The sequence below is a fragment of the Sphingomonas arabinosi genome (assembly GCF_036663715.1).
Lineage (GTDB): Bacteria > Pseudomonadota > Alphaproteobacteria > Sphingomonadales > Sphingomonadaceae > Sphingomonas.
The window spans coordinates 1-56,172 of the sequence record NZ_JAXOJN010000016.1 but is presented as its reverse complement, the minus strand read 5'-3'; the positions used below and the strand labels follow the sequence as shown (position 1 = coordinate 56,172).

The 56,172-nt window shown below is 64.2% G+C and carries 57 protein-coding genes and 2 pseudogenes; 22 read left to right on the top strand and 37 right to left on the bottom strand.

The genetic code is table 11. The features are described from left to right. Positions 1-118: 118 nt before the first annotated feature. Positions 119-244 (bottom strand): annotated as a pseudogene (locus U1708_RS18260) (MerR family DNA-binding transcriptional regulator); the annotation flags it as partial. A gap of 36 nt (positions 245-280) precedes the next feature. Between U1708_RS18260 and U1708_RS18255 the strand changes: the two are divergent. Beyond that, positions 281-943 (top strand): cation efflux transmembrane domain-containing protein, encoded by a 663-nt coding sequence (locus U1708_RS18255; RefSeq protein ID WP_151989839.1) that lies wholly within the window; start codon positions 281-283, stop codon positions 941-943. Between the two features lie 308 nt (positions 944-1,251). On the opposite strand, the gene U1708_RS18250 is transcribed toward U1708_RS18255, so the two are convergent. The 19 genes and pseudogenes from U1708_RS18250 to U1708_RS18165 all read right to left on the bottom strand — a co-directional run bounded on the left by U1708_RS18250 (position 1,252) and on the right by U1708_RS18165 (position 17,676). Beyond that, a complete protein-coding gene (locus tag U1708_RS18250; RefSeq protein WP_151989840.1) occupies positions 1,252-1,530 on the bottom strand; it encodes a hypothetical protein in 279 nt (92 codons plus the stop codon). Between the two features lie 131 nt (positions 1,531-1,661). Continuing rightward, positions 1,662-1,808 carry a YHS domain-containing protein gene (locus U1708_RS20750; protein ID WP_225883583.1) on the bottom strand — a complete coding sequence of 49 codons (147 nt, stop codon included), beginning with the start codon at positions 1,806-1,808 and terminating at the stop codon, positions 1,662-1,664. A gap of 347 nt (positions 1,809-2,155) precedes the next feature. Further along, a pseudogene (locus U1708_RS18245) lies at positions 2,156-3,154 on the bottom strand (HAD-IC family P-type ATPase); the annotation flags it as partial. A 208-nt stretch (positions 3,155-3,362) separates the two neighbouring features. Further along, positions 3,363-3,569, bottom strand: a complete 207-nt coding sequence (locus U1708_RS18240) for a hypothetical protein (RefSeq protein ID WP_159513023.1) — start codon at positions 3,567-3,569, stop codon at positions 3,363-3,365. 58 nt (positions 3,570-3,627) lie between these two features. Next, the gene (locus tag U1708_RS18235; RefSeq protein ID WP_202096529.1) at positions 3,628-3,870 is read right to left on the bottom strand and encodes a hypothetical protein; all 243 of its coding nucleotides are present in this window, start codon (positions 3,868-3,870) and stop codon (positions 3,628-3,630) included. 55 nt (positions 3,871-3,925) lie between these two features. After that, on the bottom strand, positions 3,926-4,843 hold the full coding sequence (locus tag U1708_RS18230; RefSeq protein ID WP_159513022.1) for an NAD(P)/FAD-dependent oxidoreductase: 918 nt from the start codon (positions 4,841-4,843) through the stop codon (positions 3,926-3,928). Between the two features lie 79 nt (positions 4,844-4,922). Continuing rightward, entirely contained in the window at positions 4,923-5,393 is a 471-nt protein-coding gene (gene copM / locus U1708_RS18225; RefSeq protein WP_236559362.1) for a CopM family metallochaperone, read from the bottom strand. Further along, a complete protein-coding gene (locus U1708_RS18220; RefSeq protein WP_159513021.1) occupies positions 5,390-6,076 on the bottom strand; it encodes a ZIP family metal transporter in 687 nt (228 codons plus the stop codon). Before U1708_RS18220 ends, copM begins: the two co-directional genes overlap by 4 nt. Beyond that, entirely contained in the window at positions 6,064-6,411 is a 348-nt protein-coding gene (locus U1708_RS18215; protein WP_159513020.1) for a hypothetical protein, read from the bottom strand. The genes U1708_RS18220 and U1708_RS18215 overlap by 13 nt, the downstream gene beginning before the upstream one ends. Before the next feature lie 62 nt (positions 6,412-6,473). Next, positions 6,474-6,830 (bottom strand): flagellar hook-basal body complex protein FliE, encoded by a 357-nt coding sequence (fliE, locus tag U1708_RS18210; protein ID WP_151989786.1) that lies wholly within the window; start codon positions 6,828-6,830, stop codon positions 6,474-6,476. Positions 6,831-6,889: 59 nt separating this feature from the next. Next, complete coding sequence (locus tag U1708_RS18205) at positions 6,890-9,373, bottom strand: heavy metal translocating P-type ATPase (protein ID WP_151989787.1); 2,484 nt, start codon at positions 9,371-9,373, stop codon at positions 6,890-6,892. Then, positions 9,366-9,983: a cation efflux transmembrane domain-containing protein gene (locus U1708_RS18200; RefSeq protein ID WP_151989788.1), complete on the bottom strand. Its 618-nt coding sequence runs from the start codon at positions 9,981-9,983 to the stop codon at positions 9,366-9,368. The genes U1708_RS18205 and U1708_RS18200 overlap by 8 nt, the downstream gene beginning before the upstream one ends. Beyond that, on the bottom strand, positions 9,980-10,357 hold the full coding sequence (locus tag U1708_RS18195) for a hypothetical protein (RefSeq protein WP_254687257.1): 378 nt from the start codon (positions 10,355-10,357) through the stop codon (positions 9,980-9,982). Before U1708_RS18195 ends, U1708_RS18200 begins: the two co-directional genes overlap by 4 nt. Continuing rightward, a complete protein-coding gene (locus U1708_RS18190; protein WP_151989790.1) occupies positions 10,354-10,842 on the bottom strand; it encodes an SRPBCC domain-containing protein in 489 nt (162 codons plus the stop codon). Before U1708_RS18190 ends, U1708_RS18195 begins: the two co-directional genes overlap by 4 nt. Before the next feature lie 55 nt (positions 10,843-10,897). Continuing rightward, complete coding sequence (locus U1708_RS18185) at positions 10,898-14,116, bottom strand: efflux RND transporter permease subunit (RefSeq protein ID WP_151989791.1); 3,219 nt, start codon at positions 14,114-14,116, stop codon at positions 10,898-10,900. Positions 14,117-14,120: 4 nt separating this feature from the next. After that, positions 14,121-15,293: an efflux RND transporter periplasmic adaptor subunit gene (locus U1708_RS18180; protein WP_151989792.1), complete on the bottom strand. Its 1,173-nt coding sequence runs from the start codon at positions 15,291-15,293 to the stop codon at positions 14,121-14,123. Beyond that, the gene (locus U1708_RS18175; RefSeq protein ID WP_151989793.1) at positions 15,290-16,603 is read right to left on the bottom strand and encodes a TolC family protein; all 1,314 of its coding nucleotides are present in this window, start codon (positions 16,601-16,603) and stop codon (positions 15,290-15,292) included. The genes U1708_RS18180 and U1708_RS18175 overlap by 4 nt, the downstream gene beginning before the upstream one ends. Before the next feature lie 57 nt (positions 16,604-16,660). Continuing rightward, positions 16,661-16,993, bottom strand: coding sequence for a hypothetical protein (locus U1708_RS18170; protein WP_151989794.1), 333 nt, complete (start codon positions 16,991-16,993; stop codon positions 16,661-16,663). 32 nt (positions 16,994-17,025) lie between these two features. Next, a complete protein-coding gene (locus tag U1708_RS18165) occupies positions 17,026-17,676 on the bottom strand; it encodes a cation efflux transmembrane domain-containing protein (RefSeq protein ID WP_151989795.1) in 651 nt (216 codons plus the stop codon). A 70-nt stretch (positions 17,677-17,746) separates the two neighbouring features. Between U1708_RS18165 and U1708_RS18160 the strand changes: the two genes are divergently transcribed. Continuing rightward, complete coding sequence (locus tag U1708_RS18160) at positions 17,747-18,139, top strand: MerR family transcriptional regulator (protein ID WP_151989796.1); 393 nt, start codon at positions 17,747-17,749, stop codon at positions 18,137-18,139. A gap of 320 nt (positions 18,140-18,459) precedes the next feature. On the opposite strand, the gene U1708_RS18155 is transcribed toward U1708_RS18160, so the two are convergent. Further along, the gene (locus tag U1708_RS18155) at positions 18,460-18,843 is read right to left on the bottom strand and encodes a MerR family DNA-binding protein (protein ID WP_151989797.1); all 384 of its coding nucleotides are present in this window, start codon (positions 18,841-18,843) and stop codon (positions 18,460-18,462) included. Further along, positions 18,840-21,101: a heavy metal translocating P-type ATPase gene (locus U1708_RS18150; RefSeq protein WP_234422476.1), complete on the bottom strand. Its 2,262-nt coding sequence runs from the start codon at positions 21,099-21,101 to the stop codon at positions 18,840-18,842. The genes U1708_RS18155 and U1708_RS18150 overlap by 4 nt, the downstream gene beginning before the upstream one ends. A gap of 414 nt (positions 21,102-21,515) precedes the next feature. Between U1708_RS18150 and U1708_RS18145 the strand changes: the two genes are divergently transcribed. Then, the gene (locus tag U1708_RS18145) at positions 21,516-21,848 is read left to right on the top strand and encodes a four-helix bundle copper-binding protein (protein ID WP_145147227.1); all 333 of its coding nucleotides are present in this window, start codon (positions 21,516-21,518) and stop codon (positions 21,846-21,848) included. Between the two features lie 34 nt (positions 21,849-21,882). Here the strand turns inward: U1708_RS18145 and copD are convergent, their stop codons facing one another. Both copD and copC read right to left on the bottom strand, forming a co-directional pair. Next, positions 21,883-22,812 carry a copper homeostasis membrane protein CopD gene (copD, locus tag U1708_RS18140; RefSeq protein WP_151989798.1) on the bottom strand — a complete coding sequence of 310 codons (930 nt, stop codon included), beginning with the start codon at positions 22,810-22,812 and terminating at the stop codon, positions 21,883-21,885. A 2-nt stretch (positions 22,813-22,814) separates the two neighbouring features. Then, positions 22,815-23,186 (bottom strand): copper homeostasis periplasmic binding protein CopC, encoded by a 372-nt coding sequence (copC, locus tag U1708_RS18135; protein ID WP_151989799.1) that lies wholly within the window; start codon positions 23,184-23,186, stop codon positions 22,815-22,817. 119 nt (positions 23,187-23,305) lie between these two features. Between copC and U1708_RS18130 the strand changes: the two genes are divergently transcribed. The 14 genes from U1708_RS18130 to U1708_RS18065 all read left to right on the top strand — a co-directional run bounded on the left by U1708_RS18130 (position 23,306) and on the right by U1708_RS18065 (position 36,781). Beyond that, on the top strand, positions 23,306-23,578 hold the full coding sequence (locus U1708_RS18130) for a hypothetical protein (RefSeq protein WP_151989800.1): 273 nt from the start codon (positions 23,306-23,308) through the stop codon (positions 23,576-23,578). Continuing rightward, a complete protein-coding gene (locus U1708_RS18125) occupies positions 23,575-24,015 on the top strand; it encodes a periplasmic heavy metal sensor (RefSeq protein WP_151989801.1) in 441 nt (146 codons plus the stop codon). The genes U1708_RS18130 and U1708_RS18125 overlap by 4 nt, the downstream gene beginning before the upstream one ends. Continuing rightward, positions 24,012-24,605, top strand: a complete 594-nt coding sequence (locus U1708_RS18120; RefSeq protein WP_151989802.1) for an RNA polymerase sigma factor — start codon at positions 24,012-24,014, stop codon at positions 24,603-24,605. Before U1708_RS18125 ends, U1708_RS18120 begins: the two co-directional genes overlap by 4 nt. Before the next feature lie 46 nt (positions 24,606-24,651). Next, complete coding sequence (locus U1708_RS18115) at positions 24,652-26,628, top strand: copper resistance system multicopper oxidase (protein ID WP_151989803.1); 1,977 nt, start codon at positions 24,652-24,654, stop codon at positions 26,626-26,628. Between the two features lie 65 nt (positions 26,629-26,693). After that, complete coding sequence (locus tag U1708_RS18110) at positions 26,694-27,842, top strand: copper resistance protein B (RefSeq protein WP_151989818.1); 1,149 nt, start codon at positions 26,694-26,696, stop codon at positions 27,840-27,842. Between the two features lie 101 nt (positions 27,843-27,943). Continuing rightward, a complete protein-coding gene (locus tag U1708_RS18105; RefSeq protein WP_234422477.1) occupies positions 27,944-28,588 on the top strand; it encodes a PepSY-associated transmembrane domain-containing protein in 645 nt (214 codons plus the stop codon). Next, the gene (locus U1708_RS18100) at positions 28,585-29,178 is read left to right on the top strand and encodes a DUF305 domain-containing protein (protein WP_409349185.1); all 594 of its coding nucleotides are present in this window, start codon (positions 28,585-28,587) and stop codon (positions 29,176-29,178) included. The genes U1708_RS18105 and U1708_RS18100 overlap by 4 nt, the downstream gene beginning before the upstream one ends. 81 nt (positions 29,179-29,259) lie before the next feature. Further along, positions 29,260-29,634: a DUF305 domain-containing protein gene (locus U1708_RS18095; protein ID WP_151989804.1), complete on the top strand. Its 375-nt coding sequence runs from the start codon at positions 29,260-29,262 to the stop codon at positions 29,632-29,634. A 58-nt stretch (positions 29,635-29,692) separates the two neighbouring features. Beyond that, complete coding sequence (locus U1708_RS18090; protein ID WP_151989805.1) at positions 29,693-30,139, top strand: DUF411 domain-containing protein; 447 nt, start codon at positions 29,693-29,695, stop codon at positions 30,137-30,139. Between the two features lie 38 nt (positions 30,140-30,177). Further along, the gene (locus tag U1708_RS18085) at positions 30,178-30,537 is read left to right on the top strand and encodes a hypothetical protein (protein ID WP_221211910.1); all 360 of its coding nucleotides are present in this window, start codon (positions 30,178-30,180) and stop codon (positions 30,535-30,537) included. Positions 30,538-30,625: 88 nt separating this feature from the next. Beyond that, positions 30,626-31,855 carry a TolC family protein gene (locus U1708_RS18080; protein ID WP_151989806.1) on the top strand — a complete coding sequence of 410 codons (1,230 nt, stop codon included), beginning with the start codon at positions 30,626-30,628 and terminating at the stop codon, positions 31,853-31,855. An 11-nt stretch (positions 31,856-31,866) separates the two neighbouring features. After that, a complete protein-coding gene (locus U1708_RS18075; protein WP_234422475.1) occupies positions 31,867-33,321 on the top strand; it encodes an efflux RND transporter periplasmic adaptor subunit in 1,455 nt (484 codons plus the stop codon). Then, the gene (locus tag U1708_RS18070) at positions 33,318-36,458 is read left to right on the top strand and encodes an efflux RND transporter permease subunit (RefSeq protein ID WP_159513019.1); all 3,141 of its coding nucleotides are present in this window, start codon (positions 33,318-33,320) and stop codon (positions 36,456-36,458) included. Before U1708_RS18075 ends, U1708_RS18070 begins: the two co-directional genes overlap by 4 nt. After that, positions 36,455-36,781, top strand: coding sequence for a copper-binding protein (locus U1708_RS18065; protein WP_159513018.1), 327 nt, complete (start codon positions 36,455-36,457; stop codon positions 36,779-36,781). Before U1708_RS18070 ends, U1708_RS18065 begins: the two co-directional genes overlap by 4 nt. Positions 36,782-37,019: 238 nt before the next feature. Here U1708_RS18065 and U1708_RS18060 read toward each other — a convergent pair whose 3' ends face one another. The 4 genes from U1708_RS18060 to U1708_RS18045 all read right to left on the bottom strand — a co-directional run bounded on the left by U1708_RS18060 (position 37,020) and on the right by U1708_RS18045 (position 41,697). After that, positions 37,020-38,969 (bottom strand): cytochrome c/FTR1 family iron permease, encoded by a 1,950-nt coding sequence (locus U1708_RS18060; protein WP_159513029.1) that lies wholly within the window; start codon positions 38,967-38,969, stop codon positions 37,020-37,022. Between the two features lie 150 nt (positions 38,970-39,119). Continuing rightward, positions 39,120-40,184 (bottom strand): retropepsin-like aspartic protease, encoded by a 1,065-nt coding sequence (locus U1708_RS18055; RefSeq protein ID WP_236559360.1) that lies wholly within the window; start codon positions 40,182-40,184, stop codon positions 39,120-39,122. A 273-nt stretch (positions 40,185-40,457) separates the two neighbouring features. After that, positions 40,458-41,231, bottom strand: a complete 774-nt coding sequence (locus tag U1708_RS18050) for a transporter (RefSeq protein WP_159513016.1) — start codon at positions 41,229-41,231, stop codon at positions 40,458-40,460. A gap of 67 nt (positions 41,232-41,298) precedes the next feature. Then, on the bottom strand, positions 41,299-41,697 hold the full coding sequence (locus U1708_RS18045) for a MerR family transcriptional regulator (RefSeq protein WP_332747474.1): 399 nt from the start codon (positions 41,695-41,697) through the stop codon (positions 41,299-41,301). A gap of 366 nt (positions 41,698-42,063) precedes the next feature. On the opposite strand from U1708_RS18045, the gene lpdA reads away from it, so the two are divergent. Together lpdA and U1708_RS18035 are read left to right on the top strand one after the other, a co-directional pair. Beyond that, positions 42,064-43,473 (top strand): dihydrolipoyl dehydrogenase, encoded by a 1,410-nt coding sequence (gene lpdA, locus U1708_RS18040; RefSeq protein ID WP_159513015.1) that lies wholly within the window; start codon positions 42,064-42,066, stop codon positions 43,471-43,473. Continuing rightward, positions 43,470-45,602, top strand: coding sequence for an NAD(+) synthase (locus tag U1708_RS18035; RefSeq protein ID WP_159513014.1), 2,133 nt, complete (start codon positions 43,470-43,472; stop codon positions 45,600-45,602). Before lpdA ends, U1708_RS18035 begins: the two co-directional genes overlap by 4 nt. A 63-nt stretch (positions 45,603-45,665) precedes the next feature. On the opposite strand, the gene arsH is transcribed toward U1708_RS18035, so the two are convergent. The 9 genes from arsH to merC all read right to left on the bottom strand — a co-directional run bounded on the left by arsH (position 45,666) and on the right by merC (position 51,477). Then, complete coding sequence (gene arsH, locus U1708_RS18030; RefSeq protein WP_159513013.1) at positions 45,666-46,409, bottom strand: arsenical resistance protein ArsH; 744 nt, start codon at positions 46,407-46,409, stop codon at positions 45,666-45,668. Between the two features lie 30 nt (positions 46,410-46,439). Next, positions 46,440-46,763, bottom strand: coding sequence for a YnfA family protein (locus U1708_RS18025; RefSeq protein WP_151989808.1), 324 nt, complete (start codon positions 46,761-46,763; stop codon positions 46,440-46,442). Continuing rightward, entirely contained in the window at positions 46,760-48,046 is a 1,287-nt protein-coding gene (locus U1708_RS18020; RefSeq protein WP_151989809.1) for an arsenic transporter, read from the bottom strand. The genes U1708_RS18025 and U1708_RS18020 overlap by 4 nt, the downstream gene beginning before the upstream one ends. Next, positions 48,046-48,474 (bottom strand): arsenate reductase (glutaredoxin), encoded by a 429-nt coding sequence (gene arsC / locus U1708_RS18015; protein WP_151989810.1) that lies wholly within the window; start codon positions 48,472-48,474, stop codon positions 48,046-48,048. Before arsC ends, U1708_RS18020 begins: the two co-directional genes overlap by 1 nt. A gap of 11 nt (positions 48,475-48,485) precedes the next feature. After that, positions 48,486-48,818 (bottom strand): ArsR/SmtB family transcription factor, encoded by a 333-nt coding sequence (locus U1708_RS18010; protein WP_151989811.1) that lies wholly within the window; start codon positions 48,816-48,818, stop codon positions 48,486-48,488. Positions 48,819-48,902: 84 nt separating this feature from the next. Further along, the gene (locus U1708_RS18005; RefSeq protein ID WP_151989812.1) at positions 48,903-50,252 is read right to left on the bottom strand and encodes a dihydrolipoyl dehydrogenase family protein; all 1,350 of its coding nucleotides are present in this window, start codon (positions 50,250-50,252) and stop codon (positions 48,903-48,905) included. A gap of 57 nt (positions 50,253-50,309) precedes the next feature. Then, on the bottom strand, positions 50,310-50,474 hold the full coding sequence (locus U1708_RS18000; protein ID WP_302675749.1) for a GDCCVxC domain-containing (seleno)protein: 165 nt from the start codon (positions 50,472-50,474) through the stop codon (positions 50,310-50,312). Between the two features lie 56 nt (positions 50,475-50,530). Next, the gene (locus U1708_RS17995; RefSeq protein WP_151989814.1) at positions 50,531-50,938 is read right to left on the bottom strand and encodes a mercury transporter MerT; all 408 of its coding nucleotides are present in this window, start codon (positions 50,936-50,938) and stop codon (positions 50,531-50,533) included. After that, on the bottom strand, positions 50,938-51,477 hold the full coding sequence (gene merC / locus U1708_RS17990; RefSeq protein ID WP_151989815.1) for an organomercurial transporter MerC: 540 nt from the start codon (positions 51,475-51,477) through the stop codon (positions 50,938-50,940). The genes U1708_RS17995 and merC overlap by 1 nt, the downstream gene beginning before the upstream one ends. On the opposite strand from merC, the gene U1708_RS17985 reads away from it, so the two are divergent. From U1708_RS17985 to U1708_RS17975, 3 genes are all read left to right on the top strand, one after another. Further along, complete coding sequence (locus U1708_RS17985) at positions 51,476-51,871, top strand: MerR family transcriptional regulator (protein ID WP_151989816.1); 396 nt, start codon at positions 51,476-51,478, stop codon at positions 51,869-51,871. The two genes, merC and U1708_RS17985, sit on opposite strands and share 2 nt — an antisense overlap. Before the next feature lie 110 nt (positions 51,872-51,981). Continuing rightward, positions 51,982-53,325, top strand: a complete 1,344-nt coding sequence (locus U1708_RS17980; RefSeq protein ID WP_332747462.1) for an IS1182 family transposase — start codon at positions 51,982-51,984, stop codon at positions 53,323-53,325. A 277-nt stretch (positions 53,326-53,602) separates the two neighbouring features. Continuing rightward, positions 53,603-55,969: a membrane-bound PQQ-dependent dehydrogenase, glucose/quinate/shikimate family gene (locus tag U1708_RS17975; RefSeq protein ID WP_332747460.1), complete on the top strand. Its 2,367-nt coding sequence runs from the start codon at positions 53,603-53,605 to the stop codon at positions 55,967-55,969. Positions 55,970-56,172: the final 203 nt, after the last annotated feature.

The following is a 56,172-nucleotide window of genomic DNA, read 5'->3' as shown; positions in this document are numbered from 1 at the left end:
TGTTGGCGGGCTGACGCCCGCCGATGCTGCCAGGCGGGTTGTGCAACACCGCCCCGAGGGGCACCATACCAACCCCGGACTCCAGCTATGACCGGTAGAGCTTTGGGGAGCACGTCACCGGCAGCAAGCCGATCTGTTCGTAATAGCGGATCGTCTCGACCTTGGTGCCTGTCGCCGAAGCCAGCTTACCGATCGTCAGTTTCTCAGACACAGCCCTTGACCCTCTACCGACTAGAGGGTGCATATAGGCTGCTAGATCGATTCTACCGAGGTGGCAAAGATGGCCTGCACGAGCTGCGCGTCCGACAAGGCGGGCACCCTGAACGACCCAAAGTGGCGGCGCGCCTTGTGGATCGCGCTCGCCATCAACGGCGGCATGTTTGGGGTCGAAATCGTCGCTGGGATTACGGGCGGATCGAAAGCGCTTCAAGCCGACGCGCTCGACTTTTTCGGTGACGCCGCCAATTACGCGATCAGCTTGGGCGTCGCCGGGATGGCGATAGCTTGGCGCGCGCGGGCAGCGATGCTGAAGGGAGCGACGCTTGCCCTGCTCGGTCTTTATGTCTTGCTCGCGGCGGGCTGGGGCGCCTTCCACGGCACTGTACCCCATGCCGAGGTCATGGGCATCATTGGGGTCGCGGCGCTTATTGCAAACCTGCTGGTCGCAGTCATGCTGTACCGCTTTCGCAGCGGTGACGCGAACATGCGCTCGGTTTGGATCTGCTCGCGCAACGACGCGATCGGCAATATCGCCGTGGTGCTGGCTGCAGGCGGCGTCTTTGGTCTGAACAGCGCCTGGCCTGATCTTGTGGTGGCGACATTGATGGCGGTGCTCGGTCTGTCGGGCGGCTTCCAGATCATGCGACAGGCGCGTGCCGAACTGCGATCTGGTCTCACGCCTGCCCCCTCCGCTTACAGGCAGCCGTTGGAACGGGTTGGGTAAGCTTCTCCGGTAAAAAGCCGAATAAAGGGCTACCGACTTTGCCGTGTATTTTCGCCTTACACTCGTTCAGTCTGTTGAACTTGGGCCCGTCTCAGGCGGAACCAGGGCGTGAGATGCGTCGGTTCCACCATCGCTTGCCCGCTCGCGAATAGCTCTAGAACAGTTAGTAGGGACCTGTCGCTACCGAGGCGATCCTCGCAAAAACGTTCGATAGATGAACGCTCAGGTGCGGCGCGCGGCTGTCGCTCCTGCCGAAGAAATGCCGTCGCAATCTACCTCGGCGGGGAGGGCCTCGCCGAGGTAGCATTTCAGTTCGAGCCAGAATCGCTCTTGTCACGATGGCCGTCTGGATCGACATCGCCCGGAGTATGGCCAGGGTGATCGTGGTGCTCGCCTGGCACGTCCCGCTGGCCACTAGTATCCCGGTCGCCGTGTTCGTCGAGATCGCCGGGCACGTGGCCCGGGTGATCGTGGTGCTCTCCTGGCACCTCTTGCTGCCCGCTCGTGTCGCGGTGACCGTGGGGGTCGAGATCACCAGGCGTATGTCCGGGATGGTCGTGATGCGAGCCAAGCTTCTCTTCGGGCATTTGCGCTCTCCTTTATTATGGATTGTTCTAACGCGCTCGGAGGGGGTTAGTGTCCCGCTCGCGCCGTCGGCGACATATGATCGGGAGCCATGTTTAATGAAGGGCTGCCTTGATCGTGCGGCATCTCTCCCTCATCGATACCGGTCTGGCTCTGCTTCAAACCTTTGTTGGCATGCCGATGAGCAGAAAAAGAGCCGCTGATCCTCGCTATCGACGTAGTGTCTCGTCATGTGAGGGTCGATGGTTGCGCCGCAGACCGGATCTACCACGTCGTTCATACCAACCGTCGCGCCACCTCCATGATGGTGGTGGCCGTGATAGCCGTAATGTCCCCCCGAGCCGGCAGCGGAGCTGCTCATCTTCTGATCGTCCCCATCGTCCATTGTTGCTTCCCATTTAAAGTATGCATTCGACCGCTGAACCCAATTCACGCTTCTATCGTTCCCATGTATCGGCCGCCGTTCTTCTCAGGGAAGCCGGGGGTGATTGCGGGAAAAGGGTTCTATTCAGCGCGGCTAAGATCTTTGTCGACACCAATGATTTAGCGGTCGCAGCGGTGAAGATAGAGGGCGCACGTCACGCCGGCGGCTCTGCCGCCGACGAGCGATGCATTGTGCGATCGGCGTCATGCTGCTTGTACAGCGGGATCGCGATAGGCGAGCAGGCGCAGCGCATTAAACACGACCAGCAGCGTCGAGCCTTCATGCATCGCGACGGCCGGGCCGATCCCAAGGCCGAGGATCGTCGCGGGCACGAGTAACGCGACGACGCCGAGGCTGACGAACACGTTCTGCTGGATGATGCCGCGGGTATGGCGGCTCAAGCCGACGGCGAACGGAAGATGGGCGAGATCGTCGGCCATCAGTGCAACGTCGGCGGTTTCCAGCGTGACATCTGATCCGGCAGCGCCCATCGCGATGCCGACTGTCGCACTCGCCATCGCCGGCGGATCGTTTACGCCGTCGCCGACCATCGCCACCTTGTTTTCGCCAGCGAGTGTCTTGATCGCCGCGACCTTGTCCTCCAGCATCAGATCGCCCCAGGCCTCGTCGAGCTCAACCTCCTGGCGACGACATCGGCAACCTTTTGATGATCGCCCGAAATCATAATTATCCGAGTGATACCCATGTCGCGCAGACTCTTAAGCGCAACCTTGGCTGCCTCGCGAGGCATATCAATCAGGCCGATCGCGCCGATGTCCCGGTCACCCTTGCGCACCCATTGTGGTACGTCCGCTCTCGCGAAGGGCGGCGATCGCTTCGGTCGTAGCGGTGTGTAGTGCGGGGACACCCTCAACGGCGAACATCTCGGCCTTGCCGATCCAAACCGTTTCACGGTCGACAGTTGCGGTGACGCCGCGCCCTGTCAGGATCTTAAGATCCGTAGCGCTCGTAAGGTCGCGCCCACGTAGGCGCTCGCCTCCATCCTTGACGATCGTCTGCGTCAGCGGATGATCGCTCAAGGCTTCAACCGCTACGGCGAGTGCCAACAGATCCTCCGCACTCGCGCCGTCGACGGCCATCGTGTCGGTGATGCACGATCGCCCTTCCGTCAGCGTCCCCGTCTTGTCGAACGCAAACGCCTTCAGCGAGCCGAGGTTTTCCCTCGGCGCGCCGCCTTTCAGCCTGTAGCACACCCGGCACTCGGCACTCGGCACAGCGCTTCGCCGACAGTGCGGGCGCGCCGTTCATGGCTTATACCCTCAACCTGCCAAGTCGTATGGTCATATCGCCAGCTAATCGCAGCGCCCACAGTGAGGTGGTCCCATATTTCGGGCAGCAAGCTACCCTTCTTGGCCGAGCCAGCGCGCCCGCGACACCCCCTCCGCAAATTTAGTGAAACCAATCAATTTCACCTGCTACTTTCCGGAGAATACCAATGACCAAGTTCAAGCTCATCAGCGCCACTTTCGCCCTCACGCTCTCGACCGGCGCTTTCGCGGCGTGGCGAACTGCTGCGCCGACATGGCGGGCTGCAAGGACGGCGCTGACTGCTGCGATCATGGGGACAAGGCCAAGGGCGGCGATCACGTCGGCCACGCCATGCCGAACATGAAGTAACAAGGTTGCCGGGGGGCGGGGGGCCGCTCCCCGGCATTTAATTCTCGCCAGTCGAGCTAGGGTCCGGCCGCTGCATTCGCGGTCCCCGTTTTACCCCCTCGCGCCACGGGCGCATAGTCGAGGGCAGAGAAAGGCGCAGCGTTGCCGCTCGCCCACGGATCGCATCCTGCGTCCGCCCCATGTCGCGCGCGATCTGGCCAACACTCTGGCGTGCGTCGATCCGCTTGCGCAGTTCGACGTCGGTCTCGTCCGACCAACGCTGGCCATAGTTATGGGTCAAATCCCGGGATTCCATTGCGGGTAAGGCTGATAATCTTCCTTCAGCTGATCTTCGTTCAGCGGGTATGGCCATCGCGCTTGCGAAGGTCATTATGCAAAGTTGTCGCGGCGATAGCTGCATGGCCCATGGCGACGCTTATCTGATCCAGCGATATGACGATGTCGCCGGCAGCGTAAACGCCCGAAACGCTGGTGCGCTGTTTGGTGTCGACCACAATACAGCGCTCGTCGCTGAGCTTGGCCCCGAGCTGCCGCGCAAGGGCGTTATTGCTATCCGAACCGAGCGCTGGGTAGATCGTGTCAAACTGCAATTGTGTCTCATCGGCCAGACGCAGCGTTACGTGTTCTTCAGCAAAATCGATTTGGTCGAGCGCACTTGGCGCTACCGCAATACCTGCCGCCTCCAGCGCCCCGCGGTCGCAAGCGTCGAGTTCGAGCGTCTTGTGCGCCACTAGCGTTATTCGATCGGAAAACGTGCGGAGAAACAGCGCCTCAGCGACGCCATGAGTGTCCGCGCCGATGACGCCGATAGCTTGGCCAGTCGCTTCATAACCGTCGCAGATCGGGCAGTAGCGTAGCAGGCCGCGCTCCAGTGCGTCGCGATGGGTCGCAGCGTCGATCGAGGGGCGACGGTTCTCGACTCCCGTTGCGATCAGGATCGATCGCGCGGACAGGGTTATTCCAACTCCGCAAGCGTCGAAGTCATCAGCGTTTTGCGCCACCGTGTCGATGCGGCCGTTCACAATCGTAGCACCGTAGCGCTCGGCCTGTTCGCGCATCCGGTGTAAAAGGTCTTCACCTGCAATCCCGTCCGGAAAACCGGCGTGGTTGTGCGAACGCGGTATCCATTTCACCCGGCTGTTTCCCTCATCGACCACGATAATGCGCCGATGATAGCGTGCGAGGTAGATCGCGGCGGTCAATCCTGCTGGCCCCCCGCCGATGATGAGCGCATCGCATCGATATTCCGTCACGCCACCCGCCCCATCTGAGCCCGAGCGGGCATGGGGCACAGGGGTAGTGCAGCATCATCGGAATGACTGCGAGACATCATCAGGAGCCCTTTCTGGCAGCTCGACGCTCGGCAAGCCAAGCCCGCATCGTCGTGATCTCGGCCTGTTGCGTTCGGATCACCTCCTCCGCCATTTCCCGAATTTTCGGATCGGTGCCGTTGGCGATCTCGGCACGCGCCATCTCCACTGCACCTTCGTGATGCGGGATCATGCCGCGCAGGAAGTCGGTGTCCGGATCGCCGGTCGATGGCATGACCATGCTTGTCTTATCGTGCGCAGGGTTCGCCCCGTGGATCGCGTCCTTGGCATGCTGCACGTTCGATCCATGGATCGCATCGGTCGGACCGGATTCATTCGACGTGAATTGGTACGAAGGCTTCTCGGCCGAACACGCGGACAGGGCCGCAGCCACGCCCAAAATAAGCCATTGTGCCTTGATTATCGACATTTCATTCCCCTTGCTGGATCGATCGCGGCGCACGTCGGCGCCGTTTGAGGTCAGGCTCGTCACATCGCGATTTCCTCAATGAGGAGGAGCGAGAGGAAGCCGACGAAGAACATTGCGCTGATGAGCGGCGTGTCTGGCTTCTCGTGTGCTTCGGCCAACAGCTCTTCGGTGACGAGAAACAGGAGCGCCATGAGGCCGAAGCACAGGAAGCCCGCCACTACCGGAGGTGACAGGCCAGCGACAGGGATCGCCAGCAATGCGCCGATCGGCAGCAGCAGCGCGAGCGCCGTCACGGTGAGGATGATCTTGAGTTTTGAGGTAATGGATTCGGCGAGTTCCGTCGTCAGCGTTACACCTAGGAACAGCACCTCCAGCGTGAGCGCGACGGTGAGCAGGGCGCCCGCCTTGGCACCGGCGACGAACGCAAGGCCCAGCACCAGCCCGTCGACGACGATGTCGATCCCGACCGCCGATATCAGCGTGACCGGTCCCGCGGCGCGGGCTTCGTACGCCTTGAGCCCCAGCATGACCGCGACCCCCGCTGAGCCGCCGATAAAGGTTGCCAGCGGCGAGCCAGCATGCAGCACTTGGGGCAGGATTTCGGTTGCCGCAGCGGCGAACACGACACCGGCGGCGAGGTGCTGCATCGCGGATACAAAGGCGTCGCCGGGCCGACGCCATATCGCAAAGATGCCGCCTAGGATCACGGCAAGCACCGGAATGATCGTATAGGTCAGCGCCAGCATGATTTTCCCCTGAACGACAGATGCTCGTTGATGCCTTGCTTGCCGATCCGCTCGAGATGGAGCCGATCTTGGCCGATCATGACCGTAAGCCGTCCATCGGCAGTCCGGACCTGCGCGCGTGGCACAGTCAGTTGCTCACGATCTTCCCGCGTCGCACCGATGAGGTCGACGACGAAGGTATTGGCACTCAGACCGGTCACGATCGACGTTCTATCTTCACAGGTGAAGACATGCATCTGCATCTCGGAACCGGCCGACAACGTGTTGTGCGTATCGGCGTCGTCATCCTGCCGAACGGGCGAGCAGGCGCCCGCCAGCACGACGATCAAAGCCATGACCGCCCGCCAACCCCACACGCTCTTCGGCTTGGCCGTATGCGCAGGCGCAGGGAACTGAGTCATCCAAGGGGCATGCTCATAATGTCCTTGTAGGCTGACAGGAGCTTGTTCCTGACCTGAAGCGTCGCCTCGAAGGACACCGAAGCGCGGTTCTGCATCAGCGCCACGGTGGCGATATCGGTGGTCTCGCCACGCTCGTAGCGGTCGGTAGCGACGTCCTCGGCCTCCTGTGCCGCGTTCACCTTGCCGACGATGCCCTTCAGGGTGTCCCCAAACGTCGCCGGCGCGTCGGTCCGCGGCACGGTCGAAACCGCCCCAGGTGTCGTGGCTGGTGGCGTCAGGCGGTTGAGCGTCTGACTGCGCGCAAGGATCTGCGCACGGACGGCAAGGACACCGGACACGGTGGGATCGGACATCACGAACACTCCTTTCTAACCTGCGGAGACCGCATGCGATGGATGCGGTCTCCTGGGCATCAGGCGGTCTGCGTCGTGGCGAACCGATCGCGATAGGCGAGCAGACGCAACGCGTTTACGACCACGAGCAACGTCGACCCTTCGTGCATGGCGACGGCCGCTCCGATCCCGAGACCGAAGATCGTCGCAGGGACCAGGATCGCCACCACGCCCAAGCTGACAAAGACGTTCTGCCGGATGATCGATCGGGTCTGTCGCGACAGGCCGACCGCGAACGGCAGATGGGCCAGATCGTCCGCCATCAGCGCTACATCGGCGGTCTCCAGCGCTACGTCTGACCCCGCCGCGCCCATCGCGATCCCAACGGTCGCATTGGCCATCGCGGGTGCGTCGTTTACGCCGTCGCCGACCATCGCGACCTTGCCGTCACCGCGCAGCTTCTTGATCGCCTCGACCTTGTCTTCCGGCATCAGGTCGCCCCACGCTTCGTCGATGCCGACCTCGCGCGCAATCGCATCCGCGACCGCTTGATTATCGCCCGAGATCATAATCATACGGGTGATGCCGAGGGTGCGCAGCGTCGCCAGTGTCGCCTTGGCGGCAGTCCGCGGCGTGTCCATCAGCCCGATGACCCCCAGATCCACCTCGCCGCGTCGCACGACCATCGTCGTCCGCCCGCCCGCACGGAGCCGTTCGACTGCGGCCATCGTTTCATCGGTCAATGCGGCGATGCCGTCCTTGCCGAACATCTCGGCCTTGCCGATCGTTACCGGATCGCCCTCCAGCGTCGCGCGGACGCCGCGGCCGGTCAGGCTTTCCAGATCGCTCGCCTGTGGCAACGCGGCGTCGTTCAGGCGTGTCCTGCCGTCCTTGACGATCGCCGCGGCGAGAGGGTGATCGCTCAGGGCCTCCACGGCGACGGCCGTCGTGAGCAGCCGGTCCTCGGCGATGCCCGTCATCGCGACGACATCGGTGATTTTGGGCTGGCCTTCTGTTAGCGTGCCGGTCTTGTCGAAGGCGATGGCGGTCAACGAACCGAGGTTCTCCAGCGGCCCACCGCCCTTCACCAGCACACCCCCGCGCGCGGCGCGGGCGACACCCGACAGGACTGCGCTTGGTGTCGCGATCGCCAGCGCGCACGGGCTAGCGGCGACGAGGACCGCCATCGAGCGGTAGAAGCTGTCGCGGAAGGGTTCGTCGACGACGACCCAGGCGAACAGCAGCAGGACGGCGAGGCCCAGCACGACGGGCACGAACACCCGTTCGAACCGATCGGTCATACGCTGCGTCGGCGACTTCTGCGTCTCGGCCTCGCTGACCATCTTCACGACTTTGGCGAGCGCGCTGTCAGTCGATAGGCGCGTGACCTCGATCTCGATCGCGCCGCTGCCGTTGATTGTGCCGGCGAACACGCGACTGGCGGCGTCGACGCGGTCGGGATTGGCCCGCGCCTGGTCCGTATCGGTGACTGCGGTCTTGTCGACCGGGATACTTTCGCCCGTCACTGGCGCCTGGTTGATGCTGCTCGAACCCAGCGTCAGGAATCCGTCGGCAGGCAACCGTGCATTTGGTTTGACCACGACAATGTCGCCGACCACCAGCGTGTCGACGGATATCTCGCTGATCTTGCCTTCGCGGCGGACGAGGGCGGTTTTCGGTGCCAGCTCGGCCAGAGCCTCCATCGCCCGCTTGGCGCGACCCATCGCATAATGTTCGAGCGCGTGGCCGAAGCTGAACAGGAACAGCAGCAGCGCGCCTTCCGCCCAGGCGCCCAGCGCGGCTGCGCCCGCCGCGGCGACCAGCATCAGTGTGTCGATCTCGAACCGGCGCATCCGCAGATTATCGATCGCTTCGCGGACGGTAAAGAAACCGCCCAGCACATAGGCGGTCAGGTAGCAGGCGAGCGGCAGCCACGATGGCGCCCCGGCGACCAGCTTCTCGATCGCGAAGCCGATGCCGAGAACGGCACCGCAGCCCAATGCGAAGAACAGCTCGGTATTCGGCCCCAGGATGCCGCCATGATTGTGGTTATGCCCCTCCTTGCCGTGATCGTGCTCGCCGGGGCCATGGTCATGGCCGGCGTGATCGTCGCTAGCGGCCTGCGGGACGGCTGCTTCGCGCTCGACGACGGTGCCGCGGATCGTAGATTCGTCGGTCTGTTCCCGGTCGAACTCGACCCGCACCCGGCCACTTGCAGCAACCTCGGCCTCCAGAACGCCGGACACAGCCTTCAATCGATCGCTAAGGGTGCGGGCGCGCCGCTGATGCATCGTGCCGATGTCGAATACGGCATGGCCGTAGCGCTCACCTATCTGCGCGCCCGCGCCGGTCGCGACCTCGCGAATACGGGATAGCGGGAGCTGGTCCGGATCGTAATGGATGCACAGTTGCGCCGGCGCCTCGCCACTGGCGGGGACGACGTGCGCTTCGCTGACGCCCTCGCGGTCCGCCAGCCGTTGAACAAGCCGCGCGACGCAGGCGTCAGCCGCATCCGGGACGTCGGGCAGGACGACGGCGAGGTCGAGCCTGGTCTTCTCAGCCATTCTGATTGTCCTTGTTTTTGCGCGCGTCCTGTTTCGCGTCACGCAGGATCTTGATGCCGCCCCACAACTGGATTGCGGCTGTCGCCAGCCCGACCACGAGGTCCGGCCAGTTCACGCCCAACCACATGACAAGGACGCCAGCGACGACGATCCCGCCGTTCGAGATGAAGTCGTTGAGGCTGAAGGTCGTCGCCGCGCGCAGGTTGACGTCCTTGTTCTCCAGCTTTTGCAGGAGGCGCAGACACAGATAATTGATGATGCCAGCGACAATCGACATGCCGATCATAGTCGGGCCGATCGGATCGCTGCCCTGGGTAAAACGCCGCGCGACATCGATGAGGACCGCGACCGCGAACAGGAGCAGCATGATGCCGGACACCCTGGCCGCAGCTTGCTTCCAGCGTGCGCCGCGGCTCAACGCAACAAGGCTGAGCCCATATACCGCGGCATCGGAGCCGTTATCGAGGCCATTGGCGATCAGCGCACTGGAATCACCGAACAGTCCTGTGGCGACGAACGCCAGTGCAAGCCCGGCATTGAGGATCAGGACGATCCAGAGCGTACGTCGCTGGCGATCCGTCCCGCTGGTTTTAGATACAAGATTGCTCATAGGCTTGTCGCTTTCTCACAAAGCACGGGGCGTTTGCCGGGTGCCTCGATCTTGATCTGGTTGCCCGAGAATGTCGCGCTTTCCGCATCGCCGACATACTGGAGACCTTGCAACGGCGCGGTTAGAACGACCGAAGGTGCATTCGCATCGCGCCGTAACTCGACTGTGAGCCCTTGATCCTTGAAGTCGACCAGAAGCGTCTGGTTATCGTCGCATCGATAGGGGTGACGGCCGGGTGTCCTGCTGGTCACCGCAGTGTCCGCAGCGTGGATCTCCTGCTCGGTCGGTGGACCCTTCCGGGGCTCCTCGGAACAGCCTGCCAACACCAGCACGATGCCCATGCCAAAACCCAAGCCAAGATGATGCATCGTCATCGCTGCCTCCGTGCCCCAGTGCGCGCAGGTCCAGTCCGGCTATTGGAAACCGGCACCGCCGACAGGCGCCGAAGCTGGCGATCGAGGCACCTGTCCGACTGCACGAGGCTTGCTTGAAGCCTGCGGCGCATCAGTGCCCAGAGCGGACGACCCAAGATGCCTGAGAAGCGCAGGCTATGGCGCAGGCGGGTTCCAGCGGGATCGCTTTCCAGCGCGTAAGATTCCTCGAACAGCAAGAACCTGGCGACGCCCGCCGTCCATGCGAACGCCAGCGGCTTATCGACGCGGATGATATCCGCCTTGGCCGTCACCGGCTTGTCGAGTCCGCCGATGCGGAACGTGTAGTTGGCATCACCGCCGCAGACCGCGGCACCGGAAAGCTGGATGAACGGCTTCCACTGCGGGTGGCCGGCGAAGTCCGTGAGGACCGTCCAGACACGCAGCGGGGATACGGAGAGTGTCGTTACATTGTCGATCGTCGTCATGAGCGAGCCCCCTTTCTTGAGGCGTGGGGGAGGGCACGACCGCCCTCCCCCACGATCATGCGGGTTGCGGGAGCGGTGAGGTATCGTCCGTGTCGTCGACCTTGACCGCCTGCTGCCCGAAGCGGGCGTAGAGCGTCGGCAGCACGAACAGCGTCAGCAGGGTCGCCGAGATCAGCCCGCCGATGACGACGGTTGCGAGCGGCTTTTGCACTTCCGCGCCGGCCCCGCTCGCGAACGCCATCGGCACGAAGCCGAGACTTGCGACGAGCGCGGTCATGACGACGGGGCGTAATCGCTGAAGGGCACCCGTATGCGCCGCTTCGGCGCGGTCCATGCCGGAACGGATCAGGTCCTGCACCGAACTGACCATGACAAGTCCGTTGAGGACCGCGATGCCCGACAGCGCGATGAACCCCACCGCGGCCGAGATCGAGAAGTCCATGCCGCGCAGGAAGAGCAACAGGACGCCGCCCACCAGCGCGAACGGCACCCCTGTAAACACGATCGCCGCATCGCGCACCGATCCCAATGCCCCGTAGAGCAGGAACAAGATCAGCACGAAGCAAGCCGGCACCACGAGCTGGAGCCGCTGGCTGGCTGACTCCAGATTCTCGAACTGCCCGCCCCATTCGAGGTAACTGCCCGCCGGCAGGCGTACCCCACTCGACACGGCGGCCTGTGCATCCGCCACCACGCTGCCGACATCGCGCCCGCGCACGTTTGCCTGGACGACGACACGGCGCTTGCCGTTCTCGCGGCTGATCTGGTTGGGCCCGTCGACGACGCCGATATCGGCGACGCTGGACAGCGGCACGTAACCACCGCCGGCTACAGGCACCTGCACCTGTTCGAGAAGCCCCAGATTGGCGCGCTCTGCATCGGACAGACGGATGACGACCGGGAAACGCCGGTCGCCCTCGAAGATCATGCCGGACTCGCGTCCTCCGAGCGTGGCGGTGATGGTGTCCTGCACGTCCTGGGCAGTGACGCCGACCCGCGCCATCGCGTCACGATTCACCCGAATGTCGAGCATCGGGAGCCCCGTCGTCTGTTCGACCTTCACGTCCGCCGCGCCTTGCGTCTTGCGCAGGACGCCGGCGATCTGTTCGGCAGTGCGGTTCATACTGGCGAAGTCGTCGCCGAACACCTTGACCGCGATATCGCCGCGCACGCCGGCGATCAGCTCGTTGAACCGCATCTGGATCGGCTGCGTGATCTCGTAGGCGTTGCCGGGAAACTGCGCGAGCTTGGTCTCCAGCCGCTCGACCAGCGCGGCTTTCTCCAGCTTGGGATCGGGCCATTCGTCATGCGGCTTCAGGATGACGAACATATCGGTCGCGTTGGGCGGCATCGGGTCCGAGGCCAGCTCGGCGGTGCCCGTCTTCGAGAAGACGAACCGCACCTCGGGCTGTTTCGACACCATTCGTTCGATCGGCACCTGCATCGCCTGGCTTTGCTGCACCGACGTCGCCGGAATGCGCAGCGCCTGGATCAATAAGTCGCCCTCGTCGAGCTGGGGGAGGAACACCTGCCCGAGCGTCGTGAAGGCGAGCGCCGCCAGTACGAGGCTGACCACGCCGGCACCGATGGTGATCGACGGCCGCTTCATCGCCTTTTCCAGACCCGGTTCGTAGCGCTTCTTCAGCCACGAGATGATCCGCCCGTCCTCCTCGTTGACCTTCCGCGACAGCCAGATGGCAATCGCCGCAGGTACGAAGGTCAGCGACAGAACAAAGGCAAAGAGCAGCGCGATGATGACGGTCAGCGCCATCGGCACGAACGTCTTGCCTTCCACGCCGGTCAGCGTGAGCAAAGGCACGTACACGAGGATGATGATCGCCTGCCCATATACGGACGGCCGGATCATCTCTCGCGCTGCGGTCGCGACCGCATCCAGCCGCTCCTTGACGCTTAGCAGCCGGCCTTCGTGATGCTGTTTTTCGGCAAGACGCCGCAGGGCATTCTCGACGATGATGACCGCGCCGTCGACGATCAGCCCGAAGTCGAGCGCACCCAGACTCATGAGGTTTGCTGACACCCCGAGCCGAAGCATACCGAACCCGGTGAGCATCATCGTGACCGGGATGACCGCGGCAGCTATTAGCGCCGCACGGAAGTTGCCGAGCAGCAGGAACAGCACGACGATGACGAGCAGCGCGCCTTCGGAGAGGTTCTTGGCGACCGTTTTGATCGTCGAATTGACCAGCGCGGTACGATCCAGCACCGGCTGCACCACCACATCAGGTGGCAGCGAGGCGTTGATAGTTTTCAACCGGTCGGCGACCGCGGTCGCCACGTTGCGGCTGTTCTGGCCGATCCGCATGATCGCGGTGCCGACGACGACTTCGGTGCCGTTCTCCGACGCCGAGCCCATCCGGATCGCCTGCCCCGTGCGGACGTTGGCGACTTGGTCAAGAGTAATGGGGATACCGTCACGGGTGGCAACGACGGTGCGCGCCAATTGGTTCGCATTGCGCACCAGCGCGTCCGACCGGACCGCCAATCCTTCACCGTTGCGATTGACGAACCCCCCTCCGACGCTGGTGTTGTTCTTTTCAAGCGCGGTGCCAAGATCTGTCAGTGTAATCTTGAGCGACGCCAGTTTCTGCACGTCGGGGACGACAAGATATTGCTTGGCGTAGCCACCGATCGAATCGATGCCCGCCACGCCGGGTACGTTCTTGAGCAGAGGCGTGACGATCCAGTCCTGCGCGGTCCGCAGATAGGTCGCCTTATCTTCAGGCGTAGTCAGCCGCTCGCCTTCCGGTGTGATATAGCTGCCGTCAGGTTGCTGCCCCGGCTCGCCAGCGCGGTGCTTGTCGTCCTTTCGGTGTTCCAGCCGGACAGTCCACATATAGACCTCGCCCAACCCGGTCGCGATCGGCCCCATCTCTGGGTTCACGCCATCGGGCAGGCTTTCCGCGACGCCCTGCAACCGTTCGCCGACCTGTTGGCGGGCGAAATAGATGTCGGTGGATTCGTCGAAGACCGCGGTGATCTGCGCGAAGCCGTTGCGGCTGAGTGAGCGGGTATTGTCGAGGCCGGGGATGCCGGCGAGCGCGGTTTCGATCGGGAACGACACCTGCTTCTCGACCAGCTCGGGCGAGAGCGCGGGCGCGCGAACGTTGATTTGCACCTGATTGTTGGTGATGTCCGGCACCGCGTCGATCGGTAGCCGGGAGAGCGAAAAGGCGCCGATGACGGCGACGATGGCGGTGAGGAGCAGGACGAGCCAGCGCTTCTCAACCGCCCAATTGACGATGCGAGCGATCATGACATCAATCCTCGTGCGCCGCTTCGCCCTTGCCGAGTTCGGCCTTGAGCGTGAAGCTGCCGGTGGTGGCGATCTGCTCCTGGCCGGTCAGGCCCGAGCGGATGATGACGGTATCGCCGGCCGCGTCGCCGAGCGTGACCGGGGTCGACTGGAACCCCTTGGCCGTACGGACGAAAACGACTGATTTGCCTTCGACCGTCTGCACTGCCGTCGTCGGCACGCGGACCGCATTGCTGCCTCCGCTACCGCTGAGTTGGACCGCAGCGGTGACGGGCTCGCCGACGCGCCACTGACCGCCACCATTGTCGAGCGTCGCGATGACCGGCACCTGCCGTGTCTGCGGATCGAGGGCTGGCGACACGAAACTGATTCGAGCGCTCGCCTGCCGCCCCGGCGCCGTCACGGTAACAATATTACCTGGCTTCACCCGGCCGGCATCTTCTGGCCTGAGGTTGAGCGCCAGCGACACCCGGCTGAGATTGGCGATGCGATAGAGTTCGCTGTCTGCTGCGACCGTCTGCCCTAGCACGACCGGTCGGGCGATGACCTGACCGCCGATCGGCGCGACGATGCCGAGCCGGTTGAGCCCGCCCCCGCCCCCGCCCGCTGCCGACACCTGGCTCTGCGCCTGCCGGTAGGCGATACGTGCTTCGATTGCCGCGGTGCGCGCGGCGATCAAATCCTGCTCGGGCGACACGCGCTGCGCGAACAGCCGCTGCTCGCGGCTGAGATTGGAGTTGGCAAGCGCGAGCCGGGCACGCGATGCCTCGACCTCACCCTTGAGCTGTGCGGCCTCGCGGCTTTCGATGACGGCGATCGTCTGCCCGCGCCCGACCGATTGGCCGAGGTTGCGCGTGAGTGCCACGACACGCCCGCCGATTGCGGCCGAAACGACCTGCGTCCCCTGCGGGTCGCCCTCAATCGTCGCCGGCAGTTCGATCGTCCCCGCACCGCCCGTGAGCGGGCGACCGATCTGGACGCCCGCCGCGGTGATCTGGTCCGCCGAGAGCGTTACCGCACCCTCATCGGCATGGGCGGCTTCGTTACCGCCGGCTTCGGCACCTGCGCTGGTTTCGTTTCCGGCAGTCTCGTTGCCGCCTTCGGAGCTGCTGCCACAGGCCGCGAGCAACAGGGCAAGGCCGAACGGCAGAACGCCGCCCGTCAGGATGGTCTTCATCGGTCGGTTCCCCCGGTGTTGGTGGTCGGCGCAGGCGCGGTCAGCCGCTCCAATCGCGCACGGGCATTCTGATAGTTGGCGAGCGCGTCGATCGCGGCGACGCGCGTCTCGGCGAGCGTGCGTTCGGCATCGAGGAGATCCAGCTGGCCGAACTTGCCCTCGCGGTAGCCGATCCGCGCGATCCGCGCGGCCTCTGCTGCTGCTGCCAGCGCCGGCCCGACCGCAGCGCGCGCGGTCGTTGCCGCATTGGCGGCTTCGGCTTGCGCGTCGGTGATCGCCTGCTCGACGTCGAGCGCGGTTACGCGCCGCACCGCTTCGGCGCGCGTCCGCTCCGCCGTCGCCTGCGCGATGGCGGCGCGGCCGTTGTTGAAGAGCGGGATCGGGATCGAGATCGCGAACACCGCGGCGGTATCGTTCGTCGCTTCCAGCCGTCGGAGCGCCGGTCCGACGTTGATGTCGGGTACGCGGTTGGCGCGCGCGAGCCTGATGCCGGCATCGGCGATGGCAAGATCGGCATCCGCCGCCGCCAGCGCCAGCGTGCCGGCAGTCTGTAGCGGTGCTGCAGGGCCGAAGGTCGCCGGCGGCAACCGGTCGAGCAAGCCTGCGTCGAGCGTGCCGTCGATCGGACGGCCGAGCCGCCGCGCGAGATTGGTCCGTGCCGCCTCGGCGAGCCGGGTCAGCCGCTCGACATTGGCATCGGCATTGATACGCGCGACATCGGCGCGCTGTTGCTCCAGCGGCGACGCTCGCCCCGCCTGGACGCGCACCGCAGCCCCCCGCAGCACTTCGGCCGCGATCCGTGCCTGGTCGCGCGCCGTCACCAGCCGGCGTTCGGCCGCGATTGCCTCGACATAGAGCTGTGTGACCTGGACGCGGATATCGGCCGCGACGATCGCGCTCTGGAGTTGCGCACGTGATATTTGCGCGTCGGCAACAGCAACGCGGGCACCGCGCTTGCCGCCAAGCTCGATCGGGATCGCGACCCCCACCGTCGTCTCCGCGCTCCGCACGCCCCGATAAGGACCGGAGCCGACGACGTTCTCGACCTGCCCTTGGAAGACGGGGTTCGGCCGGAGCCCGGCCACCGTGCGGGCCGCCTGCGCCGCCTCGACCGATGCAGTAGCAGCGGCACCCGATGGCGCTGCTCCGCCCGCGGCAGACACCGCCTGATCGAGCGAGAAGCCGGGGAGCGGTTGCGCCGCGGTCGGCGTTTCAGACGGGGTGGCCGCCTGCGGCGCCGCCTCCTGTTGCGCCTGCGCTATCGATGCGCAGGACGCCGCGGCCAGCATGGCCGCGAGCATTGTTTTCATGAAATATCGATCCTGACAGAACACGTCGGGCCGGCAGATGCCGGCGAGCGGGTGTCGTCAGGCGGCCGGGGGCCTCAGCGCGGGATCGACGAGATGCGACGCGATGGCACTGGCGGGTGCGGGGAACGGATGCAGACCGTCAGCGCATGCCATCAACGGCAGCGCGTTGCTCGCTGGCAGGTTCAGTAACTGTCCGTGGCAGGTGGCATGGTGGTGCGGCACCGCCTTGTCGGCATCGCCTTGCGATTGATCGGCGTCGCCGTCGCTATGCACTGTGCCGCTGCACTCGATAGTCACCGGCCCTGCAACCTCGCGCGCGTGCACGGTCGCCGTCATCACCAGGGACGACGCAATCATGACGAGCAAAAGGGACCAGAGCCTGCGCAGCATTTCAGGCCGTCTAGTCGAAATACGTCCGAGTGTCATCGCAAGACTTCCGGTGCTACCGGCCGGGTCTCTCGCCATGCCGGGATCGCTTCGGCGAGAACACGCCACGCTGACCGCAGGAAGATGAGCGCGATGACGCCGCCCACCGCGATATCGGGCCATGCCGCGCCGGTCATGGCGATAAACCCGGCCGCAATAAGTACGCCGACGTTTGACGCCACGTCGTTGCGCGAGCACTCGAACGTGCTGGACATATTCACGTTCTCCGACCGGAATCGCCACAGCATCGCGAGGCAGGTCAGGTTGGCGACGAGCGCGGCACCGCCGAACGCCAGCATTAGTGAAGACGAGGGCGAAACGCCGTTGACCACCTTGTCGACGATCTCGAATACGACCGCGATGCCAAACATGAGGATGATGCCGCCCTTGGCCAGTGCCGCCCCGGCTTCCCAGCGGGGGCCGCGGCTCAACGCATAGAGGCTGAGTGCATAGACCACGGCATCGCCGAGCATGTCGACTGAGTCCGCCATCAGTGCGGACGACCGCGCGAACACCCCCCCGCCGAACTCGGCAACGAACATAACGAAGTTGATAACCATGACGGCGATCAGCACGCGTCGTTGATCGGTCTTACGGCCGAACTGCGCGATCGTGTCGCCTTTCCTGGAACAGCAGTCGTCCGCCATGATGCACTCGATTCGTGTGTCGGACCCCCCATATGCACCCTCATGTCACTAGAGGGTCAAGGGCTCATCCATGAAGATCGGCGATATTGCGAAGCGCACCGGGCTGAAGGTCGAGACCGTCCGCTTTTACGAGGGTGAGGGTTTGATCGCTGCACCGCGTCGGAGCGGGGGCAATTACCGCCTTTACGATGAGTCGCACCTTGATCGCCTGACGTTCATCAAGCGCTCGCGCGACTTGGGCTTTACGCTCGATCAGGTGCGTGACCTGCTCCGCCTGGCGGACGATCCGCGCGGATCGTGCGATGCAGTTGACGAGATGGCGGTGCTGCACATCGCAGAGATCGACCACAAACTCGCCGGCCTACAGACGCTGCGTGAAGAGATCGTCAAATGGGGGCGCTGCGACGCCACAACGATCGCCGAATGCCGGTTGATCGACGCGTTATCTTCACGGCTACCTTGAGCATTGGCTCGACAATGTCATCCAAAGTAAATTCGTTCGCCCCGCTCGAGTCGGTTCAACGAGAAGCCGGAAATGATCGGAAGAACCATAAGGATAAATTGAGGTGACCACCCGGCGCGGCGCGCCTTGGACGAGGAGGACGACGCCGAACTTCGGCGGCGTGTGGCTGGGAAGCAGACCATTAGCCAGATTGTCCGCGAGTTGGGTCGCACGATGGACACAATCCGCGGTCGTGTGGCGACTTTGCGGATCACGCTTCGCTTTTCGCAACGCCCGTGGCGGGACGGCGTTGCTCGTCGCGCCAGCGAGTAGGCGCGACCCTATGCTTCCATACGGCGAAGGATCGGGCAGTCCGGTCGATCATCTCCGTGGCAGCGGTTCACCAGGTCCAGCAGCGTCGATCGCATAGCTTCGAGCGTAGCCGCCTTACGCCCAAGTTCATCGGCGCGCGCCTGGGCGAGCATCTTTACTTCGCTGCTCGAACGGCTGCGATCCGACCAGAGGCCGAGGAGTGTGCGGATCTCCTCGATCGGGAACCCCAGATCGCGCGCATTGGCAATGAAGCGCAGCCGGTGAACATCGGCCTCTGAATAATCCCGGTAGCTCCCGCGCCGAGGCGGCGCAGGCACGAGGCCGATTTTCTCATAGTGGCGGATCATGCGCTGAGAGACGCCGCTGGCGTCCGACGCCGTTCCGATGTTCACAACTTCACCGCGTTGAGCCGCAGCGCGTTCAGAACGACAGTGAAAGACGAGAGCGCCATCGCCGCACCGGCTAGCATCGGCGAGAGCAGAATGCCGGCGACGGGATAAAGCACCCCCGCCGCGACCGGCACGCCGATGCCGTTGAACAGGAACGAGAAGAACAGGTTCTGGCGGATATTGCGCATCGTTGCGTGGGCGAGCTTGCGCGCCCGCACGATCGCCGACAGATCGCCGCGCGTGAGCGTCATGCCGGCGCTTTCGATCGCGACGTCTGTTCCCGTGCCCATCGCCAGACCCACGTCCGCAGCGGCAAGCGCCGGGGCGTCATTGATACCGTCGCCGGCCATCGCGACCTTGGCGCCGCTTGCCTTCAACTCGCCTATGATGCGCGCTTTGTCTTCCGGCCGCAGATCGGCGCGTACGTCATCGAGACCGCCTACCGCGCGCGCGACCGCATCCGCGGTCCCACGATTGTCGCCGGTGAGCATGACGACGCGCAATCCCTCTTTGCGCAGCGCGGCAATGGCGTCGCGCGCCGATGCCCGCACCGGATCGGCGACCGCCAGCAAGCCAGCGAGCGCCCCATCGATCGAGACCAGGATGACACCCGCGCCTTCGCTACGATGGCGATCAGCCGCGGCATCGACCGGCTTGGGATCAGCGCCGATCCGGCTCATTTGCGCGGCATTGCCGATGACGACCGAGCGGCCGTCGACCGTGGCGCTGACACCCAGGCCGGTTTGCGAGGCGAAGTCCGCTACCTTGCCGAGCTGCAATGCCCGCTCTTTGGCGGCAACGACGATCGCGTGAGCGAGCGGGTGTTCGGATTGCCCTTCGACGGCCGCGGCAAGCGCGAGCATGTCGTTTTCCGCGACTGCGCCGACCGTCTCGAACGCGACCAGCTTAGGCTTGCCTTCCGTGAGCGTGCCCGTCTTGTCGATGACGAGCGTATCGACCTTCTCTAGCCCCTGTAAGGCTTCCGCATTCTTGACAAGCACCCCGGCTGTCGCGCCGCGCCCGGTGCCGACCATGATCGACATGGGTGTGGCGAGCCCGAGCGCGCACGGACAGGCGATGACCAGCACGGCGATAGCGTTGAGCAGGGCATGGCCCATGCGCGGCTCAGGGCCGACTAGCGACCATACCACGAACGTCACCACCGAGATCAGCACGACCAGCGGCACGAACCATCCCGACACCCGATCGGCGACCGCCTGAATCGGGGCGCGGCTGCGCTGCGCTTCGGCGACCATGCGGACGATCCGCGCCAGCATCGTATCCGCGCCGACGGCGCGGGCTTCCATAATCAGGCTACCCGTGCCGTTGACGGTGCCCCCCGTGACGGCCGCCTCAACTTCCTTGAGGACCGGTGCAGGCTCGCCGGTGAGCATGGATTCATCGACCGACGAACGGCCTTCGACCACCACGCCATCGACCGGAATCGCTTCGCCGGGACGGACCCGCAGCCGATCGCCAGCGGCGACGTCGGCAAGACCGACCTCTTCCTCGGAGCCGTCAGTCCGCAGCCGCCGAGCTGTCTTGGGAGCGAGATCCAGGAGGGCTCGGATCGCGCGCCCGGTTGCCGCCCTGGCGCGCAGCTCGAGCACTTGCCCGAGCAGCACCAGCGTCACCACGACGCCGGCCGCCTCGTAATAGACCGGAACCATCCCACCGTGCATCCGGAACGTCGCAGGGAACAGGCCTGGCGCGAGCGTCGCGACCACGCTGTAGAGGAAGGCCGCGCCGACCCCGATTGCGATCAGCGTGAACATATTGAGATGGCGGGTCCGGATCGAGGTCCACCCTCGCTCGAAAAACGGCAAGCCCGCCCACAGCACGATCGGTGCGGTTAGCGCGAGCTGGACCCACGGCGAGACCGTGGGGCTGACGACATTGATGCCGAGCATCTCGGCAAACATCGAAACGACGAGGAGCGGGATCGTCAGTGCGCCGGCCACCCACAGCCGGCGTGTAAAATCGACCAGCTCGGGGTTGGGTGTGTCGTCGAGCGATGGTTCTTCGGGCTCGAGCGCCATGCCACAGATAGGGCACGTGCCCGGCCCCTCTTGGCGGACTTGCGGGTGCATCGGGCACGTCCACATCGCGCCCGGCGTCGCTGTTGGCTCAGCTTTTGGCTTATCGCCGAGATAGGCGTTCGGATCAGCCACGAACTTGGTCCGGCACCCGGCGCTGCAAAAATGATATTCATGGCCGGCGTGCTCGGCATGGTGCGCCGTTTTCGCCGGATCGACCGTCATGCCGCACACCGGGTCCGTTGCCTTGGTCGCGTCGCCGGGCACCTTGGGTCCCGAACAGCAGCCACCCATTTTGCCGGCCTGCTCGACTGGCACTGACGCGGTAGAGGCCCCAGAGCAGCATGAAGCGGGCGCGGCAGCCGGCTCGGCTGACTTTGCTGAGCAGCCGCAACCCCCGGTATGGGCATGAGAATGAGGATCGTTCATGGCGTAACTCCTTCGACCCGAAGGCATGTAGGGTCTGACACCGTGTCAGGGTCAAGGCCGATCGAGCTTAACCCGCGACAGTGCGCCCAAGCCGCCTAATATGAGCTACGCGGCCGAAGGCGTTGCCCCTCGAAAAGGGCCAAGCAGGCGAGGGAAAATGCGATCTGGCGCGTATCCCCTTTAAGGCGGGGATAAGACGGAGAATGACTGATGCATCAGATGGACCCGGCGATGAAGGCGTGCATGGACGCCTGCCACGAATGCCATATCACCTGTCTTTATATGGCGATGAACCACTGCCTTGAGGCAGGTGGGAAGCACGCCGAGCCGCAGCACATGAAAATTATGGCCGATTGCGCGCAGATTTGCGCAGTCGCGATCGACTTCATGGCCCGCAAGTCCGAACACCATCGTCATATCTGCCGCGAGTGCGCCGAGATTTGCCGGGCGTGCGCGGCGAGTTGCGAAGGGCTCGCCGGCATGGAGGATTGCGTCGCGGCCTGTAACCGTTGCGCCGAGGAATGCGAGAAGATGGCCGCCTGAGCGGCGAGGCGGGCGGCATTAGGCCGCCCGCCCCTCACATCGCCGAAGCGGGCGGTTCGAGTGTTCCCAGCCATGCGACGAGCGCCAGGATCGCCACCGCGCAGCTCGCCTCAACTGCGAGGCTGCGCCGCAGGCCGCGAAGCGCGCCATGATGATCGACCGCGGTGATCGAGCGCTCGAACGCCGGCGTAAGCCGAAAGCGGTTGAACGACGCAAGCGTGAGCATCGCGCCGAAGAGGACGAGCTTGGCGATCAGAAGCTGGCCGTAGACCGTAGCGGCGAGGTTCGGCAGATTGGCAACGCCGACCAGCAACCAGGCATTGACGATCCCGGTGACGGCAATCGTGCCGACCATTATCGTGCCCACCAAGCCAAACCCGTGCAGTGCGCGGTGCGTCAGGGTCAGATGGGCGGCGTCGACGCGACCGGCCGGCCGAGCGACGAGAAGCACGAGCCCGAGCAGGGCTCCGGCCCAGGCCCCGCCAGCGAGCAGGTGGAGAATGTCCGCGCCCAGATGCACCCAGCCGACTGCGCCCTCGTCCATCGCGCCGTGCCCTGCCCAAGCAAGCGTGGCGAGCGCCACGCCCGCAGCGAACGCCACTAGGCCGAGCAGAGCCGCGCGACCGGCCGCCACGAGGGCCGCGATCGAGGCCACCACGAGCGCAGCCACGCGCGCTTCCCACGCGGTGCCCGTCGCGGACCCGGAGAGGAGCATCCCGACCGCCTCCTGATCGACCGGCCAGAGCGGCGCCCCGGCCATCGCAGCCGCGAGCAGCGCGAGGCCGATCCCGGAGAACAGGAGGCCGAGCAGGCCGCTTCCGACGAGCCAGGGCCGCAGTGCGAGCGCATCGGCGCGCTCGCGGGCCTTGAGGCCATAGAGACTGAAAGCCGACAGGCCGAACAGCCCGCTCAGTGTCGCATAGAGCGCGAAGCGGACCGCGATCAGCGGCCAGTCGGTGTCCACCGTTACTTGACCGCGAAGGCGAAGTTGCCGGCCACCCGGTGCGTGTCGCCGGAAACCACGTGCCACGCGACGCTGTAGCGGCCCGGTGCGAGCGGCCCCTTGGGCGTGACGACGAGCGTGCGGCCATCCTCCGCGACCCCAGCCGCAGTCGCAACCTTCATAGGCGGGTGCGCGGTGCCCCGATGCGCGGTCATTATCAGATCCGCGCCCGAGAACTTCGGCATCAGCTTTTCGCTGAACCGAAGCGCGAGACGCGCGGGCTTGGCGACCGTCGCGTTCGGCGCCGGTGAGGCGGACAGCAACTTAGGGTGAGCCTGGGCGGCGCTGGCGAGCCCGAGAATGGCAAGGGCGGCAGGGACTAGGGCGCGACGCATGAGGTTACTCCGTGGTGTTCTGTCCATTCTACGCGGCGCAGGTGCGCACCCCTCACGCTAGCGATGAGGGATGATGGGCAGCGCTGCGTAACCAGTGTTAGAGGGGCGGAGTGGAAAACATGGATGATCTGGACAGAGCGTTGGCGAGGTTGGCGGGAGCACCTGTTCCGGCCGCTCTGGACGACGTCGAAGCACGTGTTCTCGCGCGCATTGGCACCCGGCCGGTCGTGCGGCAGGCCGGGCTCGGCATTGGTGTGGTGGCGGTCGCGGCATTGGCGATCGGCATGATCGGCGCCGAATTGCCGGCGACCGCGAGCCCCGCGGTGTCGCTCGCACCGCTCGGTGGGGCTTCGCCGCTCGCACCCTCAACTTTGCTGATCGGCGAGCCATGACCTCGACCAAGCGCGTCGTTCTGTGTGTCGTCCTCGCCTTTGTCGCGGCGATCGGGGGCGTGTTCGTCGGACGTGCGCTGTTGCCCCATCCCAAGCAGCCGGGTGCCGCGCTGCACGAGGTCCTGCACCACAAGCTCGCGCTCGATGCCGATCAGCAGGCAAAGCTGAAGGTTCTGGAGGACCGGTTCGCGGTGCAACGGCGCGCTCTCGAGCTGGAGTTGCGCGCGACCAATGCCCGGCTCGCCGAGGCGATCGAGGCCGAGCACGGCAACGGCCCGCGGGTCACGGCCGCGGTCGATCAGAGCCATGCCGCGATGGGCGAGCTGCAGAAGGCTACGTTGGCGCACATCTTCGCCATGCGGCAGCTTCTGCGAGCCGATCAGACCTCCCAATTCGATGCTGCGGTGGTGAAGGCGCTCACCGACGGCCAGGGGTGAGCCTCGATTGGACCACGCTGTCCGATGGCGAGCTGGCGACGCTCAGCATTGCCGGTCGGCAGGCCGCTTTTGCCGAAATCGTGCGGCGCTACCAACAGCCGGTGTTCCGGCTCGCGCGGGCTTGCGTCGGCGAACCGGACGAGGCGCTCGACCTGGTGCAGGAGACGTTCGTCGCCGCACACCAGGCTCTCCCGCGCTACGACGGACAGCGCGCCATGAAGGCGTGGCTTTCGACGATCGCGATCAACAAGTGCCGTGACTGGGCGCGAAAGCGCACGGTGCGCCGGTTCTTCTCCTTTGCGGTTCCCATCGATCGCCGCGCCGAAGCTGTGGTGGACGATCGGGTTGCGGTCGACGACGGCGCAGCCGACCGCCAGGAGTTGGACCGGGTGACAGGTGCCATTTCGACCCTGCCCATGAACCTCAAGGAAGCGCTGGTGCTGCGCACTATCGAAGGTTTAAGCCAAGCCGAAACCGCCGAGGTGTTGGGGATCAGCCAGAAGGCTGTCGAAACCCGCCTTTACCGTGCCCGTTCGCGCCTCCTCGAAAAGTTGAGCGCCGAACAAGGGATGGCCGCGCGGGACGCGTAGAAGGATTAAGACGGGCCGGTAGCGGCCCACCCTTCGAGGAGCTTTCATGTCGCGCGTTCTCGACCGCCGCCAAGTGCTGCGCGGTGCCACCCTAGCCGGAAGCGGCCTTGCATTGTCGGCCTACATGCCGGCGTGGGCGCAGCCAGTGTCCGCGGGGATCGCCAAGCCATTGCCGACCGTGTCGGGCGACGACATCACGCTGAAGGTCGCGCATCAGATGATGATGATCGACGGGCGGCAGAGCCATGCCATCGGCATCAACGGCACCGTACCCGCCCCGCTCATCCGCCTGCGCGAGGGGCAGAACGTGCGCCTCCACGTCGTGAACGAGCTGGACGAAGAGACGTCAATCCACTGGCACGGGCTGTTGGTGCCCTTCCAGATGGACGGTGTGCCCGGCATCAACTTCCCGGGCATCCCCGCGCGCTCGACCTTCACCTACGAGTTCCCGATCATCCAGAACGGCACCTACTGGTATCACAGCCACTCGGGGCTTCAGGAGCAAGAGGGACACTACGGCCCGATCCTGATCGACCCCAAGGACCCCGACCCGGTGCAGTTCGATCGCGAGCACGTCATCGTGCTGTCCGATCACAGCTTCCAACACCCGCACTACCTGTTCGACCGCCTCAAGAAGGAGTCGGGCTATTTCAACCGTCAGCGCCAGACCTTGGGCGGGCTGCTGGCCGGTAAGGATCAGCCGCTGAAAGAGCGGCTAATGTGGGGCAAGATGCGGATGGACCCCGCCGATGTCGCCGACGTGACCGCCTCGACCTACACCTATCTGGTTAACGGCCATGGCCCCAAGGACAATTGGACCGCTCTGTTCCGACCGGGTGAGCGGGTGCGGCTCCGCTTCATCAACGCATCGTCCATGACGACCTTCAACGTCCGCATCCCCGGCCTGCCGATGACGATCGTCGCGGCCGATGGGTTGAACGTGCGCCCGATCGAGATTGACGAGTTCCAATTCGGTCCGGCCGAGACTTATGACGCGGTCGTCACGCCGCCCGACATGCGCGCCTATACGCTGGTGGGCGAGAGCGTCGACCGGTCCGGCATGGCGCGCGCGACGCTCGCACCCCGCGAGGGCATGGCGGCCGAGGTCCCACCACTGCGCAAGCGCCCGCTCGCGACCATGAAGGACATGGGCATGGGCGGCCATGACATGAGCACCATGGATCACGGCTCCATGCAGGGCATGGGGAGCGGAGCAATGGGCGCGCAGGCTGGATCGATGGCGGGCATGGACCACAGCACGATGGGCCAGAGCGCGGGTGCCGGTTCGATGCAGGGCATGGACCATTCCCAGATGAACCATGGCGCGACCGGCGCTGCTGCCGGCGCCATGGCCGGGATGACCGCGCCGCAGGGTCAGAGCGGCGCGATGGCCGGAATGGATCACGGGTCGCGTGCCATGCCGGGCATGACGGATGGGCAGCCGATGGCCGGTATGGACATGGGCGGCATGAACATGCGCGACTTCTCGAAAGCCCCGAGCGTGAAGAAGGGACCAGGCGTCCAGACCATTTCGGCCATGCCCGTCGATCGCACCGGCGAGCCAGGTCAGGGACTGGAGAACGTCGGGCACCGCGTGCTCACCTATCGCGATCTGGTTGCGCTCGACCGCAATCCCGACACGCGGGCACCCGAGCGCGAGATCAAGCTCCACCTTACCGGCAACATGGAACGGTACATGTGGGGCTTCGATGGCGAGAAGCTGTCGGAGAGCCCCGATCCGATCACCCTGCTGCACGGCGAGCGGGTGCGCGTCACCCTCATCAACGACACGATGATGGGCCATCCGATTCATATCCACGGTCACTTCTTCGACCTGGTGACAGGGAAAGGCGCCTATGCGCCCCGGAAGCATACCGTGCTGGTCCAGCCAGGCGGCACGGTGAGCTGGGACGTGACAGGCGAGGAAGGCGATTGGGCGTTCCACTGCCACATGCTCTACCACATGCACGCAGGCATGATGCGCGTCGTCCAGGTCCGCAAGGCCGGGGAGGCGGCAGCGTGAACCGGTCGCTCCTTCTCGCCGGCCTCGCCTCGGCAGTCGTCGCCAGCCCCGTGTTCGGGCAGAGCATGGATCATTCCATGCACAACATGCCGGGGATGACCATGCCGGCAAAGCCCGCGGCCAAGGCGACTCCCACGCCCACACGGAAAGCAGCCGCGAAACCCGCGGCCAAGCGGAAGGCCCCTGTTCGGCGTGCGGCCCCCCGTCGTGCGCCGACCGCGCCGGCTCGGGCGGCCGATCCGCACGCCGGTCACGACATGAGCGGGATGCAGGGAATGAACATGGGCGGGCAGCAGGCCGCGCCCGCCCAGGACCCGCACGCCGGCCACGACATGTCCGCCATGCCCGGCATGGGCTCTCCGGCAGCAGCGGGGCAGGACCCGCATGCCGGGCATGACATGAGCGCGATGCCCGGTATGGCGATGGAGGGTAGTAGTCAGGCAGGCGCCAGGGTCGGGACCGACCTTCCTCCCGGCAACAAGCCCGCTCCCGCGCCGCCCGGCGATCATCTCGCCGATCGTGTCTGGGGGGCGGATGCCATGGCCAGCTCGCGAGAAAACGATCTGCGGCGCGAGCATGGCGGGATGACCTACTATCAGGTGCTCTTCAATCTCGCGGAGTATCAGGCCCGCAAGGGACGCGACGGCTACCGCTGGGATGGCGAAGCTTGGGTCGGAGGCGACATCAACCGGTTGTGGCTGAAGTCTGAGGGTGAAGGCAGCTTCGGCAAATCACTGGAAAGCGCCGAGGTGCAGGCGCTCTACAGCCACGCCCTCGATCCCTACTGGAACCTCCAGGCCGGCGTCCGCTACGACTTCAAGCCGAACCCGTCGCGCACCTATGCGACGATCGGGATCGAAGGCCTGGCTCCCTACCAATTCGAGGTCGAGGGCGCGCTGTTCCTCTCCGACAAGGGGGACGTGCTCGCCCGCGCCGAGGGCTATTACGACCAGCGCATCACCAACTACTTTGTTCTCCAGCCTAGGGTGGAGGCCAACTTTGCGGCCCAGGACGTGCGGGATAACGGGATCGGCTCCGGGCTGACGGACCTGGAGGCCGGTTTGCGGCTTCGCTACGAGGGCCGCCGTGAGTTCGCGCCCTATATCGGCGTGTCGTGGGAACGGCAGTTCGGCGACACCGCGCGCTTCTCGCGGGCGCGTGGCGACGACACGGGGGGCTTCAGCTTCGTCGCCGGCGTGAGGACCTGGTTCTGAGCCCGCGGCTCCGCCTCCACCTTGGAGCGAGCAAGATCCACCGCTGGCTTGCTCTCCTGATCGGCGCGCAGGCGATCGTCTGGTTCACCAGCGGCCTTGTGATGAGCCTGCTCCCCATCGACACCGTGCACGGCGATCATCGGATCGAACGGAACGCCGAGCCGGCGCTGTCGAGCACCCAAGGCTTCGCACCGTTGCCTGCCTTGCTCGCGTCGGTCGGAGCGCCGGTCCGACAGCTTCAGCACCGCATGCTGCTCGGGCGGCCGATCGTCGAGGCGCAGCTGGCGGATGGTCACATCCGTCTGCTGGACGCGCGCACGGCTGCGCCGCTCCCGCCACTGGATGCCAAGGCCGCAGGGACGATCGCTCAGAAGGCGTATCGAGGGAATGGTTTGCCCGCGCCCACCATCGAGCGGGTCGACCGACCCAGCACCGAGTATCGCGGGGCGTTGCCCGCTTGGCGTGCGACGTTCGCCGACAATGACGCCACCCGCATCTACGTAGCGGCCGAGACGGGACGGCTCACGTCGGTCCGGACAGGAACGTGGCGGCTGTACGATTTCTTCTGGGGTCTCCACATCATGGATTGGACGGAGCACGAGCGGTTCAACACGCCGTGGCTCAACGCTTTCGCCGCAGGCGGTCTCGTCTTTGCGGTATCCGGCGCAATCCTTCTCTTCATGCGCTGGCCGAGACGGGCGCGCCGCAAAGCCGGGGGGCATATGTCCAGACAGGGAGTCGCATGATGGATGACCACGAAGGCAAGATGAACATGGGGATGGGCTATGGTCGCTTCGCGGCAATGGTGGCGACCTCGACCGTTGTCATGTTCGGGCTGATGTACGTGAACGTCTATGCCCTCGGGCATATCGAATTCAGTCAGACACGGTTCTGGATGGCGTTCGTGATGGGCGCCACGATGGCGATCATCATGCTCCTCTTCATGTGGTCGATGTACAAGAACAAACGGACGAATGCCGCGATCATCGGGGGTAGCATCGTGGTGTTCGCGCTCGCGCTGTGGCTCGTCCGCAGTCAGGAGACGGTGGACGACGTGAGCTGGATGAAAGCCATGATCCCGCACCACTCGATCGCGATCCTGACGAGCGAGCGCGCTCACATCAAAGACCCCGAGGTTCGCAAGCTGGCGGACGGAATCATCGATGCTCAGGTTCGTGAGATCACGCAGATGAAGCGGGCCATTGCCAGGCTCGAGGCAAATCCTACGCCTGCGAATGCGCCCGACCTGCCCTCCTATCGTGACAAGCAGGTTCCCCCTCCCCCGCCTGAAACTGATGAGAGCGTCGGAGTTGATACCCTTCAGCCGATCCGCTGAATTCGATCACGGGCGTGAGGGATACGGTCCGCGCGCCCGTATCTCTCCTGTGGGCGGGGGCGTTTACCCAGGAGAGACACGATGAAGAAGATGACTGTTCTGGCCCTCGCGGCCGCGCTCGGCGCCGCTCCGGCCATCGCCCAGATGCAGGGCATGGATCATTCGGGCATGAACCACGGTCAGATGATGCAGCCGACGCCGGCGAACCCCTATCCGCCCTCTGAAATGCAGATGCATCAGAAGATGATGTCGGCCATGGGCGCCGATGCGACCGAGACCTGGGTCCGCAAAATGGTTGAGCATCATCGCGGCGGCATTGCCATGTCGCAGATAGTGTTGCGCGAAACCAAGGACGCAAAGGTCCGCCAGATGGCGACCAAGACGATCGCCGAGCAGAACAAGGAAGTCGGCGAGCTGAACGCCTGGCTGCGGGCGCACGGCAAGGCTGCACAGTGATCGGCCCCCGCCCCACCGCAGGGTTTGCCTGTGGTGGGGCGACCATCTAGGAACAGATATGACCCGCATCTGCCTTCTCGCCGCTGTTGCAGCGTTCGCCATGCCGGTTGCAGCCTTGGCTGCCGGGCCGGTGCTGATGCATCGCGATCCGGGCTGCCCATGTTGCGAGAAGTGGGCGCAGCAGGTGAAGGCTCAGTTCGGTCGCGCGGTCCGCGTCGTCGACGACGCGAACCGGCCCGCGTTCATGAAGGCCCGGGGCGTACCTGCGGACTTGGCCTCGTGCCACACGGCTATTATCGACGGCATAACGTTCGAGGGTCATGTGCCGATCGCCGATATGAAGCGGGCTCTGGCAACGCACCCGAAGGGTGTGACGGGGCTCGCGGTTGCCGGGATGCCGATGGGCTCGCCGGGCATGGAGATGCCGGGCATGACGGCCCAGCCCTACAACGTCGTTGCGTTCGGACCCGGTGGGCGGCGAGTATTCGCTCACCACGGCGGATAGTCGTTGACACCCGCACCCCCACGCCCGACCGTATCGGTGTGAAAGGTCATCTTTCCCTCCTTCTCCTCTTGGGAGCATTGGTTGGCCTGTTCGGTCAACAGGCTGCCTATGCAGGTGGGCCCGCGCTCGCGCCTGCGATGGAGGCGAGCCATGCCATGCCGACGGGAATGGATTGCGCCGGCACGGAAGGAATGCCGGAGGCCACGCACGAGCAACCCTGCAAGGGGCTCACGCTTGCGTGCATCGCGCAGATGGGATGCATGATTCCCATGACCATCCAGGACCGTCTCCCTTTGACGGCACCACGCGTTCCCCTGCCTCCCGTCGCCTACCGCGCCGTGGATGCACCCTTGGCCGGCCGCGACCTAATGCCGGAACTACAACCGCCCACCGTCTGAGCTGACCCGATCGCGGTCGTGCCTCGCCTTCTTGCCAGAGCGCGGGGCGAGCGTGTGATCGTATCATCCCTTCCAGACGGAATTAGCCATGCGCGCATCCATGATGCTGGCCGTCGCGGTGCTTTCAGCGAGCACCGCGCAGGCGCAATCTCTGACTTACGACCAAGCGATACGCGGGGCGGTTGCAAACGCCCCAGGGGCAGCCGCAGCGCGTGCAGGGGTATCAGCTGCCCAAGCAGAGGCCGGCGCCGCCGGAAGCCTCCCCGATCCACGGCTGTCGATCGGCGTCGATAACTATCCGATCTCGGGACCCCCGGCCTTCTCGCTGACCCGCGACGACATGACGATGGGGCGGGTCGGGTTTCAGCAGGACCTACCCAATCTCGCCAAGCGCCATGCCGCTCAGGCGCAGGCTCGGGCGGCGATCGTCACCGCGCAAGCGTCTCAGGAGGTCAAGTTTCGGCAAGTCCGGTTGGGGGCGGGACAGGCGTGGATGGATCTTGCCTATACTGAACGACGATTGGCAGCACTCGACGCGATCATCCGTTCGTTGCGTACGCTTCCCTCTGCTGCACGCACCGCTGTGGCGTCTGGGACGGCCCGTCCGGCCCAGAGCCTGGGTATCAACCAGGCCATCGCCGGGCTGGAGGATCGGCGCGACGAGCTGGTCGCCGCAGTTGCGCGCGCCCGCGCGATGCTGGCTCGCTGGACGGGCGTTCCGGCACCCGAGATCGCCGGCGACGTGCCGGTGATCGACCTGGTGCCGGCGAAGCTGCGGACGGCGCTTGAGCAGCATCCCGACATGGTTTCCGCCGACGCGAGCATTCATCGTGCCCAGGCTGATGTGGACGCGGCACGTGCAGAAAAGCGTCCGGATTGGGGTGCCGAAGTGGCGTACCAGCGTCGTGACCCTCGCTACGGAGACATGGTATCGGCGGGGGTGTCGATGAGCCTGCCGCTGTTCGCTCGGTCGCGCCAGGATCCTCGTATCGCGGCACGCCGATCTGCTCAAGCGCAAGCGGAAGCACAGCGCGAGGAGACGCGGCGCACTCTGGCAGCCGGCCTCGACGCCGCGCTGGCCGACCATGAGATGCACCATAGCCAATGGCAGCGGGCGCTACGCGTACTTCTCCCGCTCGCTCGGGAGCGCGCCGACCTGGAAACGGCGAGCTATGCCGCCGGTAGGGCGAATCTTACGGACATCATCGATGCCAAGACGGCCCTGGCCGACGCGGAGCTGACGGCGCTCGATCGCGAGGCGGATGTCGCTTCCGATGCCGTCCGGCTCACAATCACCTTCGGGAGCGACGACCGATGAGAGGCACGAACATGACCCGCGCCCGCCTTGCAACTGCTGCTGGTGCGCTTGCCCTTGTGGCAGGCGGCATCGGTTTTGGCATCGCGCGGCTTGGGAACACGGCCAGCTCGCCAACGCAGCAGGCCCAAACGAACCAGCGCAAGATCCTCTACTGGTATGACCCCATGATCCCGGCCGAACATCATGACGGTCCGGGTCTCTCGTCCATGGGGATGAAGACGATCCCCCGATATGCCGATGATGGCACCGGCGCGAATGCCATGCCGGGGGTCACTATCGATGCTGGCAGCATGCAGCGCCTTGGAGCGCGGATCGTGTCGGCCGAGCGAGGGACGCTCGCCAACGCGGTGACCGTGACGGGCAGCATTGAGTTCGACGAGCGCACCCTCGCCGTCATCCAGGCTCGCAGCGCCGGCTTCGTTCAACGTGTTTATGCACGCGCGCCCGGTGACGTGGTGTCCGCTGGAGCGCCACTGGCCGACCTCCTGGTTCCTGAATGGGCAGGTGCGCAAGCCGAGTACGAGGCGGTTCGGCGTACCGGGGATGCCTCCCTGACACGGGCCGCACGCCAACGCATGACGCTTCTCGGTATGACCGGTTCGACCGGCGGGCGAACGACGATCCGTACGCCGATCGGCGGGGTCATCAAGACGCTGAGCGTGCGACAGGGCATGACCTTGGCGCAGGGCCAGACCCTCGCTGAGGTGAATGGGCTCGGCACTGTCTGGCTGAACGCGGCCGTCCCCGAGGCGGGCGCCGGCACGCTGCGCGTCGGCACTCCCGTAACCGCCACGCTTGCGGCTTTCCCGGGGGAGACCTTCGCAGGCCGGATTACTGCCATTCTGCCTCAGGCGCAGGCCGAAACCCGCACGCTCACCGTGCGGATCGAACTGGCCAACAGAGGCGGCAGGCTTCGGCCGGGCATGTTCGCCAGCGTCGCACTCGGGCAGGATTCACGCGATAGGCTGCTCGTGCCCAGCGAGGCCGTGATCCGCACCGGTCGCCGCACGCTCGTCATGCTCGCTGGCCCCGGCGGGCGGTTCCGACCCGCTGAAGTGCGAACCGGCACCGAAGGTGGCGGGAAAACAGAAATTCTTGCGGGGCTCGCCGAGGGCGAGAAGGTCGTGGCATCCGGCCAGTTCCTGATCGATTCCGAGGCCAGCCTTGCAGGCCTCGATGCGCGGCCGATCGGCGGTGAAGCGAAGCCGCAACCAAAACAGCCGTCGGCTGCGACTGGTCAAGTCTATGAGACAGTCGGGCGTGTGGAGACGTTGGACGCGAGTTCGATAACGCTGTCTCATGAGCCAGTGCCGGCGATCGGGTGGCCGGCGATGACGATGAGCTTCCGCGTTGCCAATCCCGCCCTGCTGCGCGGCTACAAGAAGGGAGATCGTGTTCGGTTCGGTTTCGACCAGCCATCGGAAGGCCCGACCCTGCGCCGCATCATGCAGGAGCGCAGCCGGTGATCGCCAAGATTATCCGCTGGTCCGTCGCCAACCGGTTCCTTGTTGTGCTGGCAGCGCTCGCACTTGCCATCGCCGGCGTGTTCGCGCTGCGGGCCACGCCCGTCGATGCCTTGCCCGATCTATCGGATACCCAGGTCATCATCCGGACAAGCTGGCCGGGCCAGGCGCCGCAGATCGTGGAGAACCAGGTTACCTATCCGCTGACCACTACCATGCTGTCCGTGCCCGGCGCCAAGACCGTGCGCGGCTATTCCTTCTTCGGCGGCAGCTACGTCTATGTGATCTTCGACGAGGGCACGGACCTGTATTGGGCACGCTCCCGCGTGCTCGAATATCTGAGCCAGGTTCAAGGTCGGCTGCCACAAGGGGCACAGGCCGCCCTCGGCCCGGACGCCACCGGTGTGGGCTGGATCTACGAATATGCGTTGGTGGACCGCAGCGGCCGCCACGACTTGTCTCAGCTTCGATCGCTGCAGGACTGGTTCCTGCGCTACGAGTTGAAAACCCTCCCCGGTGTCGCTGAAGTGGCCAGCATCGGGGGCATGGTGAAGCAGTACCAGGTGCTGCTCGACCCGACCCGGCTTGCTTCGCTAGGCGTCACCCACGCCCAGACGGTGGAAGCCATCCGCCGCGCCAATCAGGAGGCGGGCGGTTCGGTGCTGGAGATGGGTGGGGCGGAGTATATGGTTCGCGCGTCGGGCTATCTTCGTACCGTCGATGATTTTCGCGCAATTCCGCTGAGGGTCGCCGGGGCCGGTGTCCCGGTGACGTTGGGCGACGTCGCCACCATCCAGATCGGCCCTGAGATGCGACGGGGCATCGCGGATCTCAATGGCGAGGGAGAGGTAGCGGGCGGTGTCGTCATCCTGCGCCAAGGCAAGAACGCCCGGGAGACGATCGAGGCGGTGAAAACCAAGCTGGTCGAGCTGAGGCGAAGCCTTCCCCCCGGCGTGCAGGTCGTCACCACCTACGACCGGTCGCAACTGATCGATCGCGCGGTCGAGAATCTGTCGAGCAAGCTCCTCGAGGAGTTCGTCGTTGTGGCGATCGTGTGCGGGCTGTTCCTCTGGCACGTTCGATCGGCCTTGGTCGCGATCGTCACCCTGCCGCTCGGCGTACTCGCCGCCCTGCTCGTCATGCGCGTCCAGGGCGTTAACGCCAACATCATGTCCTTGGGCGGGATCGCCATTGCGATCGGTGCAATGGTGGATGCGGCCATTGTCATGATCGAGAACGCGCATAAGCGGATCGAGCATTGGGAGCATGACCACCCTAGCCAAGCGCTCGCAGGCGAGGAGCGCTGGCAGGTCATCACCGAAGCTGCCGCGGAAGTCGGTCCGGCGCTGTTCTTCAGCCTCGTCATCATCACGCTCTCGTTCGTGCCCGTCTTTACGCTTGAAGCTCAGGAAGGCCGGCTGTTTGCACCGCTCGCCTTCACCAAGAGCTATGCGATGGCGGCAGCTGCCATTCTCTCCATCACGCTCGTCCCAGTGCTGATGGGGTGGCTGATCCGGGGTCGCATCCCTGCCGAGCAGGACAACGTCATCAACCGAGGCCTGACCCGCCTCTACCGGCCCGCCCTGGACCGGGTGATGGCGCGCCCCTGGGTGACGATCGCGGTCGCCATTGTGGTACTGGCAACGACAGCCTGGCCGCTCGCGCGGCTCGGAGGCGAGTTCATCCCCTCGATGGATGAGGGCGACCTGCTTTACATGCCATCGGCGTTACCGGGCCTCTCTGCCGCCAGTGCTTCCGATCTGCTGCAACGAACCGATCGCCTCATTAAAACCGTGCCTGAAGTCGCAACCGTGTTCGGGAAGGCCGGCCGGGCCGAAACGGCGACCGACCCCGCCCCGCTGGAGATGTTCGAGACGACGATCCAGTTCAAGCCACGCGACCAGTGGCGCGCGGGGATGACGCCAGCGAAGCTGGTGGAGGAGCTGGACCGAACGGTTCGCGTTCCCGGGCTCACCAATGTCTGGGTGCCGCCCATCCGAAATCGGATCGACATGCTGGCGACGGGCATCAAAAGTCCGATCGGCGTCAAGGTGTCGGGCGCCGATCTGGCCGAGCTGGACCGGATAGGGGCTAGCGTCGAGCGCATTGCAAAGACCGTGCCGGGCGTCAGTTCCGCCCTGGCGGAGCGGTTAACCGGCGGGCGCTACGTCGACGTGGACATCGATCGGGCGAGCGCTGCCCGGTACGGCCTCAACATTGCCGACGTTCAGGAGATCGTCGCGGGCGCAATTGGGGGCGAGACGATCGGGGAAACGGTCGAGGGCCTGGCGCGCTATCCCATCAGCGTTCGCTATCCGCGCGAGTTGCGAGACAGCCTGGAAGGGCTGCGGACGCTTCCCATAGTGACTGCCACGGGTCAGCAGATCACGCTCGGCACGGTCGCGGCGGTGTCGGTCGCCGAGGGGCCGCCAATGCTCAAGACCGAGAACGGGCGACCATCGACATGGGTCTATGTCGACGTCCGCGACCGTGACCTGGCTTCGACCGTTGCCGACCTGCAGCGCGCTGTTGCGAAGGGGGTGCGACTCAGCCCCGGCGTATCGATCGCCTATTCGGGGCAGTTCGAGTATCTGCAGCGTGCCGAAAGCCGGCTGATGCTCGTCATTCCAGCGACGCTCGCGATCATCTTCCTGCTGCTCTACCTGACGTTCGGCCGGCTCGACGAGGCGGCGTTGGTCATGGGGACCCTGCCCTTCGCTCTGGTCGGAGGCATCTGGATCCTCTGGCTGCTCGGCTATGCGCAGTCGGTCGCGACGGGGGTGGGGTTCATCGCCCTGGCGGGTGTCTCTGCAGAGTTCGGCGTCGTGATGCTGATCTATCTGAAACACGCCCTCGCCGCTCGCGGTCCTTCGCCTACGAAAGAGGAAGTCGTCGAAGCAATCCGCGAAGGCGCTCTGCTGCGGGTTCGGCCCAAGGCGATGACCGTTGCCGTCATCATCGCCGGCCTGCTCCCCGTCCTTGTCGGACACGGTGCCGGTTCAGAGGTCATGAGCCGCATCGCGGCACCGATGATCGGCGGAATGCTGACGGCTCCCCTCCTATCCCTGTTCCTCTTGCCCGCCGCCTACATGCTGTTGCGGCAGCGAGGTCTCACCAGTTCCAAAAGGAGTGCATCATGAAAGTCTCGTCTATACTTCGGGCAGGTCTTGTCCTGCTTCTCACCCCCCTCACCGCCAACGCTGTGGCCGCCCCAGCATCGCCGGCCGCGTCGGCCGCAAAGGTCGGCAAAGGTACGGGTACGATCACGGCTCTCGACCCGCGGGCAGGAACCGTCACGATCAAGCACGGTCCCATACCGGCGATCGGTTGGCCGGCGATGACCATGGCCTTCCGCGCCTCGCCTCCGGCTTTGCTCAAGAACCTTCGGGCGGGGCAGCGGGTCGCCTTCACGGCAAAGGCACAAGGCATGAACGCTCAAGTCACGGCGATCAGACCGCAATGAGGTAGGATGATAGCTGGTTTTCGACGGTCGCTGCCGGCGACCGTCGAAACTAGTGCTGCTTTGCGAGCACCGGGACGACCATCATCACGTTTTCGGTCAACAAGACGAAGCCCGGGGGTACATAGCTATCCCCGCCCGTGCAGGCGCACTTAAACGCGCGTTTGTGGACGGAAATCACCTCTATTCCGGAGATCCGACGTGGCTTTTACCGGCAACGGAACGACAAGGCAGATCATTCTCATTCCGCCGTTGCAACGCTCAAATTCGGCGCGGCTTTACGGCGGTTAAGGGAAAATCCGGCCAGGATTGCCAGCACCATGAGAAGCTGGGCCAAGATGGATTGCCAAGTAGGGAAGATCCCAAGGATGGATACCCGAGGCGCATCCGCAAGCGGAGCGATGTCGATGATCCCTGCCTCCTGTAGCGCCGCAACGCCTTTTCCAGCGAGCACCACCGTAAGCCCCGCCATCAGCCACGAACTGTAGGAGAAGACCTTGGCAATCGGAAGCTGGCGGCTGTAGCGGAGCATGGCCCATGCGATCACGGCGAGCAACGCGACTGCTGATCCCGCGCCGGCGAGAAGCGCACCGCCATTCCCCTGCGTCCATAGTGCGGCGTAGAACAGGATCGTTTCGAACACCTCGCGATACACCACCACGAAGGCCAGTCCGAACAGGAACCAGGCCGAGCGACCCGACAACGCGCGCGTCATCTTCTCTCGAATATAGCGCTGCCACTGATCAGCTTGCGCCTTGCCGTGCATCCATATTCCGACCGATAGCAGGACCACGGCAGCGAACAGGGAACCGAACCCTTCGGTCAGCTCTCGGCTCGCACCGCTGATCCCGATCGCATAGGTGGCGACCACCCAGGTTAACAGGCCAGCGACAAGCGCTCCGACCCAGCCACCATGGACATAGGGCAAGACTTCCGAGCGCTCCGCTTTGCGGAGGAAGGCGATCATGGCAACAACGATGAGCAGGGCTTCCAAGCCCTCGCGCAACAGGATCGTAAACGCGCCCAGGAAGGTCGATGCATCGCTGGAGGCGCCAGGGGCCAGCGCCGCTTCGGCATCGTCGAACAGATTATTCAGGACGAGCACCCGGTTCGCCAGATCGTCGGGCTCCGCACCCTGATCGACGGCAGCGCGGTATTCGCCCATCGCACCCTCGATCCGGGCGAGCAGCGTTGCATCGCGTGCGCCCAGCGTGGGTTCGATGGGCTCAAAACCATCCAAATAGGCGGACAGCGCTGCTTCCTTCGCTGCGCGACGATTGCCCTTGCGGGCGGCATCAAGGCTCGCTGCCAGCTTCTGCCGGACAATCGAGAGCGACGCAGGGGCCTGTTCGATCACAGCGTCGGGATGACGGCGTAGATAAGCCATGACCGCCAGTGCCCGCTTCTCGCCGATACTGTCGGCGAGCGCGGAAGGGGTGAGCGCCACGAGTGTCTGGAGGTCCGGCACCTGCTGGCGGAGCGACGGATCGGCCTTCCACAATCGCTCCCCTTCCCGCGCCTGTTCGTCGGTCAGTGCGAAGCTGCCGGCGCGAAAAGCCAAGGCCCAGCGATCCCCGTTTGAGAGCTCCGCAAAGCTCTGCATCGCCGTTCCGTCGATGCCTTGGGTTATCGCCTGATAGAGTGCAAATACGCTGCGCTGGCGGGCGCGTTCGACATCCGTGAACGCGATCGGCGGCGTCGTGAGCTTGGCCGCGTCGGGGCCATGTCCGTTGCCGGTCATGCCGTGACAGGCTGCGCAGGTGGAGCCAAACAGCGTCACCCCGCGAGCAAAGCTCGGTGGTGCTGCCGGGGCGAGCGGCACCGGGTAGGCTTTCAGTAGATCGGCTGCGAGCCCGTGTGCGAGCGTCCCGACTTCCTGCGGCGTTCCCTTGCGCCCGATCACGCTCTGGAGGCGCGCCACACCCGCGATCAGCGCCGCCCGCTCGGGCTTTGGCGGCAGCGCCGCAAGCCGCTGTGATACGGAGCCGGCAAACTCCGTCATCTCGGCATATTCGGCTGCGCTCTTTATCCGGCCGCCCTCGACCGCGCCGTTGTAATCGACCGCTACATAGTCGAGCAGGCGCCACGCGGTTTGGACGTCGTTCGGATCTGCGTTGGGCGCGGCATGCAGTGCCGTCAGCGGGATGAGCAAACCCATTAAGATCGCGAGCGCGACGGCAATGAGCCGCATGGAGGCGGCTTGGATCATGCGACCTGGAGGTGCGGCATCGATATTCAAAGGAAGGTTGAGCGGCGACATGCCGACCCCTTACAACCTCTAGCCGCTGTAGGAGCAAGCGATTTGAGACCCGCTCGCAATAACATGCTCAACGCGCAAGCGTCAGTAGTAGTCGCCAAGTTTGAGCGTTCGTGTCGTACCATCGGTGAGTGTCAGCGCGACCTTCTCTCCGGCAGGCCCATAGCGCCACTGCCACAGCGTGCCACGTGTGTAAGACGTGTCGATCGCAAGGCCCTTCACTGCCGCGATCCGATCGCCGGCCGCCCACCCCGATCGCGCCGCGGGACCCCCAGCGGCCACATGAACGACAGTCAGTTCCGTTGATGACGCGGCAAGTCCAAGGCCGCTTCTATCCTTCAGCATCGGCAAACGGGCTTTCACGGGGATGGGCCGCAACCACAATCGCCCCTGAGAAATGTCGAGCACGATATCGAACTGCCCCAACAGCGGCATGCCGATATTTCCCACGGTGCTTTCGGATGTCCAGCGATCATGAGCGAGCGCCGGAACCGAGGCTACTTGGAGCGCGCCCAGGCCCACCTTATCGGCAGTGAATGTTTTGACGATGTGCACTCCCTCGATTCCTCCGAGGGCCGCTGTCGACGTGATCTTGCCGGCTAAAAGGGAGTGGGCATCAGTATAAGCTGCGGACAGCATCAAGGCCGACGAGCTGCCGAAGTCGAGCATCAGCGCGACCGGATCCAGGCCCGCGATCGAGGCGAGCACGAACAGCTCTTTTTTGGTGCCATGACCGAGCACCAAAGACGTCCAATCGGGGCCGGGGGCGAAGCTGCCCGCTTTTTCAAAAGCGAAACGTCTGGTCGCGAAGTCCAGGGCAACGCAGCCGCCGGCAAGGACGTCGGCTCCGAGCATCATGTCGATCGGCCGACCGAAAGCAGCCGAGATCGCTCCGAGATCGGCCACAATCGCGAACGGCAGGACATGCGTCTGGCCGGCGAGCACCACCTCGACGTTGCGAACCAAGCCAACTTCTGCCTTGCCACCCAGACCGTTGATCCTTCGTGGTTCCAGGTTGGTCATGCCGAGCTTCGCGGCCAGCGATTTGCTGATCATCGTCGCGCCGCTGCCGCTGTCCAGGACCGCCTCGATAACGGCACCGGCCACGGTTGCCGACGTAATCAGCGTATCGCCTGTTCCGATCTCCAAGCGGCGCCAGACTGGCGGGGAAGCGAAGCCCTGCCAAGGTCGCGCCGGCTTGGTTGCCGCTCCCCATGATCGTACCGGAATTATCGTCGCGATCACTCCGCTACCCAGACGAGCCAGAGCAGTTCGCCGACCGACCCCCCCGGTTGGTGCCGTTTCGACGCTGCGTTTCACCACAATTCAATCGATTCCTACTTCTCGTAGCGCGTTCAGTCTCACTTACATGCTACAGTCACTGGAGGAGCAAGCCTCAATGTGAGAGAGGTGCGAGGTCGTCTAGAATCGCTTCGAGAAGCCAGCGGCGAGGAATGGATGTGGCGTTGTTGAACCGGCAACGCCGGTTCCGACGCTGAGATCGAGCTGGATGTCGTGGCCGATGATGTAAGCCACGCCTGCATCGATTATGACCGACGCTCTGCCACCCTTCTCCTCCGGAGCCTGGATGCCGGTATCCACGAAGAAGTTCAGCGTCTTGCTGGGATTGAAGTTCAACGTGGCAGCCGCAAGCCCTGCCGTATAGGTGCGGTTGGAGTCGTCCTGGAAAACACCAACGCCGATGTTGGGGTTCAGCGACCAGTTGTCGGCAAACGCCCAGTCGGCTGCCATCCTTAAATCTCCCGTCGTCTTGCTGTTTCGGAAATCTCCAGAGCCAGACGGTGGGAAAATACGAGCAATTGCGCCGAGTGAGACCTGCTTTGAACCTTCCGGAACATCAATGAAGTTGTATTTTAGTCCGATCGATGTGGGGGAGAAGCCATTTGAGTATGATGTATTGGTAGCGTCCTTCTGCCTCATCCATGAATAGGTGTTTCCCTCGACCCGTAACTCGACCTTGTCGACAACGCCGTAGCGGAGCAGGGTCGGAAAGAAGATTGTCCGCTCGTGTTCATCGCCGTCGTGACGAAACTCGGCCTGGATCGCGGTCTCCAATTGGAAGCGACCCTTTCCCACGGTTGTGCTGCCGTCCGCAATGCCAGGCCGATCGGCGTTGATGTAATCATCGGACGGGTCTGCGATGGCGGGCGTTGCCATCGCGATCGTAGCCACCATCAGGAGAGCTGTTGAGGCGCAGAGGCTCCGTAGTGGCATCACGTAATTTTCCGTTCTCGGTTCAGGGTTATGCGGTTGGTCCAGCGATAGCTTGGATAACGCGACACTCGGCCATCGTTTTGGCCGAACAGCCGGCAGCGCTCATTGCAGCCAGGTCATCGCGCAGCGCGCCTAGCTGGCGAAGGCGCTCCTCAACATCGGCGAGATGACGTGATGCGATCTCAGTGGCTTCCCCGCAGTCGCGGTCCGGCTGATCGGCGAGTGCGAGCAAGGAGCGGATCTCGTCGATGGAAAAGCCGAGACGCCTACCGTTTCGTATGAAGTTGAGACGATCGGTGTCCGACGCCCCGTAAGTGCGCCGGCCTGAGGTCGTGCGAGCGGGGCGGCCGAGTAAGCCGATGCCCTCATAGAAGCGGATCGTCGTGACCTTGGTCGCGGTGGCTTTCGCCAGTTCGCCGATTTGCATTCGAATGCCCGCTTTCTGCTGCCGGAATTACAATGAGCTTGATTCTACAGCTACTGTAGAATGTAGGGAAGATTGATGATGCGGCACAGGCGATTGCCTGCGGCTGCAAATTCTGACGAGAGGTGCCCGTGCCAAGTGATCTGATCAGCGCCCAGCGCACACCGGCCGGCGATACTGGAGACGGAGAGCGCTTCGTCCAAGAGGTGAGACCCTTCTATCCCTTTCTCCCCGCCTTGATGGTGCGGGTTCAGCGGACTTCACGTGGATATCTAGAGATGGGCTGAACTCGGATGTTCGCGCTGCTGGCGAAGCGGTTCCTTGCCAGCGGCGTTCAGCTCAGGTGACCGGTTTATCGAGGACGAACGAATGAACGACAGCTTCGACATCATCGTAATCGGCGGGGGCACGGCAGGCTATCCCGCCGCCATCCGCGCTTCACAGCTCGGGATGAGCGTCGCGTGTGTCGAACGTGGCGCCACGCTTGGCGGCACCTGTCTCAATGTCGGCTGCATTCCCTCCAAGGCTCTTCTCCATTCGACGGAGCTGTTTGCCGACCTCAGCGAGGGGCTTGAGAAGCATGGTATCGGCGTCAGCGGCGTTGCCCTCGACTTGGCGCAAATGATCAGCCGCAAAAATGAGGTCGTCGCTGGGCTTACCAAGGGCGTCGAACACCTCTTGAAAAAGAACAAGGTGGAATGGGTGAAGGGAAGCGCCCGTTTCACGGCACACGATCGCCTCGCCGTCGATCTGGCCGAGGGTGGCGCTCGATCTCTGACGGCAACCAAGGGGATCATCGTAGCAACCGGCTCGGATGTCGCGCGGCTGCCAGGTATCGACATTGATGAGGAGCGCGTCGTCTCGAATACGGGCGCGCTCTCGTTGAAGAAGGTGCCGGATCATCTGGTCGTCATCGGCGGCGGCTATATCGGCCTTGAACTGGGCTGCGTCTGGCGTCGGTTGGGCGCCAGGGTGACTGTGATTGAGTTCCTCGAGAGCATCGTGCCCAGCATGGATCGCGAGATCTCGCGACACCTGCTTAAAACGCTGAAGCAGCAAGGGCTAGACTTCCGGTTCCAGACCAAAGTGACGAGCGTCGAGAAGCGCCCCGACGACCTGCTTATCGCCATCGAGCCGTCAAACGGCGGTGCAACCGAGACCCTCGCGGCCGACGTCGTGCTGGTCGCAGTGGGCCGTAGACCCTACACAGACGGCCTAGGGCTGGACCAAGTCGGTGTCTTGCTCGACCCCAAGGGCCGCATACCTGTGGAGCTTGGTTTCAAGACTGTTGTCCCCGGAATTTACGCTATCGGCGACGTTATCGCGGGACCGATGCTTGCGCACAAAACGACGCTGGATGGGGTGCGCTGCGTGGAGGGGATCGCCGGCCGCTATCCAGGGGTCGACTACAACACCGTACCCGCCGTCATCTACACCTCTCCCGAGGTCGCGAGCGTTGGCAAAACGGAAGAGGAACTGAAGGCAGCCGGCGTCGACTACAAGTCCGGCACATTCCCGTTCCTGGCGAACAGCCGCGCGCGATGCAACGGCGACACCCGCGGGCTCACGAAGCTGCTGGCAGACGCGAAGACCGATCGCCTGCTCGGCGCTCACATTATCGGGCCGGACGCCGGAACGATGATCCACGAGGCCGTACTGGCCATGGAATATGGTGGGACGACTGAGGACATCGCGCTGACGACGCACGCCCATCCCACCTTGCCGGAGTCGCTGAAGGAGGCCGCTCTCGTCCTGCTCGGCCAAGGCATGCACATATGATCCAGAGCAAGGGCGCCGAGGCCTTTCTTTCCATCTACCGCCAAGGCTTTGTGCGAGTCGCTGCCTGCCGGCCGCGCTGCCGGGCCGCCGATCCCACGTTCAACCTCGCACAAACCATGGAACTAGCCCGCGAGGGCGACGCTCAGGCAGTAGCGCTGATGGTTTTCCCGGAACTGGGACTTTCGGGCTACTCAATTGACGATCTCCTGCTTCAGCGCGCGTTGCTCGACGAAGTTGAAGCGAGGATTATAGATCTGGTCGAGGCAAGCCGGACGTTGAGGCCGGTTCTCCTCGTGGGAGCGCCGTTACGGCGCGAAGGTCGGCTCTACAATTGTGCTGTCGCCATCCACCGGGGTCGGATTCTTGGTGTGGTACCAAAAGGCCACCTTCCCAATTACCGTGAGTTTTATGAGAAGCGGTGGTTCGCCTCCGGCCGTGACGTGCGTGGCGAGATCTATGTTGGAGGCGAGCCAGTTCCTTTCGGAATGGATTTGCTGTTCCAGGCTGACGACGTCGACGGCCTGATCTTCCACACTGAAATTTGCGAGGACGTTTGGGCTCCTGCACCCCCAAGCGACTTTGCCGCGCTCGCCGGCGCGCTGATCCTGACGAACCTTTCGGCAAGCAACATCGTGGTGGGCAAGGCGGACACACGACGGCGCCTCTGCGAGCTGCAGTCCGGCCGCTGCTGGGCAGCTTACATCTACTCCGCGGCCGGATACGGAGAGTCGACCACTGATCTCGCTTGGGATGGCCAGGCCTGCATATACGAGCTGGGAGCTCAGCTCGCGGAAACGGAGCGGTTCAGCGTCGCGTCCCAGATGGTCATTGCGGACATCGACGTGGAGCGGTTGCAACTAGAGCGCATGCGGACCGGCACCTTCAACGAGGCCGCTATCGCAAACGGGATGCCGGACCGGCGATTCCGACGTGTGTCCTTCCATCTCGATCCCCCGATGGGCGATCTCGGGCTGAGACGGAACATCGATCGTTTCCCCTTCGTACCTGATGATCCGGCCCGTCTCGACCAGGACTGCTACGAGGCGTTCAACATCCAGGTCAGCGGGCTTGCGAGGAGGCTGGAAGCAACCGGTTTAGCCAAGATCTGCATCGGCGTGTCCGGAGGGTTGGATTCGACCCATGCCTTGATCGTCGCGGCAAAGGCGTTCGATTTGCTTGGGCGTCCACGTACCGACATTCTCGGATTTACAATGCCTGGCTTCGCCACCAGCGCCAGGACGAAGTCCAATGCCCACGCCTTGATGAGTGGGCTCGGTGTGACCGCCGAGGAGATCGACATCAAGCCGCTTGCCAACCAGATGCTAGCGGATTTGCAGCACCCGTTCGCAACCGGCGAACCGGTCTACGACACGACTTTCGAAAACGTGCAGGCGGGACTCAGGACGGATCTTCTGTTCAGAGCTGCCAACCAGCGTAACGCCTTGGTGCTCGGCACCGGCAACATGTCGGAGCTTGCACTTGGCTGGTGTACCTACGGTGTCGGCGACCACATGAGCCACTACAACGTGAATGGCTCGCTTCCGAAGACTCTCATTCAGCACCTGATCCGGTGGACGGCTTCGAACCGGCTGTTCGATACCAATGTCACAGACGTCCTTCTGGACGTTCTCGGGACTACGATATCGCCCGAGCTCATCCCGCAGGCGAGCGAAGGAGAATCGCAGAGCACCGAAGGCAAGATCGGACCGTATGAGCTCCACGATTTCTGGATCTACTATTTCACCCGGTTCGGGCTGCGGCCCTCGAAGATCGCTTTTTTGGCATTCCACGCTTGGCAGGACGTTAGTGCGGGAAGCTGGCCGCCGGGGTTTCCCGAGGAGCAAAAGCGCGCCTACGAGGTGGGCGTCATCCGCGCCTGGCTTGAGGTGTTCTTACACCGCTTCTTCGCTAACCAGTTCAAGCGCTCTGCTCTGCCGAATGGACCCAAGGTCACGACCGGCGGATCGCTATCCCCACGCGGCGACTGGCGCATGCCTTCGGACGCGCATGGACAGGTCTGGATCGACGAGCTGCGTCGCAACGTGCCCGAAGGCCTTGACGTTATGGCCGATCCCTCGACGCAAACAGCGATTATTGTACCGGCTGAAGCCAAGCCTATCGTGCGGTAATGTTGCACTCGCTACGCTATTGCGGGCGTGGGCGGCAGTCTTCCCCGGCGGACGGGCTTAGCTTCAGACGCGGGCCGTCGCGATGCTTGATAGATCGGTTGTCGGATCCATCGGCACCCCGGCTTCCTTGCGCTCGGAATAGCGATCGATAAGCTGGTCAGCATGTGGACGGAGCAAGACGGTGAAGCGGACCAACTCCTCCATCACGTCAACGATGCGATCATAGTAACTCGAGGCCTTCATCCGCCCGGCGTCGTCAAACTCGTTGAACGCCTTGGCGACCGATGATTGATTGGGGATGGTGAACATCCGCATCCAGCGGCCGAGCACGCGCAGTGTGTTGACGCTGTTGAACGACTGCGATCCCGCTGACACCTGCATCACCGCCAGCGTGCGCCCCTGCGTAGGGCGCATGCCGCCCATGTTCAGCGGCAGATGGTCGATCTGCGTTTTCATGATGCCCGTGATTTGACCGTGTCGCTCGGGGCTGCACCAGACCTGTCCTTCCGACCATAGAGAGAGCTGCCGCAACTCATGAACGGCCGGGTGGTCGTCGCCCGCCACTTGATCGGGCAACGGTAGCGTCGACGGATCGAAAATCCTCGTCTCGCACCCGAAAAAGTGAAGAAGGCGCGCAGCTTCCTCGATGCATAGCCGCGAGAAGGAGCGCTCGCGCAAACTTCCGTAGAGCAGCAGGATGCGCGGTGCGGGATCAGCCGGACCGAGACCGAGCGCAGGCCGCTGGTGGGCATAGGCCGGATCGAGTGCGGGTAGATGGTCGGGTTCGGACAGGTCGCGAAGAGGCATTGAACATTCCAAAGTCAGATAGGGCCGGCGTTACGCACCACGCGGCGCGAGCAGGATCACGCAAGTTCCGATGAGACATAGGGCCGCGCCACCCACGTCCCAGCGGTCGGGCCGAACGCCCTCGACGCTCCACAACCAAAGCAGTGAGGCGCAGATGTAGATGCCGCCATAAGCGGCGTAGGCGCGCCCTGCCGCATCGCTGTCCACGCGGGTCAGCAGCCAGGCAAAGACGACGAGGGACGCTATGCCTGGCGCGAGCCACAGGGGTGACTTTCCCATGCGCAGCCAAGCCCAGAAGGCAAAGCATCCCCCAATTTCAGCAAGCGCCGCTGCGATGTAGATCAGGGCTGTCATCCAAGAGTGATCCTCAATGCCAAGGCGCCGAGCGTGATGAGCAGTACCGGCACGGTCAGCGTGACGCCGACGCGGAAATAATAGCCCCATCCGATCCGCACGCCCTTCTGACCGAGAACGTGAAGCCACAGCAACGTCGCGAGAGACCCGATCGGCGTCAGCTTCGGGCCGAGGTCGCAACCGATTACGTTTGCGTAGATCATTGCTTCCTTGACCGCGCCGGTCGCGTGCGCCGCGTCGATCGACAGCGCCCCGACCAGCACGGTCGGCATGTTGTTCATCACCGACGAGAGAATGGCCGCGATGATGCCCGTTCCGAAGGCCGCACCCCACACACCGCCTTGTGCCGTGCGATCGAGCAGCGCGGCGAGGTGATCGGTCAGGCCGGCGTTCCGCAGGCCGTAGACGACCAGGTACATGCCGAGCGAGAAGATCACGACCTGCCACGGCGCGCCTCGCAGTACCTTCCGTGTCTCGATTACATGGCCGCGCCCGGCGATCACCAGGAGCAGGATCGCGCCGGCAGCGGCAACTGCGCTTACCGGTACGCCGAGGGGCTCGAGTAGGAAGAAGCCGGCGAGCAGAAGCGCCAGGACAACCCAACCGGCGCGGAAGGTCGCGGCATCACGAATAGCCTCATGGGGCGCGCGCAGCGCTCCGACATCATAGGCTTGTGGAATGTCACGGCGGAAGAACAGCATCAGTGCGCCCAACGTGACGGCGATCGACACGAGATCGACCGGCACCATCACGGAGGCATATTCACCGAAGCCGACTTTGAAGAAGTCGGCCGACACGATGTTGACGAGGTTGGAGACGACCAGCGGCAAACTTGCCGTGTCGGCGATAAAGCCGGCCGCCATGACGAACGCCAGCGTCGCCTTGTCCTTGAAGCCCAGCGCGCGCAGCATGGCGATGACAATCGGCGTCAGGATCAGCGCCGCGCCGTCATTGGCGAACAACGCGGATACTGCCGCGCCCAGCAGCACGATGAGAACGAACAGCCTCAGGCCATGCCCTCTGCCCCAGCGTGCGACATGGAGTGCTGCCCATTCAAAGAACCCGGCCTCGTCGAGCAGCAGACTGATGACGATGATCGCGACGAAAGCAGCGGTCGCGTTCCAGACGATGCCCCACACCACCGGCACGTCCGAGAGAGTGACGACGCCAGCGAGCAAGGCGACGACGGCACCGCCCATCGCGCTCCATCCAATGCCCAGCCCTTTCGGTTGCCAGATGACGAGCGCGATCGTGGCGACAAAGATCAGGACGGCAAGAAGCATCAGGCGACGCGCTGACCCGAAGCGTTCACGACTTGCTCGCCATCCTCCTTGACGAACGCGCCTTGCTGGCCTGTCTGCAGCAGATCGAGGACCGCTTCCGACGGGCGGCATAGTTTCACGCCCAGCGGTGAGACGACGAGCGGACGGTTGATGAGGATCGGGTGCGCCATCATGGCGTCGATCAGCGCGTCGTCGGAGAGCGACGTGTCACCCAGCCCCAGCTCCGCATAAGGCGTTCCCTTCTCGCGCAGCAGATCGCGCGGGGTGATGCCCGCACGGTCTATCAACTCGACTAGCAGCGCGCGCGAGGGCGGGGTCTTTAGATATTCGACCACGTGCGGCTCAATCCCCGCATTGCGAATCAGGCCAAGGACATTGCGCGACGTGCCGCACGCGGGGTTGTGGTAGATGACGATATCGGTAGCCACAGGGTGTCCTTTCAGCAGCAAGGATCGAGTTCCGCGAGGAGCGGCGCACACAGCTCGGGCGATCCGGCGCAGCAATCCTTGACGAGGAACAGCATCAGCGCGCGCAAGCCGTCCAGGTCGGCGCGGTAGACGATCGAGCGGCTGTGCCGGTCGGACCGGACCAGACCGGCACGTGCGAGAATACCGAGATGCGCCGACATGGTGTTCTGTGGCACGTTGAGCTGACGAGCAATCTCACCCGCGGCCAAGCCATCGGGTTCGTGCCGCACCAGCAGACGGAACACGTCCAGGCGTGTACCTTGAGCCAAGGCACCCAATGCAGCGATAGCCGAATCACTTTCCATATATCCAGCATAATGGATATTAAGTGTCGGGCCACGCCTTATTGGTGGACCGTTACCGCGTCATGTTGTTCTTCGAGGCCACCTTCATCCAAGCATCGAGCCGATATCCGACGCCCCAGTTGGATAGGCGAACATGGTTGATCGCAAGTCGCCTGCCGTGAGATGGTGCCGGATTGCGAGCGCAAACAGGTTGATGACCTCTTCTGCGTGGGGTCCGACCAGGTGAGCGCCGACTATGCTGTCGTCGCCTTCATCGACCAGCACCTTGAACCCATAGACCGGTTCGGCCGCTTGCTTCGCGGTATACCAGCCAGGCACGAAACTGCTGTTCACGCGAAAGCGTATTCCTCGCTTGCGCGCTTCGGCTTCGCCGAGGCCAACCGACGCAATGGGAGGAAGTGTGAAGGCGACGCTTGGGACGCCCCGATAGTCTGGCTGGAGGTGATTTCCCTCCAGTATGTTGCCGGCGACCACCTTGCCATCGTGGCTCGACACCGGCGTCAGTGGCGGCCCCATCTGGGCCGCGTCGCCGGCTGCATACACTGCCGGGTTGGACACGCTTTGCAGATGCTCGTTAAGCGTGAGGCGGCCGTGCTCGTGCGCGATCCCCGCCGCATCCAGGTCGAGTGCTTCGAGCGCCGGCCTGCGCCCGGCGGCATGAACGACCAGGTCGGCCGCGAAGCTCTTGCTTTCCCCGCCCGTGGAGGCGCGGACTAAGAAGCCGTCGCCTGTCTTGTCGATCGCCTCGACCACCGTATCGAGCTGCACGTCGATCCCTGCGTCGCGCAGGCGCGGCGTCAGCCAGCCAACCAGATCGGGGTCGAAGCCGGTCAACATGCGCGGCCCGCGCTGGAGGATCGTCACCTCCGCCCCGGCGTTCGCCGCAATCGTCGAAAACTCGGCCGCGATGTAGCCCCCCCCGACGACCACGATGCGCCGGGGCAGGCGCTCCATTGCCAGGAATGCCTCATTGTCGATGACATGCTCTTCGCCGGACAATCCGAGCGGGACCGGCTCGGCACCGCTGGCGATGAGGACGTGTCGCCCGGTGAGGGTCTTTCCCTCCACGACAAGGGTGTTCGCGCCGGTGAAGCGGACCGAGCCATAAAAGGTTTCCACCCCCGCGTCATGGTAGCTCTGTTCCTGCTTGCCCGGCACCGGATCGGTGAAGGTGCGCTTGAACGCCATCAGCTCGCGCCAGTCGATGCGGTCCTCGCCCACCACCCCGTTGCGGCGCATCCGGCGCGCGTTGTCGATGACGGCCGCACCGTGGCGCAGCATCTTCTTGGGGTCGCATCCGCGCAGCGCGCAGGTGCCGCCATAAGGTCGGCAGTCGATCACGGCGACGCTCTTGCCTGCCTTGCGGACGCGCATGGCCGCGACCCGCGCCGCGGTTCCCGCGCCGATAACGACCAGATCATAGGTTTCGGGCATGAGCTTCTTCCCTGCTGCGGGTGTAAATGGCGCTCAGGTGTTGATCGCCAGACGCGATCAGGTGCAACAGCTCGCCGTTGATCCGGACGCGCGCGCCTCCTGAATCGGGGGGCATGGCACGTCCCCGAACGAGCAATAGACGCAGCAGTCCCCGGCATTGGGGCGGAGCACCGCAGCGCAACCCTTGCAGTCGTAGAAGAACTGACAGGCATCGGTCGGCATGGTGTCTGTCGATTGGTGGCCGCACTTCGGACAGGTCAACGTGGAGGTAAGCAGCACTACAATATCCACTTCATCAGCAAAGGCTCAATCGAATCCCAAATAGCAGCCAACCCGACCAGCGCCGTCGCAGCGATCAGAAGGCCGATGGCGCGGCGCGGCGCGGCATCGGCCGCGCAAGCGTCTCCCGCCGTGCAAGCCGTTTCGCGTTTGCGCCACCACATGATCCAGGCGACCACGAGTGCGACCCCGCTCAGTACAAGAAGCGGCGTCCGGATGCTCGCCAGCTCGGCGAGGCTACCGGCGAGCCCGGCACCCACGCCGATCGAGGCGAGCGCAAGCGGCAGGACGCAGCAGGCAGCGGCAGCCGTAACCGCGCTCAAGCCCAACGCACCCGCGATTGATGCGACACCCCAAACGGGCGGCGCATCCGGTGCCGAGGGTCGCCTTGCGGCGGTATCCGTCATTATCTGTTCCTCGACGGGACCGGATTGCTGAATCGCCGCCCCGGAGGGGAAACCAGATCGACAATCGAGACCCCGATCATCAACACCAGCCCCGCATAAAGCACCCATTCCGCCCGGATGCCACGAAGCGACATTAGCAGGGCGGCGATCAGGACGAGCACAGGGCCAATAACCCCAAGGGCTAGGCGGAGCCAAGTTTTGTGTCGAAATCCGCTGCTAAGGTTTGCCGCCAAAACGACGAGAGCGGAGAGCGGCAATATGTACCGGATGAAGGGGCCTTCATACTGACTTAGAAAGCTTAAGCCGATCCCGGCACCGAGGCTGCCAAGAGCCGGAAAGCACGCTGCACAACCGAAAGAGGCGATGATCGCACCGATCACGCCCGTCTTGTCGGCTGTCCGCGTCAGAGCGTCTTCAGTAGGCACATCGTTTCCTTTTTCCCGCTCCGCCGAAGCGACACGCACGTCGTCTAGCTTCTCGACAAGATCCTCGTCCTCGTCGCATATGCACCCTCCAGTAACTGTAGGGTCAAGGGCCATGGCTCTAAAAATCGGTGACCTCGCGAACGCGACCGGCACGAAGGTGCAGACGATTCGCTATTACGAAGAGATCGGATTGCTGCCTCCGCCCGCGCGAACCGAAGGCAACTTCCGAACCTATGACAAGGGGACCCTTCGCCGGTTGTCATTCATTCGCCGCTCGCGCGGCCTTGGGTTCAGCCTTGATCGGGTCCGGGAGCTACTTGGGTTAGCCGACCATCGCGATTGGTCATGTACCGCAGTCGAGACGATCGCCCGTGAGCACCGTAAGGCAATTGAGCGCAAGATCGCCGACCTATCAGCGCTTGATCACGAGTTGGCCCAAATCATTGAGAAATGCGGGCACGGGACGGTTGCCGAGTGCGGTATTCTTGAAGCGCTGTCTCCGTCCTAAGTCACCTCTGAGAACAGGTGTCAAAAACGGACGAGACTGTTGAAAAAGGGCTGCTTGCGAAGGGGTTGAAGGCGTGATTCACTCCTGGCAGTCGTCGGAGGATCACGAACATGATGGGTCGGCAAGTGGCGCAAGGCGCACTGTTCTACGGCTTCCGGCTTGACGAGCATGTGCCTGCCGATCACCTACTTCGACGCATCGACGGGCTGCTCGACTTCGGCTTCGTGCGCGAGGCGTTGGCGGCGAGCTACAGCACGAGCGGACGGCCCTCGATTGATCCGGAGCTGATGCTCAGGATGCTGCTGGTCGGCTACCTGTTCGGCATCCGCTCGGAACGCCGCCTGTGCGAGGAGGTGCATCTCAACCTCGCCTATCGTTGGTTCTGCCGGCTCGATCTGGCCGACCGGGTGCCCGACCATTCCACCTTCTCCAAGAACCGGCACGGCCGCTTCCGCGCCTGCGACCTGCATCGCCTGTTGTTCGAGCAGGTAGTCGCAAAGTGCGCCGCGGCCGGGCTAGTAGCTGGGCGGGACGTGGCGGTGGACGGCAGCACGATCATGGCCGACGCCAGCCGCGAGAAGAAGCTAAAGGGGGCAGATGCTGCGGACGAGCTTCGTGCCAGGGAAAGCGTATCACGGCCCGTCGCCGAGTATCTGGCAGCGCTCGATACCGCGTTGCCGCCAGATCCCGATGAACCGGCGCCTGTCGATCCTGCGAGCATCTCGCCGACCGACCCGCAGGCGGCCCTTACCTGCAAGCATGGGCCGGCGCGCTACGCATACGCCATCAACCCGCTGCTAGACCTAGAGACCGACTGCATCCTTGATGTGGAGGCAACGCCGGCGCGCTTCTCGTCAGAGGTTGCGGCGACCCGAACGCTGGTTTCACGTGCTGGCACCAGCCTGGGCATCGCGCTCGAAAGCCTCGCGGCCGACAAGGCGTATGGCAGTGGCCCACTGCTCGGCTGGCTGCTCAAGCGGAATATTACGCCGTACATTCCGGTTATCGACCGCAGCCGCCAGCGCGACGCCTTTTTAACCCGCGATTCCTTCTACTACGATCGCGAAGCCGACGCCTATCGCTGTCCGGCGGGCAAGCAGCTCAGCTACTGCGGCACCAGGCGCGCCAGTCAGGTCCGCGTCTATCGAAGCCATGTCGCCGATTGTGCTGGTTGCGAACTGAAATCCCAATGCACCATCGGCCGGAAACGCAGCATCAGTCGCCTCGTCAGCGAGGATGCCCGCGACACCGTGCGCGCCCTTGCCGGCACCGACGCCTACGTGCACGCGCGGCGTCGAAGACAGCGGATCGAGCGCGTGTTTGGTCACCTGAAACGCAATCTGGGGCTACGAACACTCAAGTTGCGTGGCCTGTCGGGAGCTACCGAGGAGTTCACCATGGCGGCTGCGGCCTATAACCTCCAGCTGCTCGCCCGGCAGGCGGCGCCGGCCTGATACGAGCGCATCTTGCGGCGCCCGGCGCCCCCAGCCATCCGCTGCGCTGTTACTCCGCAGGCTTTTTTCAACAGTCTCTGTCGTTTTGACACCTAGATTGCAACGCTTCCAGGACGCTGAACCTGACGCTACCCGCCTATGACTCGCGCAGTGCATCGATCGGTCTTGCTCGAAAAGGGATACAGCCTCTGGTTGGGCTAGTTGCGAAAAGGTAGTCTAGGCTGAAACTTCACCCCCTCCAATCGTTGGGGGAGCAACAGTTCGAAAGGGAACAGCAATGGCTCGGCTTTACCGACTCGCGATCGCGTGGAGCGTGGCTATCATCGGCGGCTTGTTCGCGGTCGCAGGGGGCGTTCTCGCTTCGCTGGGCGGATCGCCGTACTATCTGGTCGCGGGGATCGCGATGGTAGTAAGCGGCGCTCTGCTCGGGCGCCACGCTCCGTTCGGCCGCTTGCTCTTCGGGGGAATCTGGGTCGGCACGCTGATCTGGGCGGTGTGGGAGGTCGGGTTCGATGGCCTGCAACTCGTCCCGCGCCTGGTCGCGCCGACTGTCCTGTTGGTGCTGGTACTGGTGACCGGGTGGCGGGCACGCTCGTGGCGGTCGCCCGCGCACGCGGTGCCCGCTGCCGCGGCGGTAGTTCTCGCGCTCGGCATCGGCGGCAGCGCCCTGCACGGCGATGGAGTTGAGGCGCAGGGTGCGCCTGGCGCTGTGGCGTTAACCACCGCTCCGACCGGCGAAGCGGATGCGGACTGGCGTGATTACGGCGGCACACCGTCGGGACGGCGCTACTCGGCACTTGCCGACATCACCCCGCAGAACGTCGACCGTCTTCAGCTCGCCTGGACGCAGCGCACCGGCGACCTTCCCGCCGCAGCCGAGAGCCAGGAACACAAGCGCGAATACCATTCCGAAGCCACGCCGATCCATATCGACAATACGCTTTACACCTGCACGCCGCACTCGTTCGTGCAGGCGATCGACGCGACTACCGGCAAGACGAAGTGGAGCTGGCATGAGGATGCACCGATTCAGGGCAACAACTATCTGGTCTGTCGCGGCGTTACCTATTTCGAGGCTCCGACGGGAACACCCTGTCCACGCCGCATCTTCGCCCCAACGTTCAACGCCCGGCTTGTCGCCCTGGATGCGGACACGGGCCGTCCGTGCGAAACCTTCGCTAACCGTGGCGCGATCGACCTGCGCACCAACATGGGCACGTCAAAGCCCTCCGATCAGATCGGCACGACGCCGCCCGTCGTCATCAACAACCGGCTGATCATCGGCGAGCGGATCATCGACAACGTCAATCGCGACATCCCCTCGGGTGTCGTGCGTGCCTATGATCCCGTTTCGGGTGCGCCCGTCTGGGCTTGGGATGTCGGCCGCTCACAGGACGCGATAGCGCCACTTCCGACGGGGCAGAACTATACGCGCGGCACACCCAACGTCTGGGGCGCGATCACTGCTGATGCGGCTAACGGGCTCGTCTATCTCGGCACGGGCAACGCCTCGCCCGATTATTGGATCGGCTACCGCCGGCCGTTCGACGATCGCTTCGGCTCGTCCATCGTCGCGCTGGACGTGGCGACGGGCAAGCTGCGCTGGACGCGCCAGCTGGTGCATCGCGACATGTGGGATATGGATCTGCCCATCGGCCCCTCGCTGTTCGACTATCGCGCACCGAACGGACAGATAATTCCGGCGCTGATCCAGACGACGAAGATGGGCCAGATATTCTTCCTGAACCGGCTGACCGGCGCGCCGATTGCGGCGATCACCGAGAAACCGGTGCGCACCGACGGTGCCACCCCCGGTGTACGCGTGTCGCCGACGCAGCCCTTCTCGACCGGGATGCCGAGCTTCACCCCGGCTGCGCCGACCGAGGTCGCGACCTGGGGCGCGACACCGATCGACCAACTTTTCTGCCGCATCGACATCCGCCGTGCGCAGGGAACCGGGATCTACCAGCCGATGGGGCTGAAGCCGATTATCGGTCATCCAGCCTTTGATGGCGTCACCGACTGGGGCGGCGCAGCGGTCGATCCGGTCCGCGGGGTGATGACAGTCAACACGATGGAGATGCCGTTCAAGCTGTGGCTGATGCGTCGCGACGATCCACGCGTCGCCGAATTAATGAAGCAGAAGCAGGGCGGTGAGAATGCCATGCAGGCGCAGCTCCAGACCCAGTACAACACGCCCTATGTCGCGGTTGTAAAAGCGTGGGTGGGCATCTTCGGTGCGCCTTGCGTCGCGCCGCCATGGGGCCACTTGACTGCAGTGGACCTGGGAACCCGGCGCGTTTTGTGGAAGAAAGTGCTCGGCACCGCGCGCGATACCGGCCTGTTCGGCTCGCATCTGGGCGTGCCGATCAAGACTGGCGTGCCGAACCTCGGCGGTTCGATCATCACGGCGGGGGGACTTGCCTTCATCGGCGCAACGACAGACCAGTATCTGCGCGCCTTCGATCTCAACACCGGAAAGGTTGTGTGGAAAGCGCGATTGCCCGCAGGCGCGCAGGCGACCCCGATGACCTATCGAGGGCGTGACGGGAGACAGTATGTGGTCATCACCGCAGGCGGGCATGGTGCGCTTGGGACGCGCTATGGGGATTACACTCTGGCCTACGCCCTACCAAGACGCTGACGGCCGTTGGCGGGCCAGCGTCTTGAACGTCCGACAATCTTTCAGGCAGGCATATTCCTAACGGAGTCGGAGTGTCACAACCGGAACGAGACTGTTGAAAAACGGCTGGTTGCGACAGTGACGAAGACGTGATTCACTCCTGGAAAGGCGTCAGGGGTTTACGAGCATGATGGGTCGACAGGTGACGCAAGGCGCGCTGTTCT

What these genes read in the sequence shown, in the direction of transcription:
- U1708_RS17995 (WP_151989814.1), bottom strand. Translation starts at nt 50,938, where the DNA reads ATGACGGATACCGCCGCAAGGCGACCCTCGGCACCGGATGCGCCGCCC.
- U1708_RS18205 (WP_151989787.1), bottom strand. Translation starts at nt 9,373, where the DNA reads ATGGCTGAGAAGACCAGGCTCGACCTCGCCGTCGTCCTGCCCGACGTC.
- U1708_RS17975 (WP_332747460.1), top strand. Translation starts at nt 53,603, where the DNA reads ATGGCTCGGCTTTACCGACTCGCGATCGCGTGGAGCGTGGCTATCATC.
- U1708_RS18255 (WP_151989839.1), top strand. Translation starts at nt 281, where the DNA reads ATGGCCTGCACGAGCTGCGCGTCCGACAAGGCGGGCACCCTGAACGAC.
- lpdA (WP_159513015.1), top strand. Translation starts at nt 42,064, where the DNA reads ATGAACGACAGCTTCGACATCATCGTAATCGGCGGGGGCACGGCAGGC.
- U1708_RS20750 (WP_225883583.1), bottom strand. Translation starts at nt 1,808, where the DNA reads ATGAACGACGTGGTAGATCCGGTCTGCGGCGCAACCATCGACCCTCAC.
- arsH (WP_159513013.1), bottom strand. Translation starts at nt 46,409, where the DNA reads ATGCCTCTTCGCGACCTGTCCGAACCCGACCATCTACCCGCACTCGAT.
- U1708_RS18130 (WP_151989800.1), top strand. Translation starts at nt 23,306, where the DNA reads ATGGATGATCTGGACAGAGCGTTGGCGAGGTTGGCGGGAGCACCTGTT.
- U1708_RS18045 (WP_332747474.1), bottom strand. Translation starts at nt 41,697, where the DNA reads ATGCAAATCGGCGAACTGGCGAAAGCCACCGCGACCAAGGTCACGACG.
- U1708_RS18095 (WP_151989804.1), top strand. Translation starts at nt 29,260, where the DNA reads ATGAAGAAGATGACTGTTCTGGCCCTCGCGGCCGCGCTCGGCGCCGCT.
- U1708_RS18175 (WP_151989793.1), bottom strand. Translation starts at nt 16,603, where the DNA reads ATGAAAACAATGCTCGCGGCCATGCTGGCCGCGGCGTCCTGCGCATCG.
- U1708_RS18000 (WP_302675749.1), bottom strand. Translation starts at nt 50,474, where the DNA reads ATGCCGACCGATGCCTGTCAGTTCTTCTACGACTGCAAGGGTTGCGCT.
- U1708_RS17985 (WP_151989816.1), top strand. Translation starts at nt 51,476, where the DNA reads ATGGCTCTAAAAATCGGTGACCTCGCGAACGCGACCGGCACGAAGGTG.
- U1708_RS18010 (WP_151989811.1), bottom strand. Translation starts at nt 48,818, where the DNA reads ATGGAAAGTGATTCGGCTATCGCTGCATTGGGTGCCTTGGCTCAAGGT.
- U1708_RS18190 (WP_151989790.1), bottom strand. Translation starts at nt 10,842, where the DNA reads ATGACGACGATCGACAATGTAACGACACTCTCCGTATCCCCGCTGCGT.
- U1708_RS18075 (WP_234422475.1), top strand. Translation starts at nt 31,867, where the DNA reads ATGACCCGCGCCCGCCTTGCAACTGCTGCTGGTGCGCTTGCCCTTGTG.
- U1708_RS18180 (WP_151989792.1), bottom strand. Translation starts at nt 15,293, where the DNA reads ATGAAGACCATCCTGACGGGCGGCGTTCTGCCGTTCGGCCTTGCCCTG.
- fliE (WP_151989786.1), bottom strand. Translation starts at nt 6,830, where the DNA reads ATGTCCGATCCCACCGTGTCCGGTGTCCTTGCCGTCCGTGCGCAGATC.
- U1708_RS18080 (WP_151989806.1), top strand. Translation starts at nt 30,626, where the DNA reads ATGCGCGCATCCATGATGCTGGCCGTCGCGGTGCTTTCAGCGAGCACC.
- U1708_RS18220 (WP_159513021.1), bottom strand. Translation starts at nt 6,076, where the DNA reads ATGCTGGCGCTGACCTATACGATCATTCCGGTGCTTGCCGTGATCCTA.
- U1708_RS18250 (WP_151989840.1), bottom strand. Translation starts at nt 1,530, where the DNA reads ATGCCCGAAGAGAAGCTTGGCTCGCATCACGACCATCCCGGACATACG.
- U1708_RS18200 (WP_151989788.1), bottom strand. Translation starts at nt 9,983, where the DNA reads ATGAGCAATCTTGTATCTAAAACCAGCGGGACGGATCGCCAGCGACGT.
- U1708_RS18110 (WP_151989818.1), top strand. Translation starts at nt 26,694, where the DNA reads ATGGATCATTCCATGCACAACATGCCGGGGATGACCATGCCGGCAAAG.
- U1708_RS18020 (WP_151989809.1), bottom strand. Translation starts at nt 48,046, where the DNA reads ATGCTTCTTGCCGTCCTGATCTTTGTCGCCACGATCGCGCTCGTCATC.
- U1708_RS18035 (WP_159513014.1), top strand. Translation starts at nt 43,470, where the DNA reads ATGATCCAGAGCAAGGGCGCCGAGGCCTTTCTTTCCATCTACCGCCAA.
- U1708_RS18105 (WP_234422477.1), top strand. Translation starts at nt 27,944, where the DNA reads ATGAGCCTGCTCCCCATCGACACCGTGCACGGCGATCATCGGATCGAA.
- U1708_RS18050 (WP_159513016.1), bottom strand. Translation starts at nt 41,231, where the DNA reads ATGGTGGCTACGATCGCGATGGCAACGCCCGCCATCGCAGACCCGTCC.
- U1708_RS18195 (WP_254687257.1), bottom strand. Translation starts at nt 10,357, where the DNA reads ATGACGATGCATCATCTTGGCTTGGGTTTTGGCATGGGCATCGTGCTG.
- U1708_RS18100 (WP_409349185.1), top strand. Translation starts at nt 28,585, where the DNA reads ATGATGGATGACCACGAAGGCAAGATGAACATGGGGATGGGCTATGGT.
- U1708_RS18065 (WP_159513018.1), top strand. Translation starts at nt 36,455, where the DNA reads ATGAAAGTCTCGTCTATACTTCGGGCAGGTCTTGTCCTGCTTCTCACC.
- U1708_RS18165 (WP_151989795.1), bottom strand. Translation starts at nt 17,676, where the DNA reads ATGGCGGACGACTGCTGTTCCAGGAAAGGCGACACGATCGCGCAGTTC.
- U1708_RS17980 (WP_332747462.1), top strand. Translation starts at nt 51,982, where the DNA reads ATGATGGGTCGGCAAGTGGCGCAAGGCGCACTGTTCTACGGCTTCCGG.
- U1708_RS18145 (WP_145147227.1), top strand. Translation starts at nt 21,516, where the DNA reads ATGCATCAGATGGACCCGGCGATGAAGGCGTGCATGGACGCCTGCCAC.
- U1708_RS18170 (WP_151989794.1), bottom strand. Translation starts at nt 16,993, where the DNA reads ATGCTGCGCAGGCTCTGGTCCCTTTTGCTCGTCATGATTGCGTCGTCC.
- U1708_RS18025 (WP_151989808.1), bottom strand. Translation starts at nt 46,763, where the DNA reads ATGACAGCCCTGATCTACATCGCAGCGGCGCTTGCTGAAATTGGGGGA.
- U1708_RS18115 (WP_151989803.1), top strand. Translation starts at nt 24,652, where the DNA reads ATGTCGCGCGTTCTCGACCGCCGCCAAGTGCTGCGCGGTGCCACCCTA.
- U1708_RS18125 (WP_151989801.1), top strand. Translation starts at nt 23,575, where the DNA reads ATGACCTCGACCAAGCGCGTCGTTCTGTGTGTCGTCCTCGCCTTTGTC.
- U1708_RS18005 (WP_151989812.1), bottom strand. Translation starts at nt 50,252, where the DNA reads ATGCCCGAAACCTATGATCTGGTCGTTATCGGCGCGGGAACCGCGGCG.
- U1708_RS18060 (WP_159513029.1), bottom strand. Translation starts at nt 38,969, where the DNA reads ATGCGGCTCATTGCCGTCGCGCTCGCGATCTTAATGGGTTTGCTCATC.
- U1708_RS18185 (WP_151989791.1), bottom strand. Translation starts at nt 14,116, where the DNA reads ATGATCGCTCGCATCGTCAATTGGGCGGTTGAGAAGCGCTGGCTCGTC.
- U1708_RS18090 (WP_151989805.1), top strand. Translation starts at nt 29,693, where the DNA reads ATGACCCGCATCTGCCTTCTCGCCGCTGTTGCAGCGTTCGCCATGCCG.
- copC (WP_151989799.1), bottom strand. Translation starts at nt 23,186, where the DNA reads ATGCGTCGCGCCCTAGTCCCTGCCGCCCTTGCCATTCTCGGGCTCGCC.
- U1708_RS18150 (WP_234422476.1), bottom strand. Translation starts at nt 21,101, where the DNA reads ATGACGGTCGATCCGGCGAAAACGGCGCACCATGCCGAGCACGCCGGC.
- U1708_RS18215 (WP_159513020.1), bottom strand. Translation starts at nt 6,411, where the DNA reads ATGGCTTTGATCGTCGTGCTGGCGGGCGCCTGCTCGCCCGTTCGGCAG.
- U1708_RS18160 (WP_151989796.1), top strand. Translation starts at nt 17,747, where the DNA reads ATGAAGATCGGCGATATTGCGAAGCGCACCGGGCTGAAGGTCGAGACC.
- merC (WP_151989815.1), bottom strand. Translation starts at nt 51,477, where the DNA reads ATGGCCCTTGACCCTACAGTTACTGGAGGGTGCATATGCGACGAGGAC.